Below are 57,671 nucleotides of genomic sequence, written 5' to 3'. Positions count from 1 at the left end.
GCCAAGGACTGGCGTAGCTGGGCCGCCTCAATCGGCTTGGAAATGTAATCATTCATACCAGCTGTCAGACAGGCTTCACGGTCTTTGGGCAGCACATTGGCAGTCATGGCAATGATGGGCACAGGCCCTTTGCCCAGCGCCTTTTCATGCTCACGGATGATGTAGGTGGCTTCAATGCCACTCATGACTGGCATCTGCATGTCCATCAAGACAGCCTGGCATTCCTGGGCATCCAGCAGCTCAATCGCCTCACGGCCATTGCCCGCTGTAACCACCCTGTAGCCCCATTTGCCCAACAGGTGGGTAGCCAGCTTCAGGTTGACCGGGTTGTCTTCCACCACCAGCACGGGCAAGCCACTTGGGCTATTCACAGGGGGCGGCAGCGCTACGCTGGTCGACGCAGCTGCTTTCAATGGTTGAATGTGTTCCAAGTCGGGCAACTGAACCGGCAGGGTCACCGTAAACACACTGCCCTTGCCCAACTCGCTGCTCAACTCAATCTGACCACCCATCAATTCAACCAGACGCCTGGTGATGCTCAAGCCCAGCCCGGTACCTCCGTAATGCCGGGTGGTGGAGGTGTCGGCCTGTTCAAAGGCTGAAAAAATGGAATCCATTTTGTCGGCAGGAATACCGATTCCGGTGTCGCGCAATTCATATCGAATGCCTGCCAATTGCGCAGCAGTTTGCGTTCGGTCCCGGGCACCACGGGCCTCCACCACCGGCGAAACGGTCAAGGCAATTTCGCCCTGCTCCGTGAACTTGATGGCGTTGCTGATGAGGTTGGTCAGCACTTGAATCAAACGGTGCGAGTCGCCCAACACAGCATCGGGCAAACCATCGTCCAAGTGAAATCGCAAATTCAAGCCTTTTTTGTCGGCTTTGGGCTTAAACGGCGATACAGCAGACTCCACCACTGGATGAAGCCGATAGGGCAAACTCTCCAGCGTAATCATACCCGCTTCGATTTTTGAGAAATCCAGAATTTCATTCACGATGGTCAGCAAATGGTCGGCCGACTGACGAACAATTTCCATGAACTCGCGTTCCTGGGGTCGCAACGGCATGTCGAGCAACACATCGCTCATGCCAATAATGCCGTTCAGTGGCGTGCGAATTTCATGACTCATGTTGGCCAAAAATTCGCTTTTTGCCCGGTTGGCTTTTTCGGCACTGTCTTTGGCCTGCTGCAATTCCTGTCGGCTTGCTTCACGGTCGGCCACAATTCGGGCCAAATACTCGGTCACCACGGTCAGGTCATCGCTGCGTTCCGGCGCTGTTTCGTCCCCTGCGGGCAACAGACTGACCAACAGTTTCCGCAGCAAGGCCAAGGCCTGGTCCCGGGTTTTCAACTCATGACGCAAATTCAGGGTTGTTCTGCGCAACACCTCGAATGCGGGCCTGAACTCACTGGGCACCGCCTGAATCATTTCGATCGCAAAATCGGTTTGTTCCCGCAGATTGCGCCCAGAAACTGTCGAGACTTGTTCAACCCCGGTCAACCAGCGTTTTAGCGGGTAACGAATAATGAAAAACCCACCCAACGCAGCGGCCACGGCCAGCAGCATGGATGCCTGGATGAGTTTCCAGAAACCGTCGCTGATGACATCCACATCAAATGAAAAGCGCAACACGCCATAGTCCCGCCCGCCCACATTGATGGCTCTGTTCACGTCGTAGAGCTGGCTTTGGACTTCCGCACGCAACCAATCGGGCGCGTGGGTGTGGATCACGGAATTGTTTTGGCTGGACACCCTTGCACCATGAAGGTCGATGAAGAGTGCCGTTGCAAAACGGGACCCCACCAGCGACTTGTTCAAAGTGCGCTGGATGGTGTCATAATCGCCAATCACGGCACTGTCACCCACGGTTTGGGAGACCACTTCCACCAGCATGTTGGCAGAGTCTTGCGCCTCGACAATCAGCGCCTTGTACTGGAATGAATAAAAAAGGCCGAACGTGAAGGCGACAAAAAACAGCAAGGTGGCGGTGTACAACAGGTACACACGCCCCACGAGGGACTCGGGCAACCAGGGTTCGAGCTGTCGGAGCAGCATGGTTTAACGGACGCTCACCGGCGCGGTTTCGTAGAAGCGTCGATAGGCCGCATACTCCGCATTGGTGGCCGGAGTGAAGTAGTACTTCTCATTCAGGCCGACCTCTTCGGAGGCATGTTTCAAAATCGCCTTGCCTTGTGAATCCTTGTGCATGTTGAAAAATGCGTTGGCCACCGCACGCACGTCTTTATCGGGCACTTTGGATGCTGCCATCAGGGCCAGGTCGTGATATCCCTCCGAAGTCCACAACACGCGCAGCTTCTTGCCTTCCCGCTCTTCAAAACCGTCAATCAATGCAGAATTGCTGCCCACTGCTTTGGCACGGCCTGCAAACAACTGCGAAAAAGCCGCATTCTGGTTGCCCGCAAACACTGCATTGACTGGAATATTGCGGTTGAGCAACTGCGCATAGGGCAATTTGTAGCCCACAAAGGCTTCTGGCCCCGCAAACACCACATCAGCGCCCTTGAGGTCTTCCAGACGGCGAATGGGCGAATCCTCAGGAACAGCGAGTTGGCCATACAACATGGGACCCATGCGCCGGCCAAACACCTTCCAACCGAGCTTTTCCCGGTCTGGACTGAACAGATGGTTTGAAAAGACAAACTCCACTTCCTGGGCCAGTACATAGGCCGTGGTGTCGGCCGAGGTTCGACCAATCTTGAGCTCAAGGTTCACGCCACTTTTGGCGCTCACGTATTGAATGATGGGATTCCAGTAGGCAGCTGTTTTTGCAATGTCCCACTGGTTCACGGGCGAAAAGCGGTAAACGGCTGTTTGAGCTAAGGCGGACGGCTCCAGGGCGATGCACATCAACACGCCCCAAAAGGCTCGGGGAAACAAGCAACGCAACATGAACACACTCCGTACCGAAAACGGAACAGAGAATATCGCAGTTGCAATAATTTATAAATCTTAAAAAGAGCGAATTTAACACTCTTTATTGAATCACTAGGGCCCGGCCCCCACTGGGCCAGGCCTCGTCAGCGGATTGGGCCTTTAACCCAACTTGAAGAAATTCATCTTGTAGCCTTGGGGTGTGCGGAAGTAAGCCGCATAAAAACCCGGCATGCGCTCACCAGGCGCCCCTTCGCAGGTGCTGCCCATGTCCATGGCCAGTTTGTACATTTGGTCCACTTGCTCGCGGCTGCCCACCGACAAAGCCACCATGGTGCCATTGCCGCAGGCTGCCGCCTTGCCATCAAAGGGCTTCATGACGCCCATGAATGGCTTGGTCAAGTCCGTGCCCCAAAACACACCGCGGGGCACTTCCAGCAAGCGTTTGGCGCCCAGCGGTTGCAGCAGTTTGTCGAAAAATGCCGATGTTTTTTCCAAATCATCGGTGCCCAGCGTGATGTAACCCAACATAGCCTTTCTCCTTGTGCAGCTTTTGAACCCCGACCAACCGGGGATGTTGGACATTAGCACAGCGTCTCCCGCCTTGGCGTTCAATCCATGCACAGCATTGCATTCGGCAATGTTCCCGTAAGTTTTCTGGAGGACCATTGATTGATTTCGACACCCAACAACGCCAAAAAATTCAACACACCATGCGTCACACCGGTTTAATCCACGCCCTCTTTGGGGCAGGCCTTTTGTCTGCCACGTCACTGTCTATTGCGGGCGACAACCCGCCCAACCCCGCGCTGGACGACATGGTGGTCACCGCCACGCGAGAATCCAGGGACGCATTCGACATTCCAGCATCCATCGATAAAATCGGTCCAGAGACCTTGAACAATGCGGGCGGGTTCCAGGTCAACCTGTCTGAAACCGGTTACCGCGTGCCGGGTCTGATCATCAACAACCGGAACAATTTCGCCCAGGATTTGCAGATTTCAATCCGGGGTTTTGGTGCGAGGTCGACCTCGGGTGTTCGTGGTGTCCGCTTGTTCTCAGACGGCATTCCAGCCACCATGCCCGACGGCTCGGGTCAAATTTCGCATTTCAGCTTGAGTTCCGCCGATTCGATTGAGGTGCTGCGCGGCCCATTTTCTTCCTTGTATGGCAATTCATCGGGCGGTGTGATCAACATCACCACGCGGGACCCAGAACCCGGCCAGCGCGCTGAACTGGGCATTGCCCTAGGCTCAGACAATGCGCGCAAAAGCACACTCCAGTTCAATACCGGAAGCGAAAACTTTGGCTGGGTACTGGACGCCTCCCAATTTGAAACCGATGGTTACCGGGACCACAGCCATGCCCGGCGCGACAACATCAACAGCAAAATGGTGTTCAAGCTGGACAACACCAAGATCAGCTGGATTGTGAATGCAGTGGATATTCCCGAAGCGCAAGACCCGCTGGGCTTGACCGCTGCACAACTGGCCAGCAACCCGCGACAAGCCGGTACCAATGCGGTGGTCAGCAACAGCCGAAAAAGCGTGCAGCAAATGCAAACCGGGCTGGTGATTGACCACAGCTTCAACTCAGACACGGGCTTGGTGTTCACGCCCTACTCAGGCGAACGAAAAATTCGGCAAGTGGTGGCCAGTGGCACGGTGATCGATTTGAACAATGATTTTTATGGCGCCGACCTGCGCCTGCGGCACCGGCTGGACCTGTTGGGTGCGCCGCTGTTGCTGAACACCGGCATTACAGCGGGTGTGCTGGAACAAACCCGTCAAGGGCAAGCGGCAGAGGGTCAACCCATCAACCGGTACGAACAAAACACGGCCAGACAACTGGATGAATACCTTCAAGCCGAGTGGTTGCTCAGCGAGCAATGGGGCCTGCTGGCTGGCATTCGCAGCTCGTCGATTGAGATTGAGTCCAAAGACCAGTTTTTGAGCAATGGCGATGGCAGTGGCACTAAAGACTACGGCAAAGTCACCGCCAACCTGGGCGTGAATTATTACCTCAGCCCCACACAAAACCTGTATGCCTCGTATGGGCAAGGCTTTGAAACGCCAACGTTGCTGGAAACTGCTTACCAAAATGTGCCGGGTGCCCCCAACTTCAACCCGAACCTTAACGCCGCTGAAAGCCAGCAATATGAGGTGGGCTACAAAGCACGCTATGGCAGCACCAAGTTGAATGCAGCCCTGTACGCCGTGGACACTCGAGATGAAATTGTGGTGAAGTCTGCAGCCTCGGGGCTGACGGCCTTTCAGAATGCGGGCAGAACCTGGCGCCAAGGCGCCGAGCTGGGCTTGCAACACCGGTTCAACAGCGCCTGGACTGCCGCATTGGCAGCCAGTTGGATCAACGCCGAATACAAGTCGACCAACAATGCGCTGACTGCGGGCAACGCCCTGCCCTCGATTCCCAAACAGAGCCTGTTTGGCGAGGTGGCTTACAAAGCGTCAGACCGCCTGGAAACCGCAGTGGAATACCGCCACATTGGCCGCATGTATGCCAACGATGCCAATACCGCGCAAACCGATGCAGCCGATGTGCTCAACTGGCGAATTGGCCATACCCTGCCTGTCGGCAGCGGCTGGACATTGCGCAGCTATGCCCGGGTGGACAACGTGTTTGCAGAAAAATACGTGGGGTCCGTGATTGTGAACCAGGCCCAACAGCAGTTTTATGAACCGGCGGCGCAACGGCAAGTGTTGGTGGGTGTGACCATGAGTCACCGGTGGTGATTCATGCGTGTTGCAGCACCTCTACTGCATGGCCTTGGACGCCCTGAGCCGCTTCAATTCCTCAGACAAGGCTTGTAGTGCCAACTGCCGCTCAATTTTAATTTTCAGCAAATCGGGATTGACGGGTTTGGCGATGTAATCGCATGCGCCGGCTTTTAATGCCCTCAACTCACTCGCCGATGAGTCATCACCGGTCACCATCATGACAGGCCACTGCGCACATCGCGGATTGGCCTGCAATTTCTCAAGAACTTGGTAACCATCCATATCTGGCATGTTGGCGTCCAACAATACCAAGTCCATTCGAACCGATGCTGCCAATTCAAGGGCCTCTTCTCCTGAGGTGGCTGCACAAATTTGATAGCTCGATCCCAGAATGCCATTCAGCACCCGGATATTGGTGATGGCATCGTCCACTATCAACAGCGTCTTGGAAGGTGTCATGTGTGCTCCTGAAGTTGATTCAGTGTTTGCTCAAATTCGTCCAGCGAATGTTGTGCTTCCTTGAACTTCAAATGATCCAGGGCTGTGTGCACAGCCGCGAAAGCAGATTCCAGAACAGTGCCACGAAGGCTTTCTACAATGTCCTCGCTCAGCTTGTGGGCTGACATGGAATGCTTTTGAATCAAGGTCTGCAATTCATCGGTTTGGTGCGCCAGCACCAAAAAATCGACCACCTGAACAGGATTTTTGACTGAAACAGACTCAATCCCAACCAAGGATTGAATCGACTTCAACACCGTATTCAATTGTTGGAAAAACTTCTCCGTGCCGCGTTTCATCGAACCTTCGCCGCTTTGAAGTGAGACCTCCAGCGCATGCGCACTGTCTCGCAGGGCCGTCGCTCCCAAACAACCAGCCTGCCCTTGCAGCTTGTGGAGATAAGCAATCAACGCTGCCGTGGCTGATGCATCGAACTGACCTTTGATCAAGGCCTCTGCATCGTTGTACTCGTCATAAAAACGGGTCAACAGTTGGCGAAACAAGCGCTCATCGCCCTGGAGTTGCGTCTGTGCGGCCTGGGTATCTATGCCAGTCAATTCTGGCCATTGTGAATGCTCACGGTCGCTCGCGTCTTGCCGCACTGCGACCGGCAAAGGTTCGCCGCGATACCGCTGCACTGCATTCCGAATACAACGAACCAACTGCTGCGGGTCTATCGGTTTACCCAAGAAACCACTCACACCCGCTTGCACGGCCCGCTCACGTTCTTCCTTCATTACACCCGCTGTCAAAGCCACCACGGGAAGGTCCTGTAAATTCAGTTCACCCCGAATGCGCTGGGTGGTCTCCCGTCCGTCCAACCCGGGCATTTGCATGTCAATCAGGACCAGATCAAAGGCTTCTGGATTGACCTTCAACAACGCCAGCGCGGCATAACCCGACTCACAGACTGTCACCTTGGCACCCTGATTTTCCAGAATGCGTTGACACACCTCCAGGTTCATCGGGCTGTCATCAACCACCAACAGGTGCAAGCCGCTCAACCACAGGTTCTTCCCCACATCCAACAATGAAATATTCAACAGGTAATCCAGGTCTTGCTGGCTACGCGTCACCAAACTGTTGAGGCCATTGAACAGGTCGGATGAGTACACCGGCTTGCGAAGAACCACGTGAGGCACTGCATGCAAGTTGTCATGCGCATGGGGCGAATCCGCATCAAGCAGCAAAACCCAATAAGGCATGATGTGGCCCTGAAATTGATGGGCCACACTCCCCAAAAGCTCTGTCAAACCACTGCCCCCAGCTGGCTGTGCAACCAGCAAGCAATCGATTCGTTCACCTGCAAGCAAATCTGCAGCGAGTCCCGCCAACCATTCTGGTGTTGTTGAATAGGTTTTCACCGACCAGCCAAAATGGGTAGCCATTGTGCGTAACGCGTCTTGTTCGATTAAATCGGGTTCCAGAACACGTACGTTGAACTGCCTTGCATTGGCTTCATCAGTCCATGAAACCGCCGACCGCTGGGCATTGGCCAGGGGCAACTCAACCCAGAACAGACTGCCCTCCCCCTGCACACTGTTCAATCCACTGTGACCGCCCATTTTCTCGGCCAAGGTTTTGACAATCGACAAGCCGAGGCCAGTGCCGCCATACCGGCGGGACGTTGAAGAATCCACCTGCGTGAACGGGGTAAAAAGCTTTTGAGCGTCTTCCGGTGAAATGCCAATGCCGGTGTCTCGCACCTCAAAACGCACCCATTCAGTGTCGGGGGCGCTGTCCTTGGTGGGTATCTGAAGCGTGCGCAGCGCCACTTCACCATGCTCGGTGAACTTGATGGCGTTGTTCGCCAAATTGATCAGGATTTGGCGGATCCGGTTGGCATCGCCTTCCAGCAACGTTGGCAACCGTGAATCGACCGGTGCGATCTTCAAATTCAAGCCTTTGCGACGTGCGCCCGGTTCCAGCATGACTTTCAAGTCGTCGAGCAGGTGTTGAAGACTGAACGGCTGGATCTCCAGATTGAATTCACCAGCTTCAATTTTTGACAGGTCCAGAATGTCGTTGATCAATGCCAAAAGGCTTTGGCTCGCGGTGTGAATGGTGTCGAGTTGCCGGTGTTGATCATGGTCCAGCTTTGTGTAACCCAGCACATAAACCATGCCGATGATGGCATTCAATGGGGTACGAATTTCATGGCTCATGTTGGCCAGAAAATCGCTTTTTGCGCGGTTGGCCTGCTCAGCCTGGTCTTTGGCCTCGCGAGCGGAGTCCTCTCGGCCCTGCAAGGTCACAATCATGCGGTCAAACACTTCCGCAAGCTCACCCAACTCATCGGCGCTTCGATAGCCAGACAACACCCCTTTTTTATTCCGTATCAGCGCCTGGGCGGACCGACTCAACATGGCAATGGGCCTGAGCACACGCATCCAGAGTGTGCCAGCCAACATCGAAATCACCAACAACAAGAGTGCTTGCCCGACCAAAGCCTGATTGCGTTGACTTTCATTTTGCAATTGACGTCGATGGGTCAAGTCCGCCGACAACTCAAATGCAGACTCGCTGATGCGTCGGGTTTCGTTGAGCAACTGGTCCAGCAAGGTATCTCGTCGATCACCCTTCAATGGATTGCTTTCGTCATTCAGATATTGCTTCAGTTGGGCTTGCATGGTTTGCAGCGCATCTGCACTGTCGATCATGTCATCGATTTGCTTGCGGTAGATTTCACCTGTACTGGCATACAGGTCCAAGGCACCACGCATGGAGCGGTGTGTTGCATCCCATTGACGAAGGGCGCGTTGGCTTTCGGGGTGGATGGCAAAGTCCTGCATCAATACCAAAAGGCCCGAAGCATCCCGTGACATGACCTCAACCGCTTCCCGTTGCTGGTTCAAAAGCTTTTGCACCTCGCTGTCCACATACAGCATGGTCAAGCGATAACCCACTGCTGCAAATGCAACCAGCAGCAAACTGACGAGCATGGGGCGGATTTTCAATTGACGCTCACTTCATCAACGACACTGCACGCTTGTTCAGTGTCGTGAGTGGTCCCACACGAATGTGAGATAAAAAATCCGGCTCGGGGTGCGCATCCACCAGCTTTTCTCGAACCGCCCAGCGGGATTGCGCCTCCAGGGTACTCAGCAGGGTCTGGGACAATTTCAAATCAAAATCATATTGATCCAGTGACACCAAGTCGGCTGCATTGGTTGACACGCCTTGTTTCAAAGGCGCTTTGGCCTGTTCGGGATGCTTGTTGATGAAGTCCGTCGCTTTGGAAATGGCCCGCAGTACCTTCACCAAATCGGCGTCAGACACTTTTCTTGAACTGATCAAATTGAAGGTGGGGGTGTACAACTTCGGGTTGGGCAGTACCCGCCATTGATCGCCCAACACGGCTTTTGCACGGCTGGCCAGGGGCTCATACAGGCCTGCTGCATCGTATCGGCCCTCTCGGGTTAGCGTCTCAATTTGAGCAGGATCCAGCGGTACTTTCTCAACGCTGTCGGGATCTACACGGTAAAAGGTCAACAGGGTGTCGGTGAAGTAGTGGCTGGAAGTACCTGCCACATAGCCCACCTTTTTGCCTTTCAAATCTTCAACAGTTTTGATGCCAGAATCCGAACGAACCAACAGAATATTGTCTTTCGTCGAGGTGCTCATGGTGGCCACCACATCAAACGCTTTGCCTTGGTGAGCGGCAAACACCAAAGGGATGTCCGCGGTGGTGGAGAGGTCGGCTTCGCCATCAAGCAGGTGTTTCAAACAACGCTTGCCGTTGATACCGCGAATCACCCGAACATCCAGGCCCTCTTTGGCGAAATAGCCCATGTCAGCAGCCAGAATGGCTGGATAAAAGCCAACCACCTCGGCCAAAGCCAGTGTGAGTGTGGCGGCGTGTGCTGGCTGTTGCGTAACGGTGAGTAGACACATCAGTGCAGCAAAGGCCAAATGCCTGGAGAACTTGGCTTTCCACATGGTTTGACGGGCTCCGCAATTTGGGTGAGTAGTGGCAGCTTACTCGCTCAAGGGGTGTCATCGTCTTGAGAAATAGATTGTTAAACCGCCCCAATTGCTTGATTAAACATTTTTAACAAGCAGGGGGCTTGCTCAATCAACCAAAGCGGTTTGTGGACTTCCGCTTCAGACTTCTTTCTGTCAGTCATGTCCAATGAGCAACACTTGTGCTGCGGCATGTGCTGAGTCAACACAGGGCGTGAATGACCAGGACACCCAGACAGTGCAGCCATTTTTGTTGATGCAAAGGGTTTCGACCAGGGTACCTTCCCGGGACTCCAATGCCAGCCTGATGGACTGCTCCACCGACTCATGGTGAATCGGCAGGGTCAACACTTCCAGTGACTGACCGATCATTTCGGCAGTGGAATAGCCAAACATCCACATATCGGCTACAGCGAAGTTCCCCAATGCCCCTCGAAGTCGAAGGACAGTTGTTTGTGGTGCTTGATCGACAGCAAGAACAGTGTGCCTTCAACCCGCACGTACAGCACCAAGTAGTGGTTCATTACATACTCACGCAAACTGTTCAACGAGTTGCCCGCAACAGCGGCCAGCTTGGCTTTCAGTGCAGCGGTGGCGTTGCTAGCCTCGGCAGAACCCACAGCCCGATTCAAAAACGGCGCGCCCAGCTCTGGAAACTGTTCAAGATTGGGCAGCACAGTGGCGAGCAACTCGTCGACTAAGTCGTCGAATACATGAGGTACTTCGGCCTCGGTCAGGAATTGTTCAATGTCGGCCAAATTCCGCTCGAAGTTGGCGGTGAGCTTGATTTTTACGCGCTTGGTCATGGAACGCCAACGGTACTTAAGCGGTTGCGCGTCGTTTCTTGATGGCTTTCAGTGCCGAGCGGGCGTCTTTGGTGCGATCTGCCGCCACGTCATCCAGACCCTTGGATGCCTCGCTAATCAGCAGCAGGTGTATACGCTCACGCTCTAGCTGGTGGTAGTAGTCCAGCCGCTTGGCATCAATCATGGCGATGTAGGCCTCGCCGTTTTTGGTAATCAGTTTTTCAGCGCCAGCTTTTACATCCTCAGCCAACTCGGAAAAGTTGGCACGCGCTTGGGACAGCGGAATGACGTCGCTTGTCGAAATGGTCATGTGGAGCCTCGGCTGACGAAAATTGCACAAAGTTTTGTACAGTTTATTCGCTAACGGATGATTCCATCAACCACTTGCTGAAGTGCAATGTCGCCGGAACATGAATTTGGAAGCGCTGAAACGTGAGAAGGGTTTAAGGAAAGTCACTCAAAAGTCACTTAGCCCAAATCTGAAAAGACAAACGGGCTAGAGGATGCGCCCTCTAACCCGTTGATTTCACTGCTATATTTTGGTGCGGCTGGCAGGATTCGAACCCACGACCCCTTGGTTCGTAGCCAAGTACTCTATCCAACTGAGCTACAGCCGCTGTGAAGAAGCGAGATTATGCATGAAACAGCGAATGGGTGCAAGCGGGCTTGCCGATTTTCGACAAAATATTTCAGCCAATAACACCCATTCAGGCAGCATATTGGGCCGCCAAAGCCCGAAACGCGGCCTCCTGTCGGTCCAGCTCAGCATCGCTCCAGCCCAGTTCATCTTGCAACGTGGCACGCACTGCAAACAGACAGTCTACTGCCGCGGTGCTGTCCAAAAACAAGGCCCGGCTGCGCCGCGCCAACACGTCTTCGATGGTCATGGCCATTTCTTCCAGCACGGCTTGCGAAATTTCTGCTTGGGTCAACTGCAAACCCGGGTGAAGGTGGGCTTCGGGTTTGCGGTTGGGCAAGTCGTCTTCCAGGCGCAGCATGCGGGTTCGGCTGGGCTTGTTGCGCACCCCCAATTGCTGGCACACCAGGTCCACCACCTCCTCGGCCATGCTTCGGTAGGTGGTCCATTTGCCGCCGGTGATGGTCACCAGCCCACTGTCGGCTGTGGCAATGGTGTGCTCGCGTGAAATGCTTTTGGTGTCGCCTGCACCACCCTGCTTCACCAAAGGCCGCAGGCCCACAAACACACTGCGCACGTCCGCTCGGGTGGGTGCCTTGGCCAGGTATTGGCCGGCGGTGGTCAATACAAAATCTACCTCGCCGGGCAATGCATCGGGCTCAAAGGGTGAGTCTTGTCGGGGCGTGTCGGTGGTGCCAATCAATGTTTTTCCCAACCAGGGCACCACGAACAGTACGCGGCCATCGCTGGTCTTGGGCACCAGCAAGGCGTCCTGCGCGGGGTAAAAATGCTGATCCACCACCACATGCACCCCCTGGCTGGGGCTCAACATCGGCTTGGCAGCCGGGTTGTCCAGCTGGCGAAGGTCATCCACCCACACACCCGTGGCGTTAATCACCGCCTTCGCCTTCAGGCTCATCTCGTGAGCCGTGAAAGCATCACGCACTTTCACACCGGTGATTTTTCCGGAGGCTTTTTCAAAACCCACCACAGGCAGATAATTGAGCGCAACACCCCCCAGCTTGAAAACTGTTTTCATCAAGGCAACAGCCAGCCGTGCATCGTCAAACTGGGCATCAAAGTACCGCACGCCGCCACCCAGGCTATCCTGCCGGATGGTGGGCACAGCGTGAATCACCTCTTGACGGTTCAATGTACGGGTCGGCCCAACGCTCAACTTGCCAGCCAGCAAGTCGTACATTTTGAGGCCAACCCAGTAAAACATTTTCTGAAACCAGTTGCGCACCGGGATCACAAACGCCAGTGGCTTGACCAGGTTGGGCGCATTCACCAGCAAGCGGCCACGTTCTTCCAGTGCTTCGCGAACCAGGCTGAAATTGCCCTGGGCCAGGTAACGCACGCCGCCGTGGGCCAGCTTGGTTGCGCGTGAGCTGGTGCCCTTTGCAAAATCATTGGCTTCCAACAACAACACGCTGAGCCCCCGGCTGGCTGCATCCACAGCACTGCCCAGGCCAGTGGCGCCACCGCCAATCACAATCAGGTCCCACTCGTATCCTGCAGAGGCTTTTTGCTTCACCGCCTCCAGGTGCTGTTTGCGGCTAAGCATCGGCCCATCCTTTTGCACGTTCAACAGCGCGGTGCCAGCGTTCCAGCAGCGCCCCCCGTTCATCAATACCCATACCGGGCTCAAACCGGGCATCCACGGTCCAGTTGGCCTTCAGGCTTTCCAAGCTGTCAAATACACCCACGGCCAACCCGGCCAAATACGCGGCGCCCAGGGCAGTGGTTTCCGTCACAGTGGGTCGCACCACTGGCACCCCCAGCAAGTCAGCCTGTATCTGCATCAACAAATTGTTGTTGGAGGCACCGCCATCCACGCGCAATTCACACAGGGGTGCTGCGCCATCCCGTTGCATGGCCTGCACCAAGTCCACAGTTTGCAAGGCAATGCTTTCCAGTGCCGCGCGTGCAATGTGGGCCTTGGTGGTGCCTCGGGTCATGCCCACCAGTGTGCCGCGCGCGTACGGGTCCCAATGCGGCGCACCCAAGCCGGCAAAAGCAGGCACCAGGCAAACGCCATCGGTGCTGGGCACACTGGCGGCCAGTGCCTCCACTTCGGCCGAGTGTTTGATCATCCCCAAACCATCCCGAAGCCACTGCACCACCGCACCACCCATGAACACACTGCCCTCCAGCATGTAATGGGTTTGGCCATTCATGCGCCAACCCACGGTGGTCAGCAAGCGGTTGTGGCTTTCAACCGCTTCTGCACCCGTGTTCAACAACATGAAACACCCCGTGCCATAGGTATTTTTGGCTTCGCCGGGTGCAAAGGCGGTTTGCCCAAAAGTGGCGGCCTGTTGGTCACCGGCTGCAGCGGCAATCGGAATGGGCGCGCCCAGCAGGCTGGCATCGCACTGCGCCATGACGCCACTGGAATCCACAATGGTGGGCAGCACGCTGCGTGGCACATTGAACAGGTTGAGCAGTTCGTCGTCCCACTGCAGGGTGTGGATGTTCAGCAGCATGGTGCGAGACGCATTGCTCACGTCGGTCACATGGGCGGCACCCCGCGTCAGGTTCCAAATCAACCACGAATCGATGGTGCCGAAGGCCAGCTCGCCCGCATTGGCCAAAGCCCGTGCACCAGCCACATGGTCCAGAATCCAGCTCAGCTTGGTGGCGGAAAAGTAAGCATCGGTCTCAAGGCCCGTGCTGCGCTTGATCAACGGCGCCTTGCCTTGCTCGCGCAGTTTGTCGCAGGTCGAGGCGGTCCGCCGGTCCTGCCACACAATCGCGTTGTACACTGGCTCGCCGGTTTTCCGGTTCCACACCACCGTGGTTTCGCGCTGGTTGGTGATGCCGATGGCGGCAATGTTGCTCCCCTGCAAACCTGCTTTCTGCAAGGCTTGCTGCGCACAAGTCAATTGGGTGTTCCAAATGTCCATGGGGCGGTGTTCCACCCAACCCGCCTTTGGAAAAATCTGCTCAAATTCCTGCTGGGCGCTGGCCACCACACGGGCCGCCTCGTCAAACACAATGGCGCGTGAGCTGGTGGTTCCCTGGTCCAAAGCCAAGATGTATCCCATGAACGGTCTCCGTTGGATATTGGTTTTTATTGGTTCAAGGTGTCGTAAACAGTCTGCATCAAGGCTTTATAAAAAGCACGCCGTGGAAAATCATTCTTGCCCAGGTTGAATGTTTTGTAGCTCACCGCCCAATGGTGAGCCCGCACTGCGCCCAAGTGAACAATCCGCTCTGCCGGAATATGGGGTGGGTGCGGGATGAGGTTGTCAGTCATCACCACTTGACCATCGTTGTAAATCGAAATCGGATCGCTGACCTTGGCCTGCAACCACATGGTGTAGTCGTCCAGATTGAACTGCCACCAGCGGCGTTTGTAATCACTCAACGGCAACACAGCGCTGACTGAGAAGTAATGCAAATTTGCTGGCAGCTTGCTGGCGTATTCGGCCATTTTTTGCTGCCGAACAGCGCGGGTCAGTGAGCGCACACCGCCTTCCATGTCGTCTTGAAACTGGCGTGTGGGCATGCCCGCCAATTTGCTCAGCCAGGGGTACTTTCTGCAGCGCTCCACCAACTTCGGGATGTGCATCAGCTTCGAGTCGGGGCGCATCACATCATCGGCCAAATACGAGCCACCGATGGCACCGCACAGGGCCAACATGCCCTGCGTGTTCTTCAAAATGAATTCGTCTGGAAACTGTTGGCTGTTCATGCCCGCCAACAGTTCGAGCGACAACGGGCATCCGTAGGAATAGCCCATGAAAAACAGGCGATAGCCCTCCTCCTCCACCCAGCGGCGCAAGGTCACACTGTTGTGCAGCAAGTCAAACAGGGCGGGCACCACATGGGCAGAATCCGCATTGCTGCGTGGGTAACGTGCGTACACCAGTTTAAAACCTGCACCTTGGGCATACAGTTTTTCCTGGCTGGGCTCACCAGGTGCGCCCGGGCTAAGCATCAACACCTCATGGGGCGAATCCTCACGCTCCACCTCCTCGTGCAGCGAGAGGTTTTTCAGCGTCTCATGTGTAAAACCGGGCACCAGCACAATAATGGTTTTGTTGTTGCTGTAAAAAGCACGGTCTACAAATCGATCACCGGCAAAACTGGCCTCCTGCGCATCCGAAATCTCTTGCTCGGTCACGGTCAGTTTGCTGAAATCCAGGTCCCGCTGGGGTCCCAGCACATGCAAGTTCGAGGGATGATGGGGTTGCCAAACATACTTCAACATCTCAGCCCGCGAATAACCGGCATCGCCCAGGTAACCCACAAAATGCCGAAAAAACTGCCGAGCCCCCGTGGCTGGATGAAGCGTACTCATGAATGTCTCCGTCAATCGTGTGTTTGTTTTAAGGCGCAGTCTTTGCTGCTGCCCCAGGCCTTACTGTCGACGCCCGGTATCGGTCCACTGCTGCACGTGCTTGTTCAAAAACTGTTGAAGACCCTGCTGCTCAAAGGCTTTTACATCCCATTCATCGCCGCGCAAACGCTCAGGCTTTAACCAAATGTATGTGTCGGCCTGCAAAGACTGGTCGGAACCCGACATATTCACCCAGATGGTACGGCGCTCGTACTCCTCACCCTCAAAGGCATCCAGGCGCTGGATATCACCGTGGTCAACATTCAGCCACACAAGGCCCCGAACTTGCCCGGCCGCCTGCACAACCATGGCTGGGTACTGTTCACCGGGCACGGCATATCGGGCAAAGCCATGGGCCATTGCAGGCTGCTGAGCATACTGGCCCTGCACCACCTGTTGCCACACCGGCAGATACATCAGCGAACCGTACACAAACACATGCATGCCAGCCTCTCTGTCGAGCCAAGGCTTGAATGGTACCTTTGCTGGGCGGTTTTGGATTACAGTCAGTAAAACTTTAGACCGAACATTCGATAACACAACAACATCGGAGGAGACCTGTGAAATCATTGCAAGACCTGTTCAACCTGGATGGCCAAGTGGCCCTGATCACCGGCGCAACCCGTGGCATCGGTTTGGCCTGCGCTGAACTGTTGGCCGCCCACGGCGCAACCGTGATTATTTCCAGCCGCAAAGCCGACAGCTGTGCAGCAGTGGCACAAAGCCTGACGGACAAAGGATACAAGGCTGTGCCCATGGCATGCCACCTGGGTGAAATGGCCGACATTGAAGCCCTGTGGAAACAGATTGAACAGCAATTTGGCCGGCTGGATATCCTGGTCAACAACGGGGCCACCAACCCCCACTTCGGCCCCATTTTTGACACCGACCTGTCGGCCTTCCAAAAAACAGTGGATGTGAACATTCGGGGCTATTTCTACATGAGCAGCCTGGGCTACAAATTAATGGCCAAACACGGCGGCGGCAGCATCATCAACGTGGCGTCGGTCAATGGCGTCATTCCCGGCTTGTACCAAGGCATTTATTCCATCACCAAAGCGGCGGTCATCTCCATGACCAAGGCGTTTGCCAAAGAATGTGCCCCCGCCAAAGTGCGGGTGAATGCCATTCTGCCCGGTGCAACCGACACCAAATTTGCATCGGCCTTGGTCAACAACGATGCCATCCGAAATGCCCTGCTTCAGCATGTGCCCATGAACCGCATCGCCCAACCCTCCGAGATGGCGGGCACGGTGCTGTACCTTGCCTCTGAAGCGTCCACCTACACCACGGGCGCCTGCATCAATGTCGATGGGGGTTACCTGGTGGCCTGATGCCTTCTAAGCCTTGAAATGGGGGGCAAACACCCCCCATTCACGCTTGTTGACCTTTGACCGATGGCAGTACGCTGAAGGAGTTGCTAGTCTGGTTTTGACTGGCCAACCCACGGGAGTACACCATGAGCACCAAGCTGCAGACCATTCTTCAAGCCGCCTGTTCCCTGCCCTCCATTCCACGCGCTGTTCAGGAAGTTCTCGGACTGCTGGAAAAACCGGATCTCACCATTGGAGAACTGGCCGAAGCCATCTCCCACGACCCGGTGATGAGTGCGAAAGTACTGCGCCTGGCCAACTCCGCCTATTTTGGTGTGCAGCGTGAGGTGGACACGGTTGAAAGCGCCGCGCTGATGATTGGCATCGATTCCATTCGCACCATGGTGCTCGCCTCGGGCATGATGGACACCTTCAAAGACATGGCCCGCTTCGACAGCCAGCGTTTTTGGACCATTTCATTGCTGTCGGCCTACATCGCCAGAGACCTGGCCAACTCGGTGGGCTTGAATGGCAACAAAGCCTACACCGCATCACTCATTCACGGCTTGGGCGTGCTGGCCATTCACAAGGCCCTGCCCGACCTGGCCAACCAAATCGACCAGAATTGCAAGGACGAATGCCCTTACGACCGCGCAGATGTAGAAAATGCGGTGTTGGGCTTTCACCATGGCGAAGTGAGCGCTGAAATTGCGCGGGGCTGGAAATTGCCGGATGACATCGGCGAATCGGTTCGCCAATATCCGCACCCTCGCCGCACCGGCCCCTACAGCTTGTCCAGCATTGTTCACCTCAGTGTGGCCCTGGCCATGGATCTGACTGACGACATGCCCGTAGAACTGTGGGTGGATAACTTGGACAGCAGTGTGGAAGAGTTGTTGAGCACCACACTGGAAAACTTGCGAACCTTGCGCCCGCGTTTTGACAAGTCCAGAGAGTTTGTACAAATGCTGGTGACCACCCACTGAGTGGGCAGTCAACCAGTTGATGTGCAGCGGTAAAAACTCAGTTCCAATTCTCGCTGTTGGTTGAGCATTCGGAATCGGCCGGGTTAATGCCGCAGCGAATTTTCTTGAGAATTTTCAAGCCGCCCTTGTCATACAAACCTTGGTCTGCAATCGACACGCGAGACTCCCGCAGCATCACGGTGTACTTGATCATGTTCTCGGGCGTGAGGTCGCTCCAGGTGCCCTCCGGAATGGACTTTTCCGCCCGGGTAATGATCGACAGTGCACGGTCAAACTGGGACAACCAGTAAGTACGGCTTTTGGCGCCAAAACCGCTGGGGAACTTGGTGTTGTTGATCACCATCTGGTAGCTCAAAATCACGATTGGAAACCGGTTGATGGCCCCTTTGGTGCCAATGCCGCGGTACAACTCCAAGGGCTTGTAAGCTGCAGCTGGCGCGGCAATCATGTCCACCGCACCATTGTTGAACTTGCTGGCAAAATTGGTGATGTCCGCTGACACCGGCTGCGCACCGATTTTTTGAATCATCACGGCCTGGGCCTTGTCGTAATCGAAGGCGGCAATCTTCTTGCCTGCCAGGTCTTCCACGGTGCGAATTTTGCGGTCGTTGATCACAGGGTAAGCCGTACCAAACGGAATAATGCCGGCAATTTCATACTTGCCATTCACATTCAACTTGGCTGCAGCAGGTTGGGCAAACAACTGAATGGCCCGTCGCACCACCTCGTAACTGGCGGGCATGTCCACCTTGTTGTTTTTCACAATCGATGAAACACCCAAAGAGTCTAGAACCGCTGTGGTTGCATTGAACTGCCGGGTGCGAAAGCCTGTGGCGTACAAGGCATCGCACTCGCCTGCGATGAAGTCTTGCGTGGCAATGCGTTCGTCGGTGTAGGCGCGCAACTCGATGTCAGCGCCCCACTGTTTGGCGGCCACCACGTAGTCTTTCGACATGTTGTAGACGTCGCCGGTGGCGCCCAACAAGTCATACACGCACAATTTCGGATTGGCTGCGGCTTGTACCGGTGCTGCAACCCCAAGGGTCAGGCCCAATGTTGCCAATACAGATGCCGCCAGGCCTTGAGCTGGTTTCAACTTCATCTCTCTGTCTCCATGTGTGAATGCCCTTCAATGGGCGTCATCGCCAGGGCTGTGTCAATGCGCGCCCTGTGCAGTCGAATATTATTGCACCGGGTATTTGGCTTGAAATTGACCATTCAGGACAAATTTTCCGAGTTGTGCTGAGCGATCTACACTCGGCTCGGTTATAATCCGCCCCTTCGGAGACGTGCGAGAGCGGCTGAATCGGCTTGACTCGAAATCAAGTAAGGGGGCAACCCCTTCGAGGGTTCGAATCCCTCCGTCTCCGCCACATTAAAAAGCCCAGCCACGCTGGGCTTTTTTGTTTGGGGCGAGACGAGCAAAGCCCCAATGGGCTTTGCGTGTGGGATTCGAAGCTTTGCGCCTGCCAGCGCAAAGCCGGGAGAATCGACCAAGCCAGAGGCCGTGAAGCGGACTCGCAGCGTGGGCGTGTTGGCGCGCATGTAAAGCTTTCCATAACGATCCCAAAGCTATATTATTTACACACCGTAACTATTATAATTTTCCCATGTCCAACAAACTCATCCGCTTGGGCTTTGTCTCTGCTGGCCTTACCAACCTCATTGGCATGCTGGCCGTCAGCGAGGGCTTCACCAACACCCTGTTCAATGAACTTTCGCCCACCGTGTTCTCCAATTTTGGCGCAGTGTGCATCATGCTGTGGGGCTTGGCCTATCTGTCGGTTGCCAACAAGGCCTTGAGTGTGCCGGCTTTGTCACTGGTGTTTGCGGTTGAAAAGTTTTTATACACGGGTACCTGGGTGGTGTGGGCACAGCAGCACTGGGCACAACTGGGCACCATTCAATCCCAATCGCCCCAAACTGCCCTCTTCTACAGCAGCTATGGCTTCATCGACCTTGGCTACGGCCTGTTCTTCCTGTGGGTTGCGGTCAAAGGCTTCAAGCAAGCCTGAAAGCGCATCACAAAACACGCACCACACTGAGCCTGCATTGATCCGGTGCAACGCACCGGATCAGCTCTTTAGACGTTCAACAAACGTTACACAGCTTTTCCGCACTGCACCAAATCGGGCAATTCGCTCACCTGCCTCCACGCCCCCTTCCTCTATTTCGCCCCGAAATCGCGCATTGCGCCCCAACAATTCTGCAAATTGACACTTTGTGGTGCTTGGCACGGTCCCTGCTAACACTCTGCACATAGACCTTTGCCAATGACGGATCGGGTCGAAGTTGCACTGAAAGAACGGACAACGGCGTCCATCCCTTGCCAGGCCCACCGATGGACCCGGCATTGGCGATGTTCGCCGTTTTTTATTTTGATTTTCTAATGAAGGAAAAATCATGAATTCGAACAAGCCATCCAAACCCGCAACGGCGCAGGACTTCGGAGGCGTGTCATCTGACCGCCGCACATTCATCAAGCAAAGCTCACTGCTGATTGGTGCAGGCGTGTTGGGGTCTATCGCAGCGCCAGGCATTGTTCGAGCTCAATCCGCGAGCCTGGAAACCAAAGCAGCCAAGCTCGGCTTCATCGCCTTGAGCGACGCAGCACCGTTGATTATTGCGGAAGAAAAAGGTTTTTTTAAAAAGCACGGCATGACCGATGTGGAGGTGTTAAAGCAATCCTCCTGGGGCACCACCCGCGACAACCTGGTGTTGGGCTCCAAAAGCAACGGCATTGATGGGGCTCACATTTTGAGCCCACTGCCCTACCTGCTGACCACGGGTGCAGTCACCGCCAACAACGTGCCCACCCCCATGTCCATCCTGATGAGGCTGAACGTGAACGGCCAGTGCATCTCGGTATCCAATGAATTCAAAGACCTCAAAGTTGGCCTGGACACCCGTGATTTCGGCCGGGCCATTCTGAAAAAGAAAGCCAGCGGCAAGGCGGTGAACGCAGCCATGACCTTCCCTGGTGGCACGCACGACCTGTGGCTACGTTACTGGATGGCGGCCGGTGCCATCAACCCACTCACCGACATTTCCACCATTGTGGTACCACCGCCGCAAATGGTGGCCAACATGAAGGTGGGCAACATGGACTGCTTCTGTGTGGGCGAACCCTGGAACCTGCAACTGGTGAACCAGGGCATTGGCTACACCGCACTGACCACCGGTGAACTGTGGCACAACCACCCCGAGAAAAGCTTCGCCATGCGCAGCGATTATGTGGCGGCCAACCCCAATGCGACCAAGGCCATTGTGAAGGCCATCATGGAAGCGCAAATGTTCTGCGACGACCCAGCCAACAAAGAAGAAGTGGCCAAGATTTGCTCGCAGCGCCGGTGGTTCAACGTGCCTGTGGCCGACATTGTGGACCGCCTCAAAGGCCACTTTGACTATGGCACCGGCCGCGTGGTGGATGGCAGCCCAGAGGCGATGAAGTTCTGGAAGGAATACACCTCCTATCCGTTCCAGAGTCACGACCTGTGGTTCCTCACAGAAAACCAACGCTGGGGTTACTTGCCTTCAAAGCTGGACACCAACGCGCTCATCAAGAAAGTCAACCGTGAAGACATCTGGCGCACTGCTGCCACCGAGTTGGGCGTGGACAAGAAAGACATTCCCAAGTCCACCTCTCGGGGTGTTGAGAAATTTTTTGATGGCAAGGTGTTCGACCCCAGCAAGCCCAAGGCCTATCTCGACAGCCTGGCCATCAAGTCCATGAAAGGCTGAAGGGAGCACACACCATGATGAACACCGACACATTGGACCAGCTCAACCGGGCGGCACAGCGCAAACGCCACACGCCCTTGGTCGAGACCGAGTTTTTTAAACAGTGTATGAAGCAATTGGGCAAAGTGGTCCCGCCCCTGCTCATCACAGCCTTGCTGTTGCTGGTGTGGGAACTGCTGTGCTCAGGCCAGGGCGCACGCCTGCCCTCGCCCAGCAAGGTGGTGAACGACACCTGGGAACTGATCATCGATCCGTTCTTCTTTCGTGGCGGCACCGACGTGGGCATGGGCTGGCAAATTCTCGCCAGCTTGAAGCGCGTGGCTTATGGCTATTCCATCGCAGTGGTGGTAGGTGTTGCCTTGGGTGTGCTGGTGGGCCAGTCCACCTGGGCCATGCGCGGTCTGGACCCTATCTTTCAAGTGCTGCGCACTGTGCCCCCGCTGGCTTGGTTGCCCTTGTCACTGGCCGGTTTTCAGGATGGCAACCCCTCGGCCATTTTCGTGATTTTCATCACCTCGGTGTGGCCCATCATCATCAACACCTCGGTGGGCATTCGCAACATTCCTGAAGACTATCGAAATGTGTCGCGCGTCATTCAGCTCAATGGTCTCGAGTTTTTCTGGAAGATCATGTTGCCGGCTGCAGCGCCCTACATTTTCTCGGGCCTGAAAATTGGCGTGGGCTTGAGCTGGCTGGCCATTGTGGCGGCTGAAATGCTGATCGGCGGCGTGGGCATTGGCTTCTTTATATGGGACGCGTGGAACTCATCGCGCATCAGTGAAATTGTATTGGCCCTGCTTTACGTGGGCGTGGTGGGCTTCATGCTCGACCGCCTGATGGGATTCATCGGCCAGAAAATTACCCGTGGCACCAGCGCCGGTTAAGCAACGCATGCCCCCCGGCAAAATCAGGAGAACACACCATGTCAGACCGCTTTTTAAGCCTCTCCAAAGTTCACATGAACTTTGAAAAAAACGGCACCGTGAACCCGGTGCTCCGCGACATCAACCTGGAAGTTCAGCGCGGTGAATTCATTTCACTGATCGGGCACTCGGGTTGCGGAAAATCCACGGTGCTCAACATCATCGCCGGCCTGTTGCGGGCCACCGAAGGCGTCACACTGGTGGACAACAAGGAAGTGAACGCCCCCGGGCCCGACCGCGCCCTGGTGTTTCAAAACCACTCATTGCTACCTTGGCTCACCGTATATCAAAACGTTGAGCTGGCGGTTGACAAAATTTTCCGCAACAGCAAAACAGCCACTGAACGGAAAGACTGGATTTTGCACAACCTGGAAATGGTCAACATGGGCCATGCACTGGACCGCCTGCCATCCGAAATTTCGGGTGGCATGAAGCAGCGCGTGGGCATTGCACGGGCCTTGGCCATGGAACCCAAGGTGCTGTTGCTGGATGAACCCTTCGGCGCGTTGGACGCGCTGACCCGCGCGAAACTGCAGGACGAGGTGATGCGCATTCAAAGTGAGTTGCAAAACACCGTGGTGATGATCACCCACGACGTGGATGAGGCCGTGCTGCTGTCCGACCGCATTGTGATGATGACCAACGGCCCGGCGGCCACCATCGGCCAAATTCTCGACGTGGATTTGCCTCGACCTCGCGATCGAATCGCCATGGCCGACGATGCACGCTACAACCACTACCGCCACGAAGTGTTGAGCTTCCTGTACGAAAAGCAGCGCAAAGTGGAAGACTTTGACAAGCACAAGCAACAGCGCAGCAACAACACTTCTTCCACCGCTTTCAAGGCACATGCCTGACCCGTTTACCGCAGTCCTATTGACATATCAATGGCCTGAACAAACCCTTGCCTGATCCAACGGGCAAGGGTTTTTTACATTTTAACTTTGTTAATTATTCAAAGAAGAAATAAGTCACAATCACATTCTTTCTCCTGCTTTTGAGTGAGGATGTGCCTGCTTAACATGAGGCTGCGAATCAAAACCACCCACTGACTTTGACGACCATGCAGTTCCCAATCCGATATCAAGCAGCACTGGCACTTGCCGAACACGCATCCTTGCTTAAAAACCGCCAATGGCCATCCCCATTTTTCCCAGTGCATCACCATGCCGAGCAAATGGCCGCCGAGGCCATGCGGTTGCAAATGGACAGTTCGGCGGTAATGGCCGCCATCCTCCACGACTTGGTGCTGATGACCCCCATGACACTCGATGAAATTGAACGGATTGCAGGCCATGAAACCGCAGACCTCATTCAATCCATGACCCCTGACACCCGCGTTCTCGGCAACCCCGATCAGTTCGATGTTATAGACTACACTGCGCACATTGCCCGCTGTAACGCGACGATACAAACATTGGTGTTGATGGATTGGGTTCAAACAGCATCGTTTGTTGGCACCACTAGCCCCACTCAAGCACTTGCCTTTCAGCTGCATTTGCAGAGTGTGGCGCAAGCGTTACCGGAGGTTCCAAGCCCACTGCGTGAGCGGGCCACGCTCATCGGCAACTGGCTTGAGCGGCGGCTGTATGAAAAGAAGGTGGCCCAATACAACTTTGCACCTTGATGGGTAATAACCCTGTCGCCGATTTGTAAAAAAGGTTTTCATCTTTAAAATCATCAGGGTTTGCCACTATTTCAGCCCTCAAGCACTGCCCCTTACATTGTTGAACATAAAAAAAGCATAAAGAAACTACTGGGCAAATAAAAAAAGTAGTTCAACGTTGTACACCAAAGGAGGCACTGATGACTGACATCATCAACAACAAGAAGCGTCGCGACTTCATCAAAGGCACATCTGCGGCCGCTGTGGGTGCTGGCACCCTCGCGTTCCCCATGATTGCCACCGCGCAAACCACATCCCTGCGATTCCAGAGCACCTGGCCATCCAAGGACATCTTCCACGAATACGCCACCGACTTTGCCAAAAAGGTCAATGAGATGTCGGGCGGCAAACTCAAGATTGAGGTGCTGCCTGCCGGTGCAGTGGTCAAGGCATTCGACCTGCTCGATGCCGTGAGCAAAGGCACACTGGATGGCGGCCACGGCGTGGTGGCTTACTGGTACGGCAAAAACCCTGCGGTTGCACTGTGGGGTTCAGGCCCTGCATTTGGCATGGACGCCAACCAGGTACTGGCCTGGCACAACTACGGTGGCGGCAAGCAATTGCTGGATGAAATTTACGACAGCCTGAACCTGGAAGTGGAGTCGTTTCTTTACGGCCCCATGCCCACACAGCCCCTGGGCTGGTTCAAAAAGCCGGTGAAAGGCCCTCAGGACCTCAAAGGCTTGAAGTATCGTACAGTGGGTTTGTCCATCGACATTTTCACGAAAATGGGTCTGGCTGTGAACGCGCTGCCCGGTGGTGAAATTGTGCCAGCCATGGATCGTGGATTGCTGGACGCAGCCGAGTTCAACAACGCATCATCCGACCGTTTGTTGGGCTTCCCCGACGTGGCCAAGGTGTGCATGCTGCAAAGCTTCCACCAGGCCTCCGAGCAGTTTGAAATCTTGTTCAACAAGAAAAAGTATGCGGGTCTGTCTGCAGAACAAAAGGCGATCATCAAATACGCCGCTGAAGCCTCATCTGCTGAAATGAGCTGGAAGGCCATTGACCGCTATTCCACCGACTACCAGGAAATGCAAACCAAGCAGGGCGTGAAGTTCTACAAAACGCCCGACACTATTCTCAAGGCGCAATTGCAAGCCTGGGATGAAGTGACCAAGGCCAAGTCCGAAGAAAACGCCACATTCAAGAAGGTGTTTGAATCGATGCGAACTTTTGCCAAGCGCACCGCGAAGTGGCAAAACGACACATCGGTGGACTACAAAATGGCCTACAACTTCTACTTCGGCGGCAAGAAGTAACCGGTGTCCATTCGGAAGAAGCCAACAATTGGGCAACCGGTTGTTGGCTTTTTTTAAACCCTCTTGGTTTTCGCATCATGCAAACATTTTTGTTGTTCATCGACAAGGTGTCGACGTGGATTGGTCAGGTGTTTTCCTGGTCCATTGTCGCGCTCACCTTGCTCATCGTCTGGGAAGTCGCTTCCCGCTATCTGCTCAATAGCCCACACCCGTGGGTGTTTGACGTGACCTACATGCTATATGGCGTCCTGTTCATGATGGCTGGCGCTTACACGCTGGCCAAAAACGGCCATGTTCGGGGCGATGTGTTGTACGGTTTTTTCACGCCACGCACACAGGCCTTCTTCGATCTCATCTTGTATGTGCTGTTCTTCATTCCGGGCGTCATCGCACTGTCATACGCAGGTTATCAATTTGCGTCCGACGCCTGGATCATCAAGGAACACTCTTCCGTGACAGCCGACGGCCCGCCCATCTACCACTTCAAAACCATTATCCCCATTGCCGGTACCATGCTGCTGTTTCAGGGGTTTGTGGAAATTGTGCGCTGTGTACTCTGCCTGAAAAATGGTGAGTGGCCCAGCCGCGAAGAAGACGTCGAAGAAGTGGATGTCGACAAACTCAAAGCCATGGTCGGCAAACAATAAAGGGGCATGGCATGAGAAAGGAACTGTATTTCGGCCTGTCCATCATGGCCATGATTTTGATCGGCGTGGTGTACACACTGCCCTCGCCGGCCGACATGACCAATGGACATTTGGGCCTGTTGATGTTGTCGCTGGTGGTGGTCGCCATCATGCTCGGCTTTCCCACGGCGTTTACGCTCATGGGCATGGGCATGATTTTCACCTACCTGGCCTACGACCGCGACATCAGTAAAACCCTCGACCTCATGGTGCAATCCACCTTCAAGGTCATGACCAACGATGTGCTCATCTCCGTGCCCTTGTTTGTGTTCATGGGCTATTTGGTGGAAAGGGCCAACCTCATTGAAAAACTGTTCAAGAGTTTGCATCTCTCCATGGCCCGTGTGCCGGGCGCGTTGGCTGTGGCCACCTTGGTGACCTGCGCCATTTTCGCGACCGCCACCGGCATTGTGGGTGCGGTGGTGACGCTCATGGGGTTGCTGGCCATGCCCTCCATGTTGAAGGCAGGCTACGACACCAAGATGGCAGCAGGTGCCATCACCGCAGGTGGTTGTTTGGGTATTCTCATTCCGCCCTCGGTGTTGCTGATTGTGTATGGCGCCACAGCCGGTGTGTCTGTGGTTCAACTGTACGCTGGGGCCTTTTTCCCCGGCATCATGCTGGCGGGCCTGTACATTCTGTACGTCATCATTCGTGCAAAACTGAACCCCAAGAGTGCGCCCCCCCTGTCGGAAGAAGACCGGCGCGTGCCACTCAGCCCCACCTTGGCCGCACTTAAAAATGCGGTGGGTACCAAGCATGCCATCGCTGCACTGCTGGACGGGCTGAAGGGCCGGGCATCAGGTACGTTGAGCACCATTGACGTGTTCAAACAGTTTGTGATCGCGCTGTTGCCCGGGCTTTTCGCTGCATTCCTGTTTGGCATGGTGTATGTGCAATTGACAGCACCGGTCGAGACGGACCATGCAGCCGATGGTTTGGTCAGTTTCGATGCCACCAGCAGCGAGATTCAACCGAGCACCAACGCCGACAGTGGCGATCTGGCCGAGCCACCCAGTGAAGAAGGTGGTTTGCAGGAACCAGAAGGCTCAAACACTGAGCCTGGTGCACTCAGTGAGCCTGAGGGCAGCACTGATCTAGCTCCGCCGCCAGCAGAAGCACCTCCTGCTGCGGTTGCAGCGCCTGATTCAGCCAGCCCATCGATGGAAGCCTCAACAGAAGCCGCTGTCATTCCCGATGCCCCCCGTGGCTTCTGGATTTCACTGGCTGTGGTGGGTGCCTTGCTGGCCTTGTACTACGCCAAGCTCAGCTACGAGCGTCTTGAAGTGTTCAAGATGCTGCTGCAGTCCTTCTTCCCGCTGGCATTTCTCATTTTGGCGGTGTTGGGCAGCATTGTGTTTGGTTTGGCGACACCGTCTGAAGCGGCGGCAGTGGGGGCTTTTGGCGGTTTCTTGTTGGCCGCTGCTTACAAACAACTCAACGTGGGCTTGGTTCGGGAGTCGTCCTACCTCACAGCAAAAACCAGCGCCATGGTGTGTTGGCTGTTTGTGGGTTCATCGATTTTCTCGGCCGCTTTTGCACTGTTGGGCGGCCAGGAAATCATCGAGAAATGGGTGCTGTCACTGGGCCTCACCAAAACCGAGTTTTTGGTGCTGTCACAGGTCATCATTTTCATCTTGGGATGGCCACTGGAATGGACGGAAATCATCGTGATTTTCATGCCGATTTTCATCCCATTGCTGGAGCATTTCCAGATTGACCCACTGTTCTTTGGCCTCTTGGTGGCCTTGAACCTGCAGACTGCATTCCTGTCACCACCCGTGGCCATGGCAGCGTTCTACTTGAAGGGGGTGTCACCGCCGAGCGTCACATTGAATCAGATTTTTGCGGGCATGATCCCGTTCATGATGATCCAGATTCTGGCCATTGTGCTGCTGTACATGTTCCCTGGCATTGGTTTGTGGTTGCCTGAAGTGTTGTACAAGTAAACAGCCTGTTTGACGTTTTGCCCAACTTGGCCCCCGGTTAACACCGGGGGTTTTTATTTTTAGGTCATGCGCTTCGTGGTGGCCAAATCATCTTGCAGACCGGGCTTATGCAGAAGCAATTGCAATTTTGACAGTCAATTACCGAGGCACCGACACTGACAGCGCAGTTGAAACCGGCAGTTTCCATTCCATTTGATGACAGGAGATCCGATATGTCCGATGAAAAACTCAGTTCAGCACGCGCCATTCGCGTTCGTACCACCGGCGCAGCCTTCCAGGTAGACGCTTTGAATGACACCTTGAAAGCACAGGTTGCGCTGCTGGATGATGATGAACTGGCGGTATTGGGTGCCATCAAGTCCAAGCTGAATCAAGGCCTTGATGAAAAGCTCAAGCGCGCAGCGGACACCGTTGGCGGCTTCGTTTGGTAAAACTAGCCTGAGGTGGGTGGTGCAGCATTGCTGCGCCACTCACGACTGCGCGACGAACTCAACACATGCGACTGTCTGACATACTCAGCTTGCGAGCCAAACCTGCCGAGGGCCTTTCCATGGGCCTGACACGCCGTTGCCCGCTGCACTGTGCACACTGCTCCACCAGCTCGACCATGGACAGCGAGCAACTGCCCAGCCACTGCTACACCCGGTTTGTCGACACGTTCACACGCGAGTCACACCCCACTTTGCTGGCCTTGTCTGGTGGTGAAGCCTTGCTGCGGCCCAGGCTGGTGGAACAATTGGCACTGGCCGCCAAACAGGTGGGAACTTACACCTCGGTACTGAGCGGGATGTTTTTTGCGCAAGGCGGCCATATCCCCAAACCGATTGCCCGTGCACTGGCCGCAGTGGATCACTTTTCGGCCAGCATTGATCAATTCCACGAGCTGGAGGTGCCCCGAGAATCGGTGTTTGCGGTGCTATCCATATTGCTGGATGACGGCAAAAACCTCAGTATTCATATCGCCGGGACCCACGCCGACGACCCATACATTGATGACATTGTTCACGCCATTCAACGTTGCTTCGGCCAACGCATTCCAATGGTGGTCAACACGCTGTCGCGTTTTGGACGAGGCCGCGAACTGATTCCCCAATCCCCCTGGGTACCCTGGGATGGCACGCCGGAGCCTTGCACTGTGGCAGCCTGGCCTGTCATCACGTTCAATGGTGATGTGGTGGCTTGCGGCAATGACAATCTCAGTGGTCAAGTACCCGAACATTTGCTCCTGGGGCATATTCAAGACAGCAACTGGAGCGACATCGCCAATGCTTGTCGGAAGCGTCACACCCTGCGTGCCTTGCGCACTGTTGGGCCTCAATGGTTGGCCAAACGTTATCAACACCTACGAAAACAGGTTCCCGTGTTTACGGAGCAGTCGGCAGCCGCCTGCCAAGCCTGCATTACGCTGGCCGACCATGGTGAGTTGGACCAGCAAGTGGGCCGATGGATGGACAACATGCAGCACGTAAACCTTGAACAAGAAATCATTGAATTGCAAACCCAACTGGGTGCATCGGCATTCGCAAAACGATACACCCACCCACGCTATGCAGACCTTGTGATGCTGGGGCAGTAAGCCATGACATGGACACACCAGGCCATTGAGGAGATTCGGACCCAAGCGGGGAAAACAGTTTTGCTGTTCATCACTGACCGTTGCCCTGTCGGTTGCGCCCATTGCTCTGTGGATTCGAGGTCAGACAGCCCCTGCATCACCAATGGGCCACTGTTTGATACCTTGCTCAACACTGTGTGCAATATGCCCAGTATCGAGGTGGTTGGCATCTCGGGGGGTGAACCCTTTGTGGAGCGCAAAGGTTTGTCAGTGGCCGTGGAACAGATTACCCAGGCGGGCAAGGACGTGGTGATTTACACCAGCGGCGTGTGGGCCAAACAAGGGAACCCTCCCCCGTGGGTTAATGGCATTCTGCAAAAAACGGCCACTGTGGTGCTGAGCACCGATGCTTTTCACCAGCAGCATGTCAGCCCTGCACAGTGGATGCACGCAGCCAAAACCGCAGCAGAGTGTGGTTGCTGGTTGATTGTTCAAACACTGGACACCGGTGCTGCCCAAGCATTGCTTGAAGAGGCGTTTGGCCCAGAGTTCACGGAGTACGCCGAAGTTGTTCCACTTCACCCCTTGCGCAATGGCCGTGGGCAACAGGTTTTTGCTGCACCCATCAAACAACATTACACGCACTTTATGCCATGCAAATTGGCGCACACACCCGTGATTCGCTACGACGGCAGGACCAGTGCCTGCTGCAATGAAGACGTGGTGATGAACCAAGGACCAGCCCGATTTAGAAGCCAGGCTAGCACCTCGGCCGAATTGACGGACCAGTGGGCTGCCTGGCAACTTGATCCACTGTTGAGCAGCCTGAGAAACACCGGCTTTGATGCACTGATGCACCACCCAAAATTGAAGGATCTTCAGGACAAAAAGTTCGGGAATGCCTGTGATTTGTGCTGGACCATCGCGGAGCGGTTTTCCGATCCAGGTGAGGATGACCTTTTGCTGAAAGCGATTGCCCAACTGGAGCTCAACCCATGAGCCTGGTCAGTTCACCCATCGAGCACTCCACCCGACTGCTCAGCAAGCTCGACTTGGCATACCCGGTACTGCAATCCCAGGCAGCAGTGCTTTGGCAGCCGCAGACTGCGCGCCAAGCCTACCCACTCTACCTTACTCACATGCACATGGTGGTCCGAAGTGGTGTGGGATTGATGGACCATGCAATCCACCTGCTGCGTTCCCGGCCCACACGCACAAACTCCCATCACATGTTGTTGGACTACTTGGAAGGCCATCGGAACGAAGAACGGGGGCATGACCAATGGCTTCTGGAAGACTTTGCGGAAACAGGGGGTGATGTGTCGGCCCTGTTGCAAAAAATTCCACCGGTGTGTGTTGCCAATTTGGTGGGTGCACAATACTACTGGATGCACCACCACGACCCGCTGGCGCTGCTGGGCCACATCACCGCCTTGGAGTGTTACCACCCACCCTTGGGCTTCGCGGCCAAACTATCGTCGTTGACTGGGTTCCCAATTCAAGCCTTCCGGGCCATAGCCCGGCATGAAAGGCTCGATATTGTGCACAAACAAGAGTTGCTCCAACTCTTGGACCAATTGCCGCTTGAAAAACACGACCATAAGCTGTTGGGATTGTCAGGACTTCACACCATGCAATGCGCCACCGAGGTGATGGAACTGCTGCAAGGCCAAGTGTTGGAATTGGTACCCCAATAAAAAACCCGCCTTACGGCGGGTTTTTAATGTGGCGGAAGCTGTGAGATTCGAACTCACGGAGGGCTCGCACCCTCGCCGGTTTTCAAGACCGGTGCATTCAACCGCTCTGCCAAGCTTCCAATGGGCGCCATTATACCCACTTTACAGGGCGGTGACGACTTGTCCTGCCAAATGCGCCTTTAATGCACCTCAGTGTTCTTCCAGCCCGAGCCGCCTCTTCATGGCCCGCATGGACAGATAAGAAAACACCGCAATGGTAGGGATGGCAATGGCCGTTACAAGCTCGGGGGCCACATGCACCAGGTCCAGCACCTTCAAGCCTTTGGCGATGTACCCCGCCAGGCTGGCGCCGTAGTAGGAAATGGCCACAATCGACAGGCCTTCCACTGTTTCCTGCAGTCGAAGCTGGGTTTTGGCACGGCCATCCATGGAAGTCAGCAGTCGCTGGTTCTGGCTTTCGCGTTCAATTTCCACCCGGGTGCGCAACAACTGGGTAACCCGGGAAATACGGGCGGCCAGTTCATCCTGACGACGGGCTGTCCAGGTGCAGGTTTTCATGGCAGGGCCCAAGCGACGGTCCATGAATTCACCAAAGGTTTGCATGCCCACCATCGGAATTTCTTTTAACTCCGTGATGCGCTTTTTCACCAAATCGGTGTAAGCCTCGGCCGCAGTAAAGCGCACGCGGTTCTCGGCACTCAGCTTCTCCACCTTGGCGGCCAAGTCAGTCAGTTGACTGAGCAGGCGTCTGTCCATTTCCAGGTCTTCGGCGGTCACAGCCTGAAGATGTTCCGACTTGCTGGTGGCAGCCATTTCACTGGCCAATTCCACCAACTGGTCCTCGTAACCACTCAACTTGGGCAGGGTGGCCCGGGCCACCGGGAAGCTCAAGAGGGCCATCATTCGATAGGTTTCCATCTCGATGGTTCGCTGCACCACGCGGCCCAACTGGCGCGAGCCCATGCTCAAATTGCAAATCAGGATGCGGGTCGCCCCTCGGTCTGCAATGCGAAGGTCTGAGAACACCTGCCCTGCCCCATTGGCGATCATGCCACCAATCAGCGTGTTGCCATCGAAATAGCCCGCCACACTTTTGGGTTCGCGGGGCTTCTCGGTTTTTTGAACAAACAGTTCTAGCGCCACCAGCATGGTGCCAGGTAGGCTTGCCATCCAGCTGGCGGGCAAGCGGCGGGTCACCGGGCGATCAAACACAATGGCGTGGTCTGCCCTTTCAAAAAATGTCAGGGTAATAAACTCGTTGTGCTTCTCCAGGCGCAGGCGCAAGGCAGACTCGCCCAGACACAGATTGATGCTGACCTGGGGCGCCGACAATTCGGCTTCACTCATGGCCGGGCAACCACAGTATTCAATCAACTCCTGCAGGGCTCTCACCAAAGCAGCGTTGACATTGCCCTGCACCAGCATGGCGATGTGAAACACCCGCTCCTGCGGCCACAAAGCCTCTGTGGGGCGTGAATGCACCTCATCATTCAGAACCTGCCGGAGGGGATGTGCCTGCGGCAGTACATTGCTCTTGTTTTTGGACATGGTGACCTGCCGATCAGCTTCGAGCCTGAATTTCAGGCCAGGCCTTCATCAGGTAGTAGCACATGGACCACACGGTGAGCACAGCCGCCACATAAATCAGCAGCATACCCAGCATTCGCATGTCGATGCCCAGTACTGGCTCGTTGACCAGCAACATGGGGATGGCCACCATTTGCGCAATCGTCTTCAGTTTACCCAGCCAGTTCACCGCCACGCTGTTGCGTGCACCAATGCTGGCCATCCACTCCCGCAAAGCGGAAATGGTGATTTCGCGACCAATGATGATGAGCGCAATGAAAGGCCCAATCCGGCCCAAGTCCACCAAAATAATGAGCGCCGCACCCACCATCAGCTTGTCGGCCACAGGGTCGAGAAAAGCACCAAAAGCCGATGTCTGGTTCCAGCGGCGGGCCAGGTAACCGTCAAATGCGTCGGTGATTGCAGCGACAATGAATATGCATGCACCCACCCAGTTTTGAAGATGGACCGACAGCACCGTGTCCGGCAAGAAATACACGCCCACCACGAGTGGAATCAGGACGATTCGTATCCAGGTGAGGATCATGGGCAGATTTAAGGGCATGGTGTTCTAATTGTTGTGGTGGTTTGTTTGAAATCTCGGTCTTCAACCGTGAATATATCAGCGTGCCCACCGCTTGCGCAGCCTGCGCCTAGTGCAGACGCCGATAAATTTCCTCGGCCAGGGTGGACGAAATGCCTTCAACCGTCATCAAATCCTCCACACTGGCTGCCTTGACACCCCGCAAACCGCCAAAGCGGGTCAGCAGTTTTTGTTTGCGTTTGGCCCCAATGCCCTCGATGTCGTCCAGAGCGGATGCCTGGCGCGCCTTGGCCCGCTTGGCCCGCATGCCGGTGATGGCAAACCGGTGGGCTTCGTCGCGAATTTGGGCAATCAACATGAGCGCCGGGTGCCCGGGCCCCAACTCCAGGCTGGGGCGGCCATCGGGAAATACCAAGGTTTCCAGGCCCACCTTGCGGTTTTCACCTTTCTTCACGCCCACAATGAGGCCAATGTCCAAGCCCAGTTCGGTGAACACCTGCCGCACCACCTCAATTTGGCCCTTGCCGCCATCAATCAGCACCACATGGGGCATGGCCATGGGCTCTTTGCCCTCGCGTTGATAACGGCGTGTTACAGCCTGCCGCATGGCAGCGTAGTCGTCACCGGGCGTTATGCCCTCAATGTTGTAGCGGCGGTACTCACGGCTTTGCATGTCGTGGTTGTGAAACACCACGCACGAGGCTTGGGTGGCCTCACCAGCGGTGTGTGAAATATCAAAACATTCCACCCGCAGGGTGGCCAGCAAGTCCACGGGCTCCAGTTCGGCGGCTGTGTCCTCTGCGGCTGCACTGGGCAGTGGCTTGGCCTCCATTTCCCGAGTACCGCCCTGCTCTTGCAAGGCTTCTTCCAGCCGAGCCTCCAGGCCCAATGTTTCGACCAGGGCACGGGTTCGGAATTGCGCCGAGCCTTGTTCAGCAATGCGCCGTTCAATCGCAATCCGCGCATTGTCCACCGCCATGTCGAGCCACTTGCGGCGTTCACTTTGCGGTTGGCGAATCAAATTGATTTTGCGCCCAGCCTGTTCCGACAAAGCCATGATCAATTCCGGCGCATCCAAATCCTGGTTCACAATCAGCAAAGGCGGTATGGGCCGGTCCACATACGCTTGGCTCAAGAAGGCTTCCAACACCTCAGGGCCCAAATCTTCCGACACCTGGTTCACAGACGGGAACAAAGGCTTGTCGCCCAAATGACGACCGCCGCGCACCATGGCCAGGTTGACGCACACAGCACCGCCCTGAATCACCACGGCAATGATGTCGGCATCGTCCTCACCACCCGTGGTGTCTACACTTTGCTTTTGCAGCACACGCCCCAACGCGGACAACTGGTTGCGAAACACCGCAGCTTTTTCAAACTCCAAGAGGCTGCTGGCTTCCAGCATTTTGTCCTCCAGCTCGGCCAGCACCGACTTGTGGTCGCCCCGCAAAAAACGGGAGGCCGCCGCAACGTCCAGTGCGTAATCTTCCGGTGTAATGCGCCCCACACAGGGTGCGCTGCAGCGTTGAATCTGTGCTTGCAAACAGGGGCGTGACCGGTGGGCAAACACCGTGTCTTCACAGGTGCGCAACAAAAACACCCGCTGCAACACCTGAATGCTTTCCTTCACCGCCCACGCGTTGGGAAAGGGGCCAAAGAACTGGGACCGTTTGTCCACAGCACCCCGGTAATACGCCACACGGGGATAGGTGTGGTTGGTGATACGCAGGTAGGGGTAGCTTTTGTCGTCGCGAAACAAAATGTTGTAACGCGGGTTCAGGCTTTTGATGAGGTTGTTTTCCAGCAGCAGTGCCTCTGCTTCAGTCCGCGTGGGTGTTACGTCCACCCGCACAATGCGCTCCACCATGTGGGCAGTGCGCGGGCTGGCGTGGGTTTTCTGGAAATACGACGACACCCGTTTTTTCAGGTTCTTGGCCTTGCCCACATACATCACCACGCCGTTGGCATCAATCATGCGATACACACCAGGGCGTGTGGTGAGTTCCCGCAAAAACGTGGCAATGTCGAAGGGCTCTTCCGGTGGTGTGGCGGCGTGTTGGTTATCGTCCATGGTGCTGGGTTGAACGATGTTGCTCTATTGAGGCAATGGGTCAGGCAGATAATCCACAATCGCCTGCAGCACCGCTTCGAACATGGGGGCAGTCAAGCGGCCTGTTTGCGTGTTGTAACGGCTCACATGGTAACTGTCGAACAAGCGGACTGCACCCAAGTCGTGTTGCGCAGCATGGCCAAACTTGAATGCGCTTTGTTTGTGGCCGGTGGCTTTCAACACAGCCTGGTGGGCCACCAAACCCAGTGCCAAAATGGCCTTGGGTGGATGCACTTCCAGTTCACGGGCAATGAAGCTGTTGCAGGTTTTGATTTCCGCAGGCGTGGGTTTGTTTTCCGGGGGTACACACTTCACCGCATTGCTCACCCGCGCATTGCGCAGTTGCAGGCCATCGCCCACCGCCACGGATTGTGCCTTGCTGGCAAAGCCAAACTTGTTCAGGCTGCTGTACAACAGTTCACCGCAAAAATCGCCTGTGAATGGCCGCCCACTGCGGTTGGCACCGTGCAAGCCGGGGGCCAGGCCCACAATCAACAACTGCGCTGATGTCGGACCAAACGGCGGGACTGGGCCATTGAAATGGTCTGGAAACTTAGCGCGATTCTGCTCATGAAAACCATGCAAACGCGGGCAAGCCGAGCAATGCACATCAAACACCTCAGCCGGCCACTGCTGGTCCATGGGCAATGGTGCCCATGGTTTTCTGGTCTGCTGAAGCGGCAGTTCGCTCTGGGTTTTGCGCATATCAGCCCAATGCCTTGCGGGCATTCCAGAACAAACGCATCCACGGCGAGAACTCACCCTCGCCTTTCGGAGCCCAGCTCATTTGTACTGTGCGGAACACACGCTCCGGGTGCGGCATCATGATGGTGAATCGGCCATCGGGTGTTGTAAAACCAGCCAGCGCTTCGGGGCTGCCATTGGGGTTGAATGGGTACTGTTGCGTAGGCTCACCGTTTGAGCCCACATATTGAACAGCCACCAAACCGTTCGCAGTCAGTTGGGCATGGTTGCCCTGCCGTGAAAAATCAGCGCGGCCTTCACCATGCGCCACCACCACCGGCACCACTGAGCCTTCCATGCCTTGAAGCAGAATGGACGGTGTTTTGTTCACGCGCACATTCACCAAGCGGGCTTCATACTGCTCACTCTCATTGCGCATCAACTTGGGCCAGTGTTGCGCACCAGGAATGAGGTCGCTCAAGGTGGCCATCATTTGGCAACCATTGCACACGCCCAAGCCAAACACATCCGTGCGTTCAAAGAAAGCCGCAAACTGGTCAGCCAGCACGCTATTGTAGCGAATGGTCTTGGCCCAACCTTCACCGGCACCCAGCACGTCGCCATAGCTAAAGCCACCACAGGCCGCCAAGCCCTGGAATTCGCTCAGCGTGCGTTTGCCGGTGAGCAGGTCGCTCATGTGCACGTCCACTGCATCAAAACCCGCCTGTGTAAATGCAGCAGCCATTTCCAGTTGGCCGTTCACGCCCTGCTCACGCAGCACAGCCACGCGGGGCTTTTTACCGGCGGAAATAAAGGGCGCAGCCACATTGTCTTGCGTGTCAAACGCGGGCTGCCACACCAATGCATTGGGCAACTCGGCTTGTACTGCATGTTCGCTGTGGGCGCAGGCGGGGTTATCGCGGCGCTTGGCAATGTGGAAACTCACCTCGTCCCACTGGCCTTGCAGCACGGCGCGGGTTTCTGAATACACACACTTGGCGTCGCGATACAGCTCAATCACATCGCGGTCGTTGGGTTTGCCGATGATGTTGCTGTGCTTGCTCAGGCCCACTGAACGCAACACGTCCATGGCTTCACTTTTGCGGGCTGCGGGCACTTGCAACACCACGCCCAACTCTTCATTGAACAGCGCTTTCAGTGTGAGTTCGTTGCGCTGAACGGCCACTTGCTCGGGGCGAATTTTGAAATCGCCCCAATCGGCTGCATAGGGGTCGATGGTGATGATGTCGAGGTTGATCGACAAACCGGTGCGGCTTGCAAAACTCATCTCGGCCAGCGCCGCCATCAAACCACCATCAGAGCGGTCGTGGTAGGCCTTCACCAGCCCTTTGGCGCGAAGCTCGGTCATGGCTTTTGCAAAAGCCTTGATGTCGTCGGCGCTTTCCACATCGGGCGTGTCGTCGCCCAACTGGTTGGTGACCTGGGCCAGCACACTGGCACCCATGCGCATTTTGCCGCGGGCCAAATCCACCAACACCAGCACACTGTCCTCGGACAAATCCAGCGCCGGTGTCAGTGTGCCGCGCACATCGTCTACCTTGGCAAAAGCGGACACGATGAGGCTCACCGGCGACAATACTTCCTTCTGCTCAGTGCCCTCGTTCCAACGGGTGCGCATGGAGAGTGAATCTTTACCCACCGGTATGCCCAAGCCAAGTTGCGGGCACAAGTCCATGCCCACCGCTTTGACGGTGTCAAACAACGCCGCATCTTGCCCTGGTGTTCCGCAGGCGGCCATCCAGTTGGCACTCAGCTTCACATCTTCCAGTTGCGCCACGGGCGCAGCCAACAGGTTGGTGAGCGCCTCGGCAATCGCCATGCGGCCCGATGCCGGTGCGTTCAACACGGCCAGCGGCGTGCGTTCACCCATGGCCATGGCTTGGCCGGTGTAACCGGTGTAGTCGTTGGTGGTGACGGCCACATCGGCCACGGGCACCTGGTAAGGGCCCACCATTTGGTCGCGCGCCGTAAAACCGCCCACCGTGCGGTCACCAATGGTGATCAAAAACCGCTTGCTGGCCACCGCGGGGAATTTCAACACCTGAGAAATCACCTCGCCCAGTTCGCTTTGGGTGAGGTCCACCGGCGCTTTGGCAGGCTCCACATGTTGGTCTTTGCGTTCCATGCGGGGGGGTTTGCCCAACAGCACTTCCATGGGCATGTCAACCGGGCTGCTGGCACTTTCAGCATCCAGCACCTTCAACTGGCGCTCTTCCGTCACCACACCCACCACGCAGAAGGGGCAACGTTCGCGTTCACACAGCTCGGTGAACAAAGCCAACGACTCGGGCGCAATGCCCATCACATAGCGTTCTTGCGACTCGTTGCACCAAATTTCGGCAGGGCTCAGCCCACTTTCATCGAGGTTGACTTTGCGCAGGTCGAATGTGGCACCACGGTTGGACGCATCGGCCAATTCAGGAAACGCATTGGAAATGCCCCCTGCCCCCACGTCATGGATACTCAAAATCGGGTTTTTCTCACCCAAGGTCCAGCAGCGGTCCAGCACTTCCTGGGCGCGGCGCTCCATTTCAGGGTTGCTGCGCTGTACGGAATCAAAGTCCAGCGCTTCGGTGTTGGTGCCGGCATTCATGGACGATGCAGCACCGCCGCCCATGCCAATGCGCATGCCAGGGCCACCCAGTTGAATCAGCAAAGTGCCTTCGGGCAGGTCCAGCTTGTGGGTGTGGCCGTCTCGAATGTTGCCGATGCCACCGGCAATCATGATGGGCTTGTGGTATCCGTACACCCGCTCGCCCACGCGCTGCTCGAAAGTGCGGAAATAACCGCCCAGGTTGGGTCGACCAAATTCGTTGTTGAAGGCGGCCGCACCAATGGGGCCATCGATCATGATTTGCTGCGGCGTGGCAATGCGGGTGGGAATGCCCACGGGCTTGGCTTCGCTGCGCTGCTCCAGGGGCTGCAATGCGTCCTGACCGTTTTCCCATGATTGGGGTGCATCGTCAAACCGCAAGTGCGAGGTGGTGAAGCCACACAAACCAGCCTTGGGCTTTGCACCACGCCCAGTGGCTCCCTCGTCGCGAATTTCTCCACCCGAGCCTGTGGCGGCACCTGCGTAGGGCGATATGGCGGTGGGGTGATTGTGGGTTTCCACCTTGGCCACAAAATGCGTCAACTCCTCGTGCGGACGGTACACACCATCTGCATCGGCAAAAAAGCGTTGAACGGTGTGGCCCGCGATCACGGCAGCATTGTCCGAATACGCCACCACGGTGCCCTGTGGCGTGGTCTTGTGGGTGTTGCGAATCATGCCAAACAGGGTTTCGCTGTGTGGCTGTCCGTCAATCGTCCAGGTGGCATTAAAAATTTTGTGGCGGCAGTGCTCACTGTTGGCCTGCGCAAACATCATGAGTTCAACATCGGTGGGCGACCGGCCCATGCTGGTGTAGGCGTCCAGCAGGTAATCAATTTCATCGTCGCTCAAAGCCAAACCCAACTCGCTGTTGGCCTTCACCAGGCTGTTGCGCCCCTCGGTCAGCTCAACAATTTGCAGCGACTTGCCCTGCAATGGCAAAAACAGGCTTTTGACATCAAAGCCATCGGGGAGAACTGTCTCCGTCATGCGGTCGTACAAAACCGCTTTCAACTGGGCCAACGCCTCGGCTTCTGGCAGCTTGGCACCGCCCAACAGGCCTTTTTTGAACTGGAGTTGGAACTCGACACCCCGCTCCATGCGCACCACGCTGGACAACCCGGCATTGTGGGCGATGTCCGTGGCTTTGGAAGCCCAAGGGCTGACCGTTCCCAAGCGGGGCACCACCACACAATGCACATCCACACGCTCCAAGGCGGGTGCCGGGTGACCATAGTCCAGCAGGCCTTCCATCACCGCAAGCGTCTGCCCTTCCAAGGCGGCTTTGGAGGCCACAAAGTGCACAAAATGAGCAGACACAGCCGCCACATTGGCATCGACAGACTGCAGACGTTTCAGCAAGCCCTCGGCGCGAAACGCGGACAGTGCGGAGGCACCATGAAACACAGAAACAGCGAATTGATCAGCCGAAGACAGGGCGAGAGACATGACAGCGGAGGGCTAGGTTGAGGTAATCTTGAATTATACCGGAAGCACCCCGCACCGATGAGGCATCGGCCCTCGCATGGGGTGCAGCAAAGCCCCAAAGCCCACGATTAGAGCGCAACTCAAACCATGCAGCCACCCCAGCACCGAAGCCTGAGCAATTTGGCGGAAAACCTGACCCAAGCCGCCTGGCAGGCTGCCCACTTGCAGGACTGGCCAACCTTGTCGGTTCAGCAAGTTCGAGAGGTGGAGCAAGCCGCTTTCCAAGCTGTGCCCTCCTACACCCTGATGCAAGCGGCCGGGCAACGATCTGCACTCAAAATTCTGGACCTGATTCGCCACCTCGACCACCCGTGCCCTCAAATCGTGGTGTTGGCCGGGCCGGGCAACAATGGTGGGGATGCCTGCGTGGTGGCCAGCACCTTGGCAGAACAAGGCTTGACGGTCGAATTGTGGCAATTCAAAGGCAACAACCAGCGCTCTACAGACCGTCAGCAAGCCGAAGCTGCCTGTGCACATCCACATGTGCGCCATGCTCACTGGGGCAAGGCTGAACTGTGCTTAAAGCCCGGCGCACTGGTGGTGGATGGTTTGTTGGGCATCGCAGGTCAAGGAGCGCCCAAAGGCCATATCGCCGAGGTGGTTGCATCCATCAACGCACAGCGGGCAGCGCTGGGATCGACAGGCCGCATTCATGTGGTCGCACTGGACTGCCCCAGCGGCTTGGACTGCGACTCGGGCCAGGCAACCGGGCGCGTGTTACAGGCTGATTTGACCCTCACCTACATTGCCGCCAAAACCGGCCTGTTCATGAGCGATGGCAAGGACGTGTGCGGTGACATCTGGCTGGACACGCTGCACTGCGATGCTCTGGTTCAAGCGCTGGTCGAAAAGCCCACACGGAACCCCACCGCACGCCTGTTGGGCCGCAACAGTCAATTGCAGCGTTTGCCTCAACGCAAGCATGCCCACCACAAAGGCAGTTTTGGCAGCGTGGGGGTGTTGGGCGGACAGCACGGCATGGTGGGTGCTGCTGTGTTGACAGCCCGCAGCGCGCTCTTGATGGGGGCTGGCCGCGTGGCGATCAGCTTGTTGGCTGAGCATGGGCATTGTTCACCCGATGTTCAGTTGCCAGGCCACGCGCCCTTTCTGGACCCACACTTTCCGGAACTGATGAACAAACCCCTGGACACCAACTTGGGCTTTGCCCAAGTGCTGGCAGTCGGGCCGGGCTTGGGGACCAGTCCAGAGGCTCAAGCGTGGATGGATACGTTGTTTGAATCGGGTCAGCACCATGCGCACGACTGGGTGCTGGATGCAGACGCCTTGAACCTGCTGGCCGAACATGCCCACCTGAAAACACAATGGCTGGCATTGCGTAAAGCGCAGCCGGACTGCCGAGCTGTGATGACCCCACACCCGCTGGAAGCGGCCAGGCTACTCAACAGCACCGTGGAGGCGGTCCAAAGCAACCGGATAGATGCCGCTTGCCAGTTGGCGCAACAGTATGACTGCGTGGTGGTATTGAAAGGTGCTGGCACGGTGGTGGCCTACACGACTTCAGCGACCACATCGGTTGAAATCAATGGCACGGGTGGACCCGCACTGGGCACCGCCGGCAGTGGTGATGTTCTCACCGGTGCAGTGGCCGCTTTGTTGGGTCAAGGTTTGTCAGCGATGGATGCGGCTGCCTGCGCAGTGTGGTTGCATGGCTTGTCAGTCAGCCCATTACCCGGCGAAAGTGAGGCTCACGTCGTGAGCCACGCCAGCGCCATTGCCCAGCGCATGGCCCGTCACTACAACCACCTATTGCAACAAAGCGCCCGCTGACAACACCAATTGCCGGTCACAATGGGCGGCCAGCTTTTCATCGTGCGTCACCAAAACCAGGGTGGTGCCCTGCTCTTTGCGCAATTCAAACATCAAGTCGATCACCCGCTGACCGGTGGCAAAATCCAGGCTGCCCGTGGGTTCATCTGCAAACACAATGGACGGTTTGCGCACAAAGGCGCGGGCCAGAGCGACCCGCTGTTGCTCACCTCCCGACAAGGTTTTGGGGGTGTGTTTTAGCCGGTTGCCCAAGCCCACCCGCTGCAGCATGGCCACGGCAGCCTCTTCGGGGTTGGGCATGCGCACCAATTGCGTGGACAGCATGACGTTTTCCAGTGCACTCAAATGGTCAAGCAACTGAAACGACTGAAACACAAAACCCACATGCCGGGCGCGCAGCACAGCGCGCTTTTCTTCGGACAACTGGGTCAAATCCTGTCCCATCAAGTGAACCGAGCCGGACGATGGCGTGTCCAACCCGGCAAGCATGCCCAGCAGGGTTGACTTTCCAGAACCGGAGGCACCGGTGATGGCGAGCGCTTCACCTTGCTGTACAGTGAAGCTGATGGCGTCGAGTATGCGAAGTTCGTCATCGCCATCCTGCACGCATTGCGCCAAATTGTTCACTTCAAGGATTGCTGTTGTCATGGTTTTGCTGCAAAAGTTTGTGTCCACAAAACAGGTGTTGTGGGTTTCACTGTTCACCCTGTCCCTGGGTGGCTGGCCAGCCGCGAAGGCCTATGCGGCCAACGGAAACAATCAGGCCGGCGGTCAAGCTTGCCACATTCTGGTGGTGGGCGACAGCCTCAGCGCTGCGTATGGCTTGCCGGTTGAACAAGGCTGGGTCGCTTTGATGGAGCGGCGCTTAAAAGAAAAGTTCCCTCGGTGCACATTGACCAATGCGTCCATTTCGGGCGAAACCACTGCAGGCGGAAAAACCCGGTTGCCGGCATTGCTCAAGCAACACAAGCCAACGCAGGTGGTTTTGGAGTTGGGTGCCAATGACGGTCTGCGCGGCTTGCCCATCGAGACGATGAAAAACAATTTGTCCAGCATGATCGACATGGCTCGGAATGCACAAGCCAAAACCGTGTTGGTGGGCATGCAAATACCGCCCAACTACGGACCAGCATACAGCCGCCGTTTTGGAGAGGCATTCACAGAATTGGCCAAGCAGCACAGGGTTCCACTGGTGCCATTTCTGCTGAACGGCTTTGCGCAAAACCCGGACGCCTTCCAAGCCGATGGCATTCACCCCAACGCTGCGCAACAGCCCCGCATGCTGGACAACGTGTGGGCAGCGCTGGAAGGAACAATCAAAACGCGTTAGAAGGTCTTTTTGATGTCCACATGGATGCGCTTCTTGATCGCATCCCGTGAAGCCAACACCAAGGCTTCCTGGTAGGACTGGTTGGTGAGGTTGTCGTAGTAAGCCACAATTTGCGGGTCAGCCTTGGCCTTCACCTCAGCCGATGGTGCCACAGACTCGACCCAAGCCACTGCAAAACCATTGGGACCAAGACCAACCACCTTGGCCATAGGCAAGCCTGCCAAGGGTGTGTTCAACACGGATTGCATCACACCCGAAGGCACACCCTGCGCACCCAAGGCAGACACAGTCTTTTTATCGCTGAAGCCGGTAAGCTCTGCCGCACCATCAGCCGGCTTGGCAGCATTCAATTTGGCCGCCAACGCGTCTGCATCGGTCAAGCCCAGCTTCTTGGCTTCCTCAATTTTCAACTGGCCTTCGATTTGTGTTTTCACCTCAGCCAGTGGTTTGGGCGTTGCCGGGGTGTATTGCGTAATGTGAGCAGACACCAGCAAATCACCCACCTGAATGGCCTTGGTGTTGTTTTTGTTCTTGATGGAATCGTCCGAGAAAATTTCGGCCAACACTTTGGGGTCTTTCAGCACAGCAGGCGCATCAGCCGGCGCAGGCTGCCCCAGGCGTGCGAAGGTTTGCGTCTTCAAGCCCAAGGCCTTTTCCACATTGTCGAAAGACTGGCCGCCTTCATACACCAACTCAGAAAAACGACCTTGCGCGTCTGCAATCTGTGCTGTGGCCTTTTGGTTTTTAATTTCATCGGTAATCGTCGCTTTCACCTCATCCAGTGTTTTCACCTGACCACCCCGAATGTCGGTCACCTCAATGATGTGATAACCGAATTCGGATTTCACCAGCCCACTGATCTCACCTTTTTTCTGGGCAAAGGCAGCGGCTTCAAAGGCGGGCACCATGGCGCCCTTGCCGAAGAAACCGAGATCACCACCCTGCGCTGCAGAGCCCGGGTCGGTTGAATACTTTTTGGCCAATTCGCCAAACTGGGCTGGGTTGGCCTTCACTTCTGCCAGCACTTTCTCAGCCTGGGTTTTCAAATCGGCCTCGCTGCTGCCCTCTTTTTTGGCGGGCAACAAAATATGGCGAACCTTGCGCTCTTCTGGTGTTGAAAAACGCGCCTTGTTTTGCTCGTAGTATTGCGCCACATCCGCATCACTCACTTGAATCTTGGACTTGATGTTTTCGGGTGACAAAACAATGTAGGCCACATCGGCTTTTTGCGGTACGGTGAATTGTGCTTTGTTGGCTTCGTAGAAGGCGGTGATCTGGTCTTCCGTCAGTTTCACTTTGTCCAGATAAGGACCCAAGTCGATGTTCTTCAAGCGAATGACGCGACCGGCCAACTGGACGTCATCCAATTGCGCAGCAATTGCCTTCGGGAAGAACACCGAGCGCAACACAGGGTCGAGCACCTGGTTGCGGGCCAGGTTAAAACGCACATTGGCCTCGTGCTGCACCGGGCTCAAGCCACGAGCCGCGAGTTGGGCTTTGTACAGCTCCAAATCAAACTTGCCGTCTTTTTGAAACAAGGGCGTGTTCTTGATTTCGGTTTGCAATGCTGCATCGCTGGCCGTCAGGTATTGCTTGTTCACCGACTGTTCGAGCATGTACTGCATCACCAATGCATCCAACAACTGCCGATTGATGTCGGGAGAATCAAAAACCTTGGGATCGAAATTGGGGCCTGATTGGGCGCGCGCTTCTTCGATGCGCTGACGCTTCACAGCGTCAAACTCTTCAGGAGAGATCGCATGGTCGCCCACCTTTGCATAGGCGTTGGCGTCACCGCTCACGGAGCGATAGCCCTCCAGACCAAACAAGACAAATGCTGGCGTGATGAACAGCAGCAGAATGAATTGCATGAGTTTTTGATGATTGCGAATGAAATCAAACATGGTGGAGAGGCACAGTGGGTTTGAACAACAGGACGCCACATCATAACCGAACACAAGCGTGGAAAGCATTCGAGAGGCTGCGAAGGTGTTGCGAATGCGCGCAGCAAATTGGCAAAGGCCGGATGAGAAAACAAAAAACCCCAGACGCTTTCGCGTTCTGGGGTTTCTCTTACTGCTGGCGGAGTGGACGGGGCTCGAACCCGCGACCCCCGGCGTGACAGGCCGGTATTCTGACCAACTGAACTACCACTCCAGAGTTGGTTGCCGCTTTCGCGACGCTGACTGCAATTTGGTGGGTGCTGAGAGGCTCGAACTCCCGACCTAAACCTTGTAAGGGTTCCGCTCTACCAACTGAGCTAAGCACCCGACTCGATACAAAAACTCAAATCACTTTTTGTTTTTGTCGCTGTCGTTTTGCGAATCAGCCAAGACCGCAATTATATACAGAACATAATTCGTCTTGCAATACCTGCTGCACAAAAACTTCTAAATTAATTCACTGCGTCTTTCAGTGCTTTACCAGGACGGAACTTGGGCACTTTGGCGGCCTTGATCTTGATGGTTGCGCCGGTGCGTGGGTTGCGACCACTGCGAGCGGCGCGCTTGCCAACTGCGAAGGTACCGAAACCAACCAATGTCACTGAACCGCCCTTTTTCAAGGTGGTTTTCACTGCAGCAATCATGGCATCCAGAGCGCGGCCGGCAGCAGCTTTGGAGATTTCTGCAGATTCAGCGATTTGGTCGATCAGTTCAGTTTTGTTCATATTAAAAAGCCCCCTCATGGTGACAAAAAAACGGTGCCAAAAAACTTGGCACCACGATTTGCTTCTAGCGCTTTATTTAGACACGGCTGAAAGCCTTGTGTCAACAGGTTTTGCGGGGTGTTTGTCGTCTTTTATCAAGGCCTGGCAAGGCTTTCAAGGCGACAAGAAAAACGCCCCTGCAATTTTGTTGCAGAGGCGTTGGACAAGAAGCGTTGTCGAATCAGTGCTTTAGGCTGGTTTTCACAGCAGGGTCTTCAGATTTTGCTGCGATCACCTCAGGCGTGTCCGGAAGCGGCTCTGGCAGGGCTTCCAAGGCATTTTGCAACACTTGGTCTATCCATTTCACCGGAATAATTTCCAGACTGTTCTTCACATTGTCTGGAATCTCTGCCAAATCCTTCACGTTTTCTTCTGGAATCAGCACCGTTTTAATTCCACCCCGGTGCGCAGCAAGCAGCTTCTCTTTCAATCCACCGATGGCCAACACCTCACCGCGCAAAGTGATTTCTCCGGTCATGGCCACGGTCGACTTCACTGGAATGCTGGTGAGTGTCGACACCAGCGCAGTGGTCATCGCAATACCGGCTGATGGACCATCCTTGGGCGTTGCACCCTCTGGAACGTGCACGTGAATGTCCTGCTTCTCAAATGCATCGTCCTTGATGCCCAAGCGCTTGGCGCGCGCGCGCACCACAGAGCGGGCTGCTTCAACGGATTCCTTCATCACGTCGCCCAAAGAACCTGTGCGGATGATGTTGCCTTTGCCCGGCATGGCCACCGTTTCAATGGTCAGCAAATCGCCACCCACTTCGGTCCAGGCCAAGCCAGTCACCTGACCCACCTGGTTTTCCTTTTCGGCCATGCCATAACTGAAGCGGCGCACACCCAAGAACTTGTCCAGGTTTTTGGGTGTGACCTGAACTTTTTTCTCGTTCTTGCCCAACACCATTTGACGCACCACTTTGCGACAAATCTTGGACACTTCACGCTCCAATCCACGCACACCCGCCTCGCGTGTGTAGTAGCGGATCATGTCGCGAATCGCGGCTTCCGACAGGCTCAATTCTTCGGATTTCACGCCGTTGTTCTTCATCTGTTTGGGCAGCAAATATTTCTGCGTGATGCTGACTTTTTCATCCTCGGTGTAGCCCGAAAGGCGAATCACTTCCATGCGGTCCAGCAAGGCGTGCGGAATGTTCAGCGAGTTGGCGGTTGCGACAAACATCACATCCGACAAGTCGTATTCCACTTCCACATAGTGGTCTACAAATGTGCTGTTCTGCTCGGGGTCCAACACCTCCAACAGGGCCGATGCGGGGTCACCCCGGAAGTCCATGCCCATCTTGTCGATTTCGTCGAGCAGGAATAGCGGGTTGCGCACACCAACCTTGGTGATGCTGCTCAGCACTTTGCCCGGCATGGAGCCAATGTAGGTTTTGCGGTGACCGCGAATTTCTGCTTCATCACGCACGCCACCCAAGGCCATGCGCACAAACTTGCGGTTGGTTGCTTTGGCCACCGACTGACCCAGCGATGTTTTACCCACACCGGGAGGGCCCACCAAACACAAAATGGGCGCCTTCAACTTGTCCACACGCTGCTGCACGGCGAGGTATTCCACAATGCGCTCTTTCACTTTCTCAAGACCATAGTGGTCTTCATCCAGCACGCGTTCGGCATTGCCCAGGTCGTTGTTGATCTTGGTCTTCTTCTTCCAAGGCAAGTTGACCAAGGTGTCGATGTAATTGCGAATTACTGTGGCTTCAGCCGACATGGGCGACATCAGTTTCAGCTTTTTCAATTCAGCCTCAGCCTTCTTCAAGGCCTCCTTGGGCATCTTGGCTTGCTTGATGCGCTTCTCAAGTTCTTCCATGTCAGCGCCGTCTTCGCCCTCGCCCAGCTCTTTCTGGATGGCTTTGACCTGCTCGTTCAGGTAGTACTCGCGCTGGCTTTTTTCCATCTGGCGTTTCACACGCCCACGAATACGCTTTTCAACCTGAAGAATGTCGATCTCGGTTTCCAGTTGCGACAACAGGGCTTCCAGCCTTTGGGCCACGCTGAAGGTTTCCAGAATGGTTTGCTTTTGCTCCAGCTTCAGGGGCAAGTGGCTGACGATGGTGTCGGCCAAGCGACCCACATCATCAATGCTGGCCAGCGAAGTCAGAATTTCCGGTGGAATTTTTTTGTTCAGTTTGACGTAGGAGTCAAACTGCGCCATCACCGCCCGCTTCATGGCTTCGGTTTCCGGGCTCTGTGACGGATCGGGCAGTAGGGGCATCGCCTCTGCTGAAAAATGGCTGCCTTCGTCGCTGACTTTCAGCAAACGGGCACGCTGAACGCCCTCGACCAGCACTTTGACTGTGCCGTCGGGCAGCTTCAGCATTTGCAATACATTGGCCACGCAGCCAATGTTGTACATGTCTTTCTCGCTGGGTTCATCTTTGGTGGCCGACTTCTGGGCCACCAGCAGGATGCTCTTGCCTGTTTCCATGGCAATTTCCAGCGCCTTGATGGACTTTGGACGTCCAACAAACAGGGGAATGACCATGTGGGGAAAGACAACCACATCTCGCAGCGGCAGCAGCGAGAGTTCAATCGGTTGTTCAGGAAGCACGTTGGTTGCTGACATGTTGATCACCTATTGAATGCATGCCCCATACAGTGGGGTCGAAACGCGCTTATTCAAGCCTTTTTGAACATCGTGTTAAAACAATACCACCGAAAAGAAAAAGCCCAACTCCAGAGTTGGGCTTTTTTTGTCATTTTGCGCAGGCTTTTGAATCAGCCAACTGCATCAGGACTTGTCCTTGCTGCCAGCCACTTTCGGTTGGTCTTCGTAAATCAGCAAGGGCTGGCCTTCGCCTTTGATGGTGGGTTCATCCACCACCACCTTTTTCACATGACCTTCATTGGGCAGGTCGTACATAACGCCCAACAACGCCTGCTCCAGAATGGTTCGAAGACCACGGGCGCCTGTTTTGCGCTGAATGGCTTTTTTGGCAATGGCGCTGAGTGCAGACGGACGAATTTCCAGTTCAGCACCGTCCATTTCCAGCAGCTTTTCAAACTGCTTGACCAGGGCGTTTTTGGGCTTGGTCAGGATTTCGATGAGTGCCGCTTCGTCCAGTTCGTCGAGCGTCGCGATCACGGGCAAGCGGCCCACCAGTTCAGGGATGATACCGAACTTGATCAGGTCTTCAGGCTCGACTTCAGCCAACACAGTGCCGACGTTCTCTTCGTTCTTGCTCTTGACCTCGGCACCAAAACCAATGCCGGAGCGCTCGGATCGGTTGCGAATCACCTTGTCCAGGCCTTCAAAGGCACCACCCACAATGAACAACACATTGGTGGTGTCGATTTGGACAAAATCCTGATTGGGATGCTTGCGCCCGCCCTGCGGAGGAACAGAGGCCACCGTGCCTTCGATCAATTTCAACAATGCTTGCTGAACGCCCTCGCCCGACACGTCGCGGGTAATGGACGGGTTGTCAGACTTGCGGGAAATTTTGTCGATTTCGTCGATGTAAACAATGCCACGCTGAGCTTTCTCGACTTCATAGTTGCAGTTCTGCAGCAACTTCTGAATGATGTTCTCAACATCTTCACCCACGTAACCGGCTTCTGTCAGGGTGGTGGCATCGGCAATCACGAACGGCACATTCAACAGGCGGGCCAGCGTTTGGGCCAACAGGGTTTTGCCAGAGCCTGTGGGGCCGACCAGCAAAATGTTGGACTTGGACAACTCGATGTCGTCCTTCTTGCCACCCATGTGACGAAGGCGCTTGTAGTGGTTGTAAACCGCCACAGACAACACGCGCTTGGCTTTGTCCTGGCCGATCACGTACTGGTCCAGAATGGCGCGGATTTCGCGCGGTGTGGGCAATTTGTCGCCACCGCCATTGGCCGTGGCCTCGGCAGCCTCGTCGCGAATGATGTCGTTGCACAGCTCGATGCATTCATCACAGATGAACACCGATGGACCGGCGATGAGTTTCTTCACCTCGTGCTGGCTTTTGCCGCAGAAGGAGCAATACAACAGCTTTTCGCTGGAGCCTTTTTTTTCTGACATCGTCAATCCCTTGGGCCCCGAGGGGCCACCTGCATACGTTCTGGATTACTTCGTGCCTTCTGCGGGCGCTACTCGGTGTTTCAGCACGTCGTCGATGAGGCCATAGTTTTTGGCATCATCAGCACCCATGAAATTGTCACGGTCCGTGTCACGCGCAATTTGCTCAATCGGCTTGCCGGTGTTGTCGGCCAAAATGCCGTTCAACTTTTCACGCAGGTACAGAATTTCCTTGGCGTGAATTTCAATGTCGGAAGCCTGCCCCTGAACACCACCCAGCGGCTGGTGAATCATGATGCGGCTGTTGGGCAACGAAAAGCGCTTGCCTTTGGTACCTGAGGACAACAGGAATGCACCCATGGATGCGGCCAAGCCTGTGCACAGGGTAGAAACATCGGGCTTGATGAATTGCATGGTGTCGTAAATGGCCATGCCAGCCGACACAGAACCACCGGGGCTGTTGATGTACAGCGCGATGTCTTTGTCGGGGTTTTCAGATTCCAGGAACAGCATCTGGGCCACGATCACGTTGGCCATTTGGTCGTTGATTGGGCCAACCAAAAAGATGACCCGCTCTTTCAACAAACGGGAATAGATGTCATAGGCCCGCTCGCCCCGACCACTTTGTTCAATCACCATGGGAACGTACATGTTCCCTTGGGGTTCCATACTGCTGAAGTTATTGAAATTTCCGGTCATAGAGCGAGGGTCCCACTTCATCGTTATTTATTTCCCATCAGTTCGTCAAAAGACAGTTTCTTCTCAACCACTTTGGTTTTTGCCAAGGTGTATTCAACCACATTGTCTTCCAGAATAACGGCTTCTACATCCGCCAAACGGGCGCGGTCCTGAAAATACCACTGCATGACTTCGGCAGGGTTTTCATAGCTTTGCGCCTGTTCTTCAATGTAAGCACGAACCTGCTCGGGCTTGGCCTGCAGGCTGTTGTTCTTGACCAAGTCTGACACGATCAGGCCCAGACGAACGCGGCGCTCGGCTTGTGCAGCAAAAATATCTTCGGGCAGCTGGATGTTTTCAACGTCTTTCATGCCGCGGGCGCGCAGGTCTTCGCGGGCACGCTGCGCCAATTCAGCAGTTTCAGACTGAATCAGTGCTTTGGGCACATCGAACTCGGCAACCTTCAGCAGCGCATTCATGACGGCTTCTTTGGTTTGCGCCTTGGTGCGGTTGTTCACTTCACGGGACAGATTGACGCGCACGTCTTCACGCAACTTGTCGATGCTGCCGTCGGCAATGCCCATCGCCTTGGCAAATTCTTCGTTCAGCTCGGGCAATTGCGCGCCTTCCACCGATTTGATGGTGATGTCGAATTCGGCGGTTTTTCCAGCCACGTCCTTGCCGTGGTAATCCTCGGGGAAGCTCAGCGGGAACGTTTTGGTTTCGCCTGCTTTCAAGCCTTTGGCTGCAGCTTCAAACTCGGGCAGCATTTGGCCCTTGCCCACCACGAAGGAGAAGTCTTCGGCTGTGCCACCTGCAAAGGCCACGCCGTCAATTTTGCCAACGAAGTCCAGGGTCACCTTGTCTTCGTCTTGCGCAGCACGATCCACAGCCACAAAGGTTGCGCGCTGTTTGCGCAGAATGTCCAGGGTTTTGTCCACTTCAGCGTCGGACACTTCAACCGTGGTTTTCTCTACTTCCAGCGCTGCGAAGTCGCCAAACTTCACCTCGGGAAACACTTCAAAAATGGCGTTGAATTCCAACGCTTCTTCGGCAGCACCTTCAGCGGCCTCGATGCGGGGCGTACCAGCCACGCGGAGGTCCTGCTTTTGGACTTCTTCGTTGAACGTGCGGCCAATTTCGTCGTTCAGCACTTCAGAATGCACCTGTGGGCCATAAGTCTGGATAACCATTTTCATGGGCACCTTACCGGGGCGGAAGCCTGGCATGCGAGCTGTGCGCGCCACTTTCTGAAGGCGCTTTTCAACTTCAGCATTGATCTTTTCAACTGAAAGCTTCAGAGAAATGGTTTTCTCGAGTGGGCTTGCAGTGGTGGTGGTTTCTGTCATTTGGAACTCTTGAGCTTGAATAACCCGGACAAACCAGGTGGGTTGATCGACGAATGGACACGCCACAGCCGTGGAGCGAGGCCTCTACAATAGCCGTTATCTTACACAACTTGAGGGGGAGTTTGACCCGGGCGGGCACCGATTTGACCGGGATTTCGGCCCAGGAAAGGCCATTCAGAATGGTGCGGATGAAAGGACTCGAACCTTCACGTGTTGCCACGCCAGAACCTAAATCTGGTGCGTCTACCAATTTCGCCACATCCGCAGCACGGGCCGAAGTATAGCCCTTTTTAAGCCCGATGCCCATCGTCCACCCGCAATCCATGGGGAGGCTCCCCCAAATGCCCTACAATTCAGCGTTGTCCTCAATGGCCCGCGTTCGGGCCCCGTGTTGTTGCCATGTCGACCCTGCTTGAAACCCCGCTGGCCTATTGCCGGGAAAAAATCTGCCCGGAATTGTCCAGCCTGCATTACGCCACCGTGTTCCAGCCTGTGGAGCTGAAGGCCTACTGGTTGGGGCTGTTTACGTTGAACCACGAACTGCGCCAGGCCTGCCTGAAACAGCTGGAAGCCGGCTTGACCCAGGTGAAACTGGGCTGGTGGCGCAATGCCCTGGCCAATGCGGGGCAAGAAACCAACCTGCACCCGGTGATTCAGGCCATTTCCCGGGATGTGGTGGCTGGCGTGGATGCAGACAACTGGCCAGTGCTCATCAACCAAGTGGCAGCTGCCTGTGAACCCAGCCGGTTTGAAAACCAAGCCGCGTGGGACCACAGCACCCGCGCAACGATTTCGCCATGGCTACCACTCATCGCTCAGAAATTTGCACAAGAGGCCGCACAACAAGCAGACCTGAAAAACCCGGCTGCTTACCAAGCCTTGTTGGACTTCTGGATGGCATCCACCCAACTGTGCCAGCTGCTGCGGCTTGCAAAGTACTTGGACGAGCAATTTCAGCCCATACCGATCGACTCGCTCCGCCAACATGGTGTGACCGCTGAACAGATTCGCTCGCGGCAACACAGCAACGCCACACACGCCCTGTTCACACAGGTGGCCCAAAGCCGGATGACTGTGGCTGACGCAGCCTGGAAGCAAATGCCCGCCGACCTGCGCCTGTTTTGCCGCCCCTTGCGGGCGCTCTACCGCATGAAGGTGCGGGAATTCCGCCTGCACGGGCCTCAACCCGCCTTGCTGACCGAGCAAAAGGCCTTGACGCCCTTGCGAAAGTTTTCCATCAGTTGGACAACCCAGGTGTTGCGGGCCTGAATGGCCCATCACACCATGCTGGTTGGGCCCTGCTGCGGCTTTTTGATGCGATAAGCCGCTGCATACAAGGCCGGCAGGAAAAACAAGGTCAACAGGGTGGCCACGATCAAGCCCCCCATGATGGCCACGGCCATGGGCCCCCAGAATTGCGACCGCATCAACGGGATCATGGCCAGCACGGCGGCGGCGGCTGTCAGCAAGATCGGTCGAGAGCGACGGATGGTAGACCCAATGATGGCTTCAAAGGGGTCCACCCCGGCAGCGCGGTCCTGCTCAATCTGGTCCACCAAAATCACTGAATTGCGAATGATCATGCCAAACAGGGCGATCACCCCCAATTGCGCCACAAAGCCGAAGGGACGCCCGGTTGCAATCAGGGCCAGTGCCGCACCAATGATGCCCAAGGGCCCCGTGAGGTACACCAGCAGCGTTCGGCCAAAACTCTTCAATTGCAGCATCAGCAGGGTGAGCACCAAAAACAGCATCAAGGGCACGTTGGCCATGATGGACTCTTGAGCCTTGCCAGAGTCGGCAGCCAAGCCATCCAGGCTGATGCGAACCCCCAGCGGCAACTGCGCACGCATGGGCTCCAAGGCCTTGTTCATGGCCAGTGCCACCGTGGTGCCTTGAATACCGGGCACCACATCGGCCTGCACTGTGATGGCAAAATCGCCGTTTTGCCGCCAAATCACACCGGGCTCAAAGCCCATGGTCACTTTGCCAACCTGGGACAAAGGCACGTATGCACCCGAGGCTGTGGGCACATTGGCATTCATGAGTTCGCTCAAGGTGTCGCGTTCGCTGGGGGGGTTGCGAAACACAATGTCGATGAGGCGGTTGCCTTCTCGGTACTGTCCGATTGGTGCGCCCGACAAAATAACCTGGGATGCTTGCGCAATGCTCTCGCTGCTGACACCCAAAGCTCGCGCACGGGCCTGGTCCACCTCCACCTTCATGGCCTTCACATTTTCATTCCAGTTGTCGTGCGTGCCCCGGGTGTACTGGCTGGAAGACACTGCTGCCTTCACCTGGTCTGCAACAGCCCTCACCACGTAGGGGTCGGGGCCCTGCACCACAAACTGAACCGGATAAGTCACGGGCGGACCATTGGGCAGCAAGGTGACCCGGGGACGAACATCCGGGAAATTCTGTTCCAGGTGGTCCTTCATTTTTTTGCGGAGCACTTCGCGAGACTTGAAGTCCTTCGGAATCACAATGAACTCGGCCAGGTTGCTTTGAACAAACTTTTGGTCCAGCGACAGGTAGAAACGCGGCGCCCCGTCACCCACAAAGGCGGCATAACGGTCCACCTCAGGCTGCTGGGCCAGCCAAGCCTCCAGCTTTTTGGCCTGTGCCTCGGTTTGTGCAAATGCAGTGCCCTCGGGCAGCCACAAGTCCACCATGATTTCCAGGCGGTTGGAGTCGGGGAAAAACTGCTGCTCAATGAACTTGAATGAGAAGCCACCCAGGAAGAATGCCGCAATGGTCACGCCGATGGTGATCCAGCGGTGGCGAACACAAGCCTCGATCCAACGCCGGAAACGCGCATAGAACGGTGTGTCGAACACCTCATGGTGCCCTTCCCCATCCTTTGGCTTTTTCAACAGCCAATAACCAATGTAGGGAACAAACACCACCGCCACGATCCACGACAGCAACAACGCAATCGCTGTGACCGCAAAAATGGAATAGGTGTACTCGCCGGCGGCCGACTTGGCCAGCGCAATGGGCAGGAAGCCGGCTGCTGTAATCAAGGTGCCGGTGAGCATGGGTACAGCAGTGGATTCGTATGCGAACGTGGCCGCATCGAAACGTGAATAACCCTCTTCCAGTTTGCGCACCATCATTTCGACGGCGATGATGGCATCGTCCACCAACAAGCCCAAAGCGATGATGAGGGCACCCAGCGAAATCTTGTGCAGGTTAATGCCGAAGTACGACATGGCCAAAAACGTCATGGCCAACACCAGCGGAATGGTCAGTGCCACCACCAAGCCGGGGCGCATGTCCACACGCAGCGGTTTGGTGTGAAGGCCCAGGCTGACAAAGCTCACCCCCAACACAATCACAATCGCTTCAATCAGCACCTTCACAAACTCATTGACCGAGGTCCGCACCGACTCGGGTTGGTCGGCCACCCGCATCATCTCAACACCCACCGGCAATTGAGACAGAATGCGCGCCTCTTCTTTCTCAAGGTTTTTGCCCAGTCGAATGATGTCTCCACCATTGACCATGGAAATACCCAAGCCAATCACTTCTTTGCCATTGACCCGCATTTTGGACATGGGTGGGTCTTCATAGCCCCGGTGAACTTCGGCAAAGTCTTTGAGAAGCACGGTCTGATTACCTGCACGGATGGGCGTGTTGGCAATGTCGTCAATCGAGTCAAACTGGCCTTCAACACGAGACCAGATTTTCTGTTCTTCCAGACTCAGCACACCTTGCGACGTGACTGCATTTTGGCCATTGATTTGGTCGAGCACGCTTTGCGCGGAAATGCCCAATTTGGCGAGTTTGTAGTGCGACACATCGATGTACACCTTCTCGGCCTGTACACCAAACAGCTGGACTTTGGCCACATCGGGTACGCGAAGCAGGTCTTGGCGCACCTGGGTCACAAAGTCTTTCAACTCGTTGTATTTGAAACCATCGGCAGAAAAGGCCAGCATGACGCCGAAGGTGTCACCAAACTCGTCATTGAAGAAGGGGCCAATCACACCATGGGGCAGCCTGCTGGCCATGTCGTTGACACGCTTGCGGGTGGTGTACCAAATATTGGCCACCTCCTTGGGCGGCGCACTGTCTTTTAGCAGCAGGAAAATGACAGACTCGCCTGGTTTGGAATAGGAGCGGATTTTGTCGGCGTACGGTACTTCCTGCATGACTTTTTCGATGGGGTCGGCCACCTGCTGCGCCATTTGCATGGATGTGGCACCCGGCCAATACGCACGCACCACCATGCCACGGAAGACAAAGGGCGGATCCTCTTCCTGCCCCAAGGAGAAAAATGCGGCACTGCCCGCGAAGATGAAGACAGCCAGCAAAAAACGGATCAGGGGCTGGTTTTCCAACGCCCAACGGGAAAGGTTCAGTTTTTTCATGAAGACTGACCTTACCGAGTGGGCTCAGGCGATGAGCCTGGTGACGGTTGGGTTGCGCCACCCTCCCCGTCCTGCAGGGCTTTGGCTTTTTTGGCCAGGTCTGCTGTCTCGATGAATCGGCGGGCCTTTTGCCCCTCACTGAGGGTGTGGGTACCTGCGGTCACCACCAACTCACCATCTTTCAGTCCGTCTTTGACCAAAAAACTGGTTTCGTTGACATCATAGGGTTTGACGGGTCGTCGGTGAACTTCACCTTTGGCCTCATCAAACACCCACACAAACGCACCAGTGGCCTCTGCAACCAGCGCAGCCACCGGCAGCTTGAAGGCCACATCCGGATTGCGGGCTGCAAACCGTACCGTGGCACTCATGCCGAAGCGAGCATCCGGCGCGGATTGCGTCAAATCCAGATAGACCGGATAGGTTCGGGTGATGGGGTCGGCCACAGGGCCCACTTCACGCACAGTGGCTTTCAATTGCTGCCGAATGGACCACAAGTCCACCACCGCAACCTGCCCATCCCGAATGTCTTTGACCCGACCCTCAGGCACGGCCATGCGCACCTGCACCGCCTTTTCGTTGGCCCATTGCAAGACAGGCTGCCCCGGTGCAACCACCTGACCGGCATCCAGCAGTACTTGCGAAATCACTCCATCATTCGGGGCTTTCAACTCGCTGTATTGCGCCTGGTTTTGCTGTACGTTCAGTTGTGCACGGGCTTGCGTCAAGCGGCTTTCAGCCGCATCCAATG

General features: G+C 55.7%; 46 protein-coding genes and 6 tRNA genes (2 of these 52 only partly in view). 19 read left to right on the top strand and 33 right to left on the bottom strand.

Annotated features, from left to right (window positions below; genetic code table 11):
• From VGE55_RS07355 to VGE55_RS07345, 3 genes are all read right to left on the bottom strand, one after another.
• Window positions 1-2,057 carry the 5' portion of an ATP-binding protein gene (locus tag VGE55_RS07355; RefSeq protein WP_331131058.1) on the bottom strand. Its footprint begins 22 nt before the window's first position, so the window shows 2,057 of its 2,079 coding nt (coding positions 1-2,057); its start codon is at window positions 2,055-2,057; the stop codon falls past the left edge of the window.
• Between the two features lie 3 nt (window positions 2,058-2,060).
• A complete protein-coding gene (locus VGE55_RS07350) occupies window positions 2,061-2,912 on the bottom strand; it encodes a phosphate/phosphite/phosphonate ABC transporter substrate-binding protein (protein WP_331131057.1) in 852 nt (283 codons plus the stop codon).
• Between the two features lie 144 nt (window positions 2,913-3,056).
• Window positions 3,057-3,425: a VOC family protein gene (locus tag VGE55_RS07345; protein WP_331131056.1), complete on the bottom strand. Its 369-nt coding sequence runs from the start codon at window positions 3,423-3,425 to the stop codon at window positions 3,057-3,059.
• A gap of 137 nt (window positions 3,426-3,562) precedes the next feature.
• On the opposite strand from VGE55_RS07345, the gene VGE55_RS07340 reads away from it, so the two are divergent.
• Window positions 3,563-5,647: a TonB-dependent receptor gene (locus VGE55_RS07340; RefSeq protein ID WP_331131055.1), complete on the top strand. Its 2,085-nt coding sequence runs from the start codon at window positions 3,563-3,565 to the stop codon at window positions 5,645-5,647.
• Window positions 5,648-5,668: 21 nt separating this feature from the next.
• Here VGE55_RS07340 and VGE55_RS07335 read toward each other — a convergent pair whose 3' ends face one another.
• The 11 genes from VGE55_RS07335 to VGE55_RS07285 all read right to left on the bottom strand — a co-directional run bounded on the left by VGE55_RS07335 (window position 5,669) and on the right by VGE55_RS07285 (window position 16,328).
• Window positions 5,669-6,091, bottom strand: coding sequence for a response regulator (locus VGE55_RS07335; RefSeq protein WP_331131054.1), 423 nt, complete (start codon window positions 6,089-6,091; stop codon window positions 5,669-5,671).
• The gene (locus VGE55_RS07330; protein ID WP_331131053.1) at window positions 6,088-9,072 is read right to left on the bottom strand and encodes an ATP-binding protein; all 2,985 of its coding nucleotides are present in this window, start codon (window positions 9,070-9,072) and stop codon (window positions 6,088-6,090) included. Before VGE55_RS07330 ends, VGE55_RS07335 begins: the two co-directional genes overlap by 4 nt.
• 22 nt (window positions 9,073-9,094) lie before the next feature.
• Complete coding sequence (locus VGE55_RS07325) at window positions 9,095-10,069, bottom strand: ABC transporter substrate-binding protein (RefSeq protein ID WP_331131052.1); 975 nt, start codon at window positions 10,067-10,069, stop codon at window positions 9,095-9,097.
• A 180-nt stretch (window positions 10,070-10,249) separates the two neighbouring features.
• Window positions 10,250-10,489 carry a PAS domain-containing protein gene (locus VGE55_RS07320; protein WP_331131051.1) on the bottom strand — a complete coding sequence of 80 codons (240 nt, stop codon included), beginning with the start codon at window positions 10,487-10,489 and terminating at the stop codon, window positions 10,250-10,252.
• Between the two features lie 11 nt (window positions 10,490-10,500).
• Window positions 10,501-10,899, bottom strand: coding sequence for a type II toxin-antitoxin system RelE/ParE family toxin (locus VGE55_RS07315; protein ID WP_331131050.1), 399 nt, complete (start codon window positions 10,897-10,899; stop codon window positions 10,501-10,503).
• 16 nt (window positions 10,900-10,915) lie between these two features.
• Complete coding sequence (locus VGE55_RS07310; protein ID WP_331131049.1) at window positions 10,916-11,209, bottom strand: type II toxin-antitoxin system Phd/YefM family antitoxin; 294 nt, start codon at window positions 11,207-11,209, stop codon at window positions 10,916-10,918.
• Between the two features lie 230 nt (window positions 11,210-11,439).
• A tRNA-Arg gene (locus tag VGE55_RS07305) sits at window positions 11,440-11,516 on the bottom strand.
• Between the two features lie 90 nt (window positions 11,517-11,606).
• Window positions 11,607-13,103, bottom strand: coding sequence for a glycerol-3-phosphate dehydrogenase/oxidase (locus VGE55_RS07300; protein ID WP_331131048.1), 1,497 nt, complete (start codon window positions 13,101-13,103; stop codon window positions 11,607-11,609).
• A complete protein-coding gene (glpK, locus tag VGE55_RS07295) occupies window positions 13,096-14,586 on the bottom strand; it encodes a glycerol kinase GlpK (RefSeq protein ID WP_331131047.1) in 1,491 nt (496 codons plus the stop codon). Before glpK ends, VGE55_RS07300 begins: the two co-directional genes overlap by 8 nt.
• Window positions 14,587-14,612: 26 nt before the next feature.
• Window positions 14,613-15,845: a hypothetical protein gene (locus tag VGE55_RS07290; RefSeq protein WP_331131046.1), complete on the bottom strand. Its 1,233-nt coding sequence runs from the start codon at window positions 15,843-15,845 to the stop codon at window positions 14,613-14,615.
• 60 nt (window positions 15,846-15,905) lie between these two features.
• A complete protein-coding gene (locus VGE55_RS07285; RefSeq protein WP_331131045.1) occupies window positions 15,906-16,328 on the bottom strand; it encodes a gamma-glutamylcyclotransferase family protein in 423 nt (140 codons plus the stop codon).
• Between the two features lie 116 nt (window positions 16,329-16,444).
• Here VGE55_RS07285 and VGE55_RS07280 point away from each other — a divergent pair, with 116 nt between their 5' ends.
• Together VGE55_RS07280 and VGE55_RS07275 are read left to right on the top strand one after the other, a co-directional pair.
• Window positions 16,445-17,218 carry an SDR family oxidoreductase gene (locus VGE55_RS07280; RefSeq protein WP_331131044.1) on the top strand — a complete coding sequence of 258 codons (774 nt, stop codon included), beginning with the start codon at window positions 16,445-16,447 and terminating at the stop codon, window positions 17,216-17,218.
• 125 nt (window positions 17,219-17,343) lie between these two features.
• Entirely contained in the window at window positions 17,344-18,183 is an 840-nt protein-coding gene (locus VGE55_RS07275; RefSeq protein ID WP_331131043.1) for an HDOD domain-containing protein, read from the top strand.
• A 37-nt stretch (window positions 18,184-18,220) separates the two neighbouring features.
• Here VGE55_RS07275 and VGE55_RS07270 read toward each other — a convergent pair whose 3' ends face one another.
• Window positions 18,221-19,285: a putative solute-binding protein gene (locus VGE55_RS07270; RefSeq protein ID WP_331131042.1), complete on the bottom strand. Its 1,065-nt coding sequence runs from the start codon at window positions 19,283-19,285 to the stop codon at window positions 18,221-18,223.
• 181 nt (window positions 19,286-19,466) lie between these two features.
• Here VGE55_RS07270 and VGE55_RS07265 point away from each other — a divergent pair.
• The 13 genes from VGE55_RS07265 (at window position 19,467) to VGE55_RS07205 (ending at window position 31,662) form a co-directional block, all read left to right on the top strand.
• Window positions 19,467-19,556, top strand: a tRNA-Ser gene (locus VGE55_RS07265).
• A 237-nt stretch (window positions 19,557-19,793) separates the two neighbouring features.
• On the top strand, window positions 19,794-20,198 hold the full coding sequence (locus VGE55_RS07260; protein WP_331131041.1) for a hypothetical protein: 405 nt from the start codon (window positions 19,794-19,796) through the stop codon (window positions 20,196-20,198).
• A 388-nt stretch (window positions 20,199-20,586) separates the two neighbouring features.
• The gene (locus VGE55_RS07255) at window positions 20,587-21,924 is read left to right on the top strand and encodes a CmpA/NrtA family ABC transporter substrate-binding protein (protein ID WP_331131040.1); all 1,338 of its coding nucleotides are present in this window, start codon (window positions 20,587-20,589) and stop codon (window positions 21,922-21,924) included.
• A gap of 14 nt (window positions 21,925-21,938) precedes the next feature.
• A complete protein-coding gene (gene ntrB / locus VGE55_RS07250; protein WP_331131039.1) occupies window positions 21,939-22,808 on the top strand; it encodes a nitrate ABC transporter permease in 870 nt (289 codons plus the stop codon).
• 38 nt (window positions 22,809-22,846) lie between these two features.
• Window positions 22,847-23,704 (top strand): ABC transporter ATP-binding protein, encoded by an 858-nt coding sequence (locus tag VGE55_RS07245; RefSeq protein ID WP_331131038.1) that lies wholly within the window; start codon window positions 22,847-22,849, stop codon window positions 23,702-23,704.
• Between the two features lie 206 nt (window positions 23,705-23,910).
• Window positions 23,911-24,474 (top strand): HD domain-containing protein, encoded by a 564-nt coding sequence (locus tag VGE55_RS07240; RefSeq protein ID WP_331131037.1) that lies wholly within the window; start codon window positions 23,911-23,913, stop codon window positions 24,472-24,474.
• Between the two features lie 179 nt (window positions 24,475-24,653).
• The gene (locus VGE55_RS07235; protein ID WP_331131036.1) at window positions 24,654-25,775 is read left to right on the top strand and encodes a TRAP transporter substrate-binding protein; all 1,122 of its coding nucleotides are present in this window, start codon (window positions 24,654-24,656) and stop codon (window positions 25,773-25,775) included.
• Between the two features lie 77 nt (window positions 25,776-25,852).
• Window positions 25,853-26,422 (top strand): TRAP transporter small permease subunit, encoded by a 570-nt coding sequence (locus tag VGE55_RS07230; RefSeq protein ID WP_331131035.1) that lies wholly within the window; start codon window positions 25,853-25,855, stop codon window positions 26,420-26,422.
• 11 nt (window positions 26,423-26,433) lie between these two features.
• Window positions 26,434-28,410, top strand: a complete 1,977-nt coding sequence (locus VGE55_RS07225) for a TRAP transporter large permease (protein WP_331131034.1) — start codon at window positions 26,434-26,436, stop codon at window positions 28,408-28,410.
• Between the two features lie 212 nt (window positions 28,411-28,622).
• Entirely contained in the window at window positions 28,623-28,841 is a 219-nt protein-coding gene (locus VGE55_RS07220) for an aroma-sacti cluster domain-containing protein (protein WP_331131033.1), read from the top strand.
• Window positions 28,842-28,906: 65 nt separating this feature from the next.
• Window positions 28,907-29,986: a radical SAM protein gene (locus tag VGE55_RS07215; protein WP_331131032.1), complete on the top strand. Its 1,080-nt coding sequence runs from the start codon at window positions 28,907-28,909 to the stop codon at window positions 29,984-29,986.
• A gap of 3 nt (window positions 29,987-29,989) precedes the next feature.
• Window positions 29,990-30,964, top strand: a complete 975-nt coding sequence (locus VGE55_RS07210) for a hypothetical protein (RefSeq protein WP_331131031.1) — start codon at window positions 29,990-29,992, stop codon at window positions 30,962-30,964.
• Window positions 30,961-31,662, top strand: coding sequence for an iron-containing redox enzyme family protein (locus VGE55_RS07205; RefSeq protein WP_331131030.1), 702 nt, complete (start codon window positions 30,961-30,963; stop codon window positions 31,660-31,662). Before VGE55_RS07210 ends, VGE55_RS07205 begins: the two co-directional genes overlap by 4 nt.
• Before the next feature lie 29 nt (window positions 31,663-31,691).
• Here the strand turns inward: VGE55_RS07205 and VGE55_RS07200 are convergent.
• The 6 genes from VGE55_RS07200 to purL all read right to left on the bottom strand — a co-directional run bounded on the left by VGE55_RS07200 (window position 31,692) and on the right by purL (window position 40,629).
• Window positions 31,692-31,781 (bottom strand) — tRNA-Ser (locus VGE55_RS07200).
• A gap of 70 nt (window positions 31,782-31,851) precedes the next feature.
• Window positions 31,852-33,210: a DUF3422 domain-containing protein gene (locus tag VGE55_RS07195; RefSeq protein WP_331131029.1), complete on the bottom strand. Its 1,359-nt coding sequence runs from the start codon at window positions 33,208-33,210 to the stop codon at window positions 31,852-31,854.
• A 13-nt stretch (window positions 33,211-33,223) separates the two neighbouring features.
• Window positions 33,224-33,793 carry a CDP-diacylglycerol--glycerol-3-phosphate 3-phosphatidyltransferase gene (gene pgsA, locus VGE55_RS07190; RefSeq protein WP_331131028.1) on the bottom strand — a complete coding sequence of 190 codons (570 nt, stop codon included), beginning with the start codon at window positions 33,791-33,793 and terminating at the stop codon, window positions 33,224-33,226.
• An 88-nt stretch (window positions 33,794-33,881) separates the two neighbouring features.
• Window positions 33,882-35,747 carry an excinuclease ABC subunit UvrC gene (gene uvrC / locus VGE55_RS07185; protein WP_414674999.1) on the bottom strand — a complete coding sequence of 622 codons (1,866 nt, stop codon included), beginning with the start codon at window positions 35,745-35,747 and terminating at the stop codon, window positions 33,882-33,884.
• A 120-nt stretch (window positions 35,748-35,867) separates the two neighbouring features.
• Window positions 35,868-36,587 carry a uracil-DNA glycosylase gene (locus tag VGE55_RS07180; protein WP_331131027.1) on the bottom strand — a complete coding sequence of 240 codons (720 nt, stop codon included), beginning with the start codon at window positions 36,585-36,587 and terminating at the stop codon, window positions 35,868-35,870.
• Window position 36,588: 1 nt separating this feature from the next.
• Complete coding sequence (gene purL, locus VGE55_RS07175) at window positions 36,589-40,629, bottom strand: phosphoribosylformylglycinamidine synthase (RefSeq protein ID WP_331131026.1); 4,041 nt, start codon at window positions 40,627-40,629, stop codon at window positions 36,589-36,591.
• Between the two features lie 126 nt (window positions 40,630-40,755).
• Between purL and VGE55_RS07170 the strand changes: the two genes are divergently transcribed.
• Window positions 40,756-42,456, top strand: coding sequence for an NAD(P)H-hydrate dehydratase (locus VGE55_RS07170; protein WP_331131025.1), 1,701 nt, complete (start codon window positions 40,756-40,758; stop codon window positions 42,454-42,456).
• On the opposite strand, the gene VGE55_RS07165 is transcribed toward VGE55_RS07170, so the two are convergent.
• Window positions 42,433-43,104 carry an ABC transporter ATP-binding protein gene (locus tag VGE55_RS07165; RefSeq protein ID WP_331131024.1) on the bottom strand — a complete coding sequence of 224 codons (672 nt, stop codon included), beginning with the start codon at window positions 43,102-43,104 and terminating at the stop codon, window positions 42,433-42,435. The genes VGE55_RS07170 and VGE55_RS07165 overlap by 24 nt on opposite strands.
• Here VGE55_RS07165 and VGE55_RS07160 point away from each other — a divergent pair.
• On the top strand, window positions 43,103-43,786 hold the full coding sequence (locus tag VGE55_RS07160; protein ID WP_331131023.1) for an arylesterase: 684 nt from the start codon (window positions 43,103-43,105) through the stop codon (window positions 43,784-43,786). The genes VGE55_RS07165 and VGE55_RS07160 overlap by 2 nt on opposite strands.
• Here the strand turns inward: VGE55_RS07160 and VGE55_RS07155 are convergent.
• From VGE55_RS07155 to VGE55_RS07115, 9 genes are all read right to left on the bottom strand, one after another.
• Entirely contained in the window at window positions 43,783-45,690 is a 1,908-nt protein-coding gene (locus VGE55_RS07155; RefSeq protein WP_331131636.1) for a SurA N-terminal domain-containing protein, read from the bottom strand. The genes VGE55_RS07160 and VGE55_RS07155 overlap by 4 nt on opposite strands.
• 176 nt (window positions 45,691-45,866) lie before the next feature.
• Window positions 45,867-45,943 (bottom strand) — tRNA-Asp (locus VGE55_RS07150).
• Between the two features lie 37 nt (window positions 45,944-45,980).
• Window positions 45,981-46,056: transfer RNA gene (locus VGE55_RS07145), tRNA-Val, on the bottom strand.
• 125 nt (window positions 46,057-46,181) lie between these two features.
• Entirely contained in the window at window positions 46,182-46,454 is a 273-nt protein-coding gene (locus VGE55_RS07140) for an HU family DNA-binding protein (protein ID WP_105029303.1), read from the bottom strand.
• Between the two features lie 220 nt (window positions 46,455-46,674).
• Window positions 46,675-49,083: an endopeptidase La gene (lon, locus tag VGE55_RS07135; protein WP_414674976.1), complete on the bottom strand. Its 2,409-nt coding sequence runs from the start codon at window positions 49,081-49,083 to the stop codon at window positions 46,675-46,677.
• Window positions 49,084-49,248: 165 nt separating this feature from the next.
• Window positions 49,249-50,523, bottom strand: a complete 1,275-nt coding sequence (clpX, locus tag VGE55_RS07130) for an ATP-dependent Clp protease ATP-binding subunit ClpX (RefSeq protein WP_331131022.1) — start codon at window positions 50,521-50,523, stop codon at window positions 49,249-49,251.
• Between the two features lie 45 nt (window positions 50,524-50,568).
• Window positions 50,569-51,219, bottom strand: coding sequence for an ATP-dependent Clp endopeptidase proteolytic subunit ClpP (clpP, locus tag VGE55_RS07125; RefSeq protein WP_331131021.1), 651 nt, complete (start codon window positions 51,217-51,219; stop codon window positions 50,569-50,571).
• A 23-nt stretch (window positions 51,220-51,242) separates the two neighbouring features.
• Window positions 51,243-52,547 carry a trigger factor gene (gene tig / locus VGE55_RS07120; RefSeq protein ID WP_331131020.1) on the bottom strand — a complete coding sequence of 435 codons (1,305 nt, stop codon included), beginning with the start codon at window positions 52,545-52,547 and terminating at the stop codon, window positions 51,243-51,245.
• A gap of 180 nt (window positions 52,548-52,727) precedes the next feature.
• Window positions 52,728-52,812: transfer RNA gene (locus VGE55_RS07115), tRNA-Leu, on the bottom strand.
• A gap of 134 nt (window positions 52,813-52,946) precedes the next feature.
• On the opposite strand from VGE55_RS07115, the gene VGE55_RS07110 reads away from it, so the two are divergent.
• Window positions 52,947-53,816 carry a squalene/phytoene synthase family protein gene (locus VGE55_RS07110; protein ID WP_331131019.1) on the top strand — a complete coding sequence of 290 codons (870 nt, stop codon included), beginning with the start codon at window positions 52,947-52,949 and terminating at the stop codon, window positions 53,814-53,816.
• Between the two features lie 8 nt (window positions 53,817-53,824).
• On the opposite strand, the gene VGE55_RS07105 is transcribed toward VGE55_RS07110, so the two are convergent.
• Together VGE55_RS07105 and VGE55_RS07100 are read right to left on the bottom strand one after the other, a co-directional pair.
• Window positions 53,825-56,920, bottom strand: coding sequence for an efflux RND transporter permease subunit (locus tag VGE55_RS07105; protein WP_331131018.1), 3,096 nt, complete (start codon window positions 56,918-56,920; stop codon window positions 53,825-53,827).
• 11 nt (window positions 56,921-56,931) lie between these two features.
• Window positions 56,932-57,671, bottom strand: the 3' portion of a protein-coding gene (locus VGE55_RS07100; protein WP_331131017.1) for an efflux RND transporter periplasmic adaptor subunit. 436 nt of this gene lie beyond the right edge of the window; only the last 740 of its 1,176 coding nucleotides appear in the window; its start codon lies off the right edge, out of view; its stop codon occupies window positions 56,932-56,934.

Source organism: Limnobacter sp. (assembly GCF_036405155.1).
GTDB lineage: Bacteria > Pseudomonadota > Gammaproteobacteria > Burkholderiales > Burkholderiaceae_B > Limnobacter.
This window is presented reverse-complemented; position numbering and strand designations above follow the sequence as displayed.

Excerpts from the sequence above, each read along its gene's own strand:
- clpX (WP_331131022.1), bottom strand. The coding sequence starts at position 50,523 with ATGTCAGAAAAAAAAGGCTCCAGCGAAAAGCTGTTGTATTGCTCCTTC.
- VGE55_RS07350 (WP_331131057.1), bottom strand. The coding sequence starts at position 2,912 with ATGTTGCGTTGCTTGTTTCCCCGAGCCTTTTGGGGCGTGTTGATGTGC.
- VGE55_RS07155 (WP_331131636.1), bottom strand. The coding sequence starts at position 45,690 with ATGTTTGATTTCATTCGCAATCATCAAAAACTCATGCAATTCATTCTG.
- VGE55_RS07195 (WP_331131029.1), bottom strand. The coding sequence starts at position 33,210 with ATGTCCAAAAACAAGAGCAATGTACTGCCGCAGGCACATCCCCTCCGG.
- VGE55_RS07240 (WP_331131037.1), top strand. The coding sequence starts at position 23,911 with ATGCAGTTCCCAATCCGATATCAAGCAGCACTGGCACTTGCCGAACAC.
- VGE55_RS07180 (WP_331131027.1), bottom strand. The coding sequence starts at position 36,587 with ATGCGCAAAACCCAGAGCGAACTGCCGCTTCAGCAGACCAGAAAACCA.
- VGE55_RS07270 (WP_331131042.1), bottom strand. The coding sequence starts at position 19,285 with ATGAAGTTGAAACCAGCTCAAGGCCTGGCGGCATCTGTATTGGCAACA.
- VGE55_RS07345 (WP_331131056.1), bottom strand. The coding sequence starts at position 3,425 with ATGTTGGGTTACATCACGCTGGGCACCGATGATTTGGAAAAAACATCG.
- VGE55_RS07245 (WP_331131038.1), top strand. The coding sequence starts at position 22,847 with ATGTCAGACCGCTTTTTAAGCCTCTCCAAAGTTCACATGAACTTTGAA.
- clpP (WP_331131021.1), bottom strand. The coding sequence starts at position 51,219 with ATGACCGGAAATTTCAATAACTTCAGCAGTATGGAACCCCAAGGGAAC.
- lon (WP_414674976.1), bottom strand. The coding sequence starts at position 49,083 with ATGTCAGCAACCAACGTGCTTCCTGAACAACCGATTGAACTCTCGCTG.
- VGE55_RS07205 (WP_331131030.1), top strand. The coding sequence starts at position 30,961 with ATGAGCCTGGTCAGTTCACCCATCGAGCACTCCACCCGACTGCTCAGC.
- VGE55_RS07320 (WP_331131051.1), bottom strand. The coding sequence starts at position 10,489 with ATGTTTGGCTATTCCACTGCCGAAATGATCGGTCAGTCACTGGAAGTG.
- VGE55_RS07210 (WP_331131031.1), top strand. The coding sequence starts at position 29,990 with ATGACATGGACACACCAGGCCATTGAGGAGATTCGGACCCAAGCGGGG.
- VGE55_RS07290 (WP_331131046.1), bottom strand. The coding sequence starts at position 15,845 with ATGAGTACGCTTCATCCAGCCACGGGGGCTCGGCAGTTTTTTCGGCAT.
- pgsA (WP_331131028.1), bottom strand. The coding sequence starts at position 33,793 with ATGCCCTTAAATCTGCCCATGATCCTCACCTGGATACGAATCGTCCTG.
- VGE55_RS07330 (WP_331131053.1), bottom strand. The coding sequence starts at position 9,072 with ATGCTCGTCAGTTTGCTGCTGGTTGCATTTGCAGCAGTGGGTTATCGC.
- VGE55_RS07225 (WP_331131034.1), top strand. The coding sequence starts at position 26,434 with ATGAGAAAGGAACTGTATTTCGGCCTGTCCATCATGGCCATGATTTTG.
- VGE55_RS07315 (WP_331131050.1), bottom strand. The coding sequence starts at position 10,899 with ATGACCAAGCGCGTAAAAATCAAGCTCACCGCCAACTTCGAGCGGAAT.
- VGE55_RS07255 (WP_331131040.1), top strand. The coding sequence starts at position 20,587 with ATGAATTCGAACAAGCCATCCAAACCCGCAACGGCGCAGGACTTCGGA.
- VGE55_RS07220 (WP_331131033.1), top strand. The coding sequence starts at position 28,623 with ATGTCCGATGAAAAACTCAGTTCAGCACGCGCCATTCGCGTTCGTACC.
- VGE55_RS07165 (WP_331131024.1), bottom strand. The coding sequence starts at position 43,104 with ATGACAACAGCAATCCTTGAAGTGAACAATTTGGCGCAATGCGTGCAG.
- VGE55_RS07275 (WP_331131043.1), top strand. The coding sequence starts at position 17,344 with ATGAGCACCAAGCTGCAGACCATTCTTCAAGCCGCCTGTTCCCTGCCC.
- glpK (WP_331131047.1), bottom strand. The coding sequence starts at position 14,586 with ATGGGATACATCTTGGCTTTGGACCAGGGAACCACCAGCTCACGCGCC.
- VGE55_RS07335 (WP_331131054.1), bottom strand. The coding sequence starts at position 6,091 with ATGACACCTTCCAAGACGCTGTTGATAGTGGACGATGCCATCACCAAT.
- VGE55_RS07110 (WP_331131019.1), top strand. The coding sequence starts at position 52,947 with ATGTCGACCCTGCTTGAAACCCCGCTGGCCTATTGCCGGGAAAAAATC.
- VGE55_RS07310 (WP_331131049.1), bottom strand. The coding sequence starts at position 11,209 with ATGACCATTTCGACAAGCGACGTCATTCCGCTGTCCCAAGCGCGTGCC.
- VGE55_RS07170 (WP_331131025.1), top strand. The coding sequence starts at position 40,756 with ATGCAGCCACCCCAGCACCGAAGCCTGAGCAATTTGGCGGAAAACCTG.
- VGE55_RS07160 (WP_331131023.1), top strand. The coding sequence starts at position 43,103 with ATGGTTTTGCTGCAAAAGTTTGTGTCCACAAAACAGGTGTTGTGGGTT.
- VGE55_RS07235 (WP_331131036.1), top strand. The coding sequence starts at position 24,654 with ATGACTGACATCATCAACAACAAGAAGCGTCGCGACTTCATCAAAGGC.
- VGE55_RS07300 (WP_331131048.1), bottom strand. The coding sequence starts at position 13,103 with ATGCTTAGCCGCAAACAGCACCTGGAGGCGGTGAAGCAAAAAGCCTCT.
- VGE55_RS07285 (WP_331131045.1), bottom strand. The coding sequence starts at position 16,328 with ATGCATGTGTTTGTGTACGGTTCGCTGATGTATCTGCCGGTGTGGCAA.
- VGE55_RS07105 (WP_331131018.1), bottom strand. The coding sequence starts at position 56,920 with ATGAAAAAACTGAACCTTTCCCGTTGGGCGTTGGAAAACCAGCCCCTG.
- VGE55_RS07215 (WP_331131032.1), top strand. The coding sequence starts at position 28,907 with ATGCGACTGTCTGACATACTCAGCTTGCGAGCCAAACCTGCCGAGGGC.
- VGE55_RS07230 (WP_331131035.1), top strand. The coding sequence starts at position 25,853 with ATGCAAACATTTTTGTTGTTCATCGACAAGGTGTCGACGTGGATTGGT.
- ntrB (WP_331131039.1), top strand. The coding sequence starts at position 21,939 with ATGATGAACACCGACACATTGGACCAGCTCAACCGGGCGGCACAGCGC.
- purL (WP_331131026.1), bottom strand. The coding sequence starts at position 40,629 with ATGTCTCTCGCCCTGTCTTCGGCTGATCAATTCGCTGTTTCTGTGTTT.
- tig (WP_331131020.1), bottom strand. The coding sequence starts at position 52,547 with ATGACAGAAACCACCACCACTGCAAGCCCACTCGAGAAAACCATTTCT.
- VGE55_RS07260 (WP_331131041.1), top strand. The coding sequence starts at position 19,794 with ATGTCCAACAAACTCATCCGCTTGGGCTTTGTCTCTGCTGGCCTTACC.
- uvrC (WP_414674999.1), bottom strand. The coding sequence starts at position 35,747 with ATGATTGATGCCAACGGCGTGGTGATGTATGTGGGCAAGGCCAAGAAC.
- VGE55_RS07325 (WP_331131052.1), bottom strand. The coding sequence starts at position 10,069 with ATGTGGAAAGCCAAGTTCTCCAGGCATTTGGCCTTTGCTGCACTGATG.
- VGE55_RS07140 (WP_105029303.1), bottom strand. The coding sequence starts at position 46,454 with ATGAACAAAACTGAACTGATCGACCAAATCGCTGAATCTGCAGAAATC.